The sequence below is a fragment of the Streptomyces sp. NPDC002773 genome (assembly GCF_040295605.1).
Classification (GTDB): domain Bacteria; phylum Actinomycetota; class Actinomycetes; order Streptomycetales; family Streptomycetaceae; genus Streptomyces.
Genome location: NZ_JBEOVO010000014.1, coordinates 111479 through 167302, shown reverse-complemented (window position 1 = coordinate 167302; position 55824 = coordinate 111479). Strand labels below are relative to the sequence as shown.

Below are 55824 nucleotides of genomic sequence, written 5' to 3'. Positions count from 1 at the left end.
CCGCACCCGGGGCCGGTGCAGGTCCTCGACGCCCATCAGGGCGCGGATCGCGGGGCGTACGAACAGCTCGAAGGAGACGTACGACGAGACCGGGTTGCCCGGCAGCGCCAGGAGCGGGATCTGCTCGGCGCCGATCGCGCCGAAGCCCTGCGGCTTGCCCGGCTGCATGGCCAGCTTGCGGAAGTCGACCTGCCCGTCGGCGGTCAGCGCCTCCTTCACCACGTCGTACGCGCCGACGCTCACCCCGCCCGTGGTCACGATCAGGTCGGCCCGGATGAGCTGGTCCTCGATGGTGGCGCGCAGCGACTCCGCGTCGTCGGCGACGGCGCCCACCCGGTAGGCGAGGGCGCCCGCGTCCCGCGCGGCGGCGGCGAGCGCGAAGCTGTTGGAGTCGTGGATCTGTCCCTCGCCGAGCGGCTCGCCGGGCTGGACCAGTTCGCTGCCGGTGGACATGACGACCACCCGGGGGCGGGGCCGGACCTTCACGGTGCCCCGGCCGATCGCGGCGAGCAGCCCGATCTGCGGCGGTCCGAGGACCGTGCCCGCCGCCAGGGCCAGCTCCCCGGCCCGTACGTCGCTGCCGCGCGCGCGGACATGGGCGCGGGCCTCGGCGCCGCGGTGCACCCGGACCTCGCCGGCCGCGCCCTCGGGTGCGGCGCTCGCGGCGGTCATGCCGGTGGCCGCGCCCCCGCCCGTACCGCCGTCGGTCCACTCGACGGGGACGACGGCCTCGGCGCCGGGCGGCAGCGGGGCGCCGGTCATGATGCGGGCGGCCTGGCCGGGGCCGACCTCGGGCAGGCCGCCGGCGCCGGCCGCGACGTCACCGATGACGGTGAGGACGGCGGGGAACTCCTCGGTGGCTCCGGCGACATCGGCGACCCGGACCGCGTACCCGTCCATGGAGCTGTTGTCGAAGGGGGGCAGCGCGACCGGCACCGTCACGTCCTCGACGAGGACGCAGCCCTGCGCGTCGAGGAGTTGCAGCTCGATGGGTTCGAGCGGGCCGACGGTCGCGAGGATGTCGGCCAGGTGCTCGTCCACCGACCACAGCCCGCGGGCCGGACCCGCACAGGGGTCGGCGGCGGCCGTCGTCCCGGTGTCGGCGGCGCCCGCCTCGGGATCGGCCGCGCCCGTCCCGTGGTCGTGGTCGTCGTGGGACGGCGACGGTGCCGTGCTGCTGCTCAAGGCGCTACATCTCCTCGCTGACGTATCTCCGGAGCCAGGACCGGAAGTCCGGTCCCAGATCTTCACGTTCGCACGCGAGTCTGACAATGGCACGCAGATAGTCCCCGCGGTCACCGGTGTCATAGCGGCGGCCCTTGAACACGACCCCGTGCACCGGGCCGCCGATCTTCTCGTCCGAGGCGAGTTTCTGCAGGGCGTCGGTCAGCTGGATCTCCCCGCCGCGGCCCGGCTCGGTCTCCCGCAGCATCCCGAAGACGGCCGGATCCAGCACATAGCGGCCGATGATCGCGTAGTTGCTGGGCGCCTCGCCCGCTTCCGGCTTCTCGACCAGGTCCGTGACCTTGACGACGTCCGAGTCGACGGTCGCCTCGACCGCGGCGCAGCCGTACAGGTGGATCTGCGAGGGCTCGACCTCCATGAGGGCGATCACGCTGCCGCCCTCCCGCTCCTGGACCTCCACCATCCGCGCGAGCAGCGGGTCGCGCGGGTCGATCAGGTCGTCGCCCAGGAGGACCGCGAAGGGCTGGTCCCCGACGTGCGGGGCGGCGCAGAGCACCGCGTGCCCGAGGCCGCGCGGGGCGCCCTGGCGGACGTAGTGCATGGTGGCGAGGTCGCTGGACTCCTGGACCTTGGAGAGGCGTTCGGCGTCGCCCTTCCGGCTCAGGGCCTCCTCCAGCTCGTAGTTCCGGTCGAAGTGGTCCTCCAGGGGCCGCTTGTTCCGGCCGGTGATCATCAGGACGTCGGAGAGACCCGCCGCGACGGCCTCCTCCACCACGTACTGGATGGCCGGCTTGTCGACGACCGGCAGCATCTCCTTCGGCGTCGCCTTGGTGGCCGGGAGGAAGCGGGTACCGAGGCCGGCGGCCGGGATGACAGCCTTGCTGATCCGGCCGAGCCTGGGGAGCGACTGATTCATGCGGTGCACCTTAGCCGTTCGGAATGAGAGGAAGATGTGGGTTCGGTTAACTTCCTCCCCATAAAGACAGTTACAAGAGTTCTGTGAATGCACACGAGGCCGTCATGACACCTGAGATGTCCGAAAAGACCCTGCTGCGCAGTCGACTTCTGGCCGCCCGCGCGGCGCTGGACGCCGAATCCCTGGCACACACGGCCGCATCCCTCGCCCGCCACGGACTGGAACTCCCCGAACTGGCCGAGGCGTCCACCGTCGCCGCTTATGTGTCCGTGGGCCGCGAGCCGGGCACGCGCGCGTTGCTCGACGCGCTCCACGCGCGCGGGGTGCGGGTCCTGCTGCCCGTCCTGCTCCCCGACAACGACCTGGACTGGGCCGTGTACGAGGGTCCCGAGGGGCTCGCGAAGGCCGGGCGCGGGCTTCTCGAACCCGTCGGGCCCCGGCTCGGCCCCGACGCCGTGTGCTCCGCCGAGGCCGTGCTGCTGCCGGGCCTGGCGGTCGACGGGCGCGGGATGCGGCTCGGGCGGGGCGGCGGCTCGTACGACCGGGTGCTCGCCCGGCTCGCACGCGCGCGCGTGGACCCCGCCCTGGTGGTGCTCCTCTACGCGGACGAGGTGGTCGCGCGGGTCCCGGAGGAACCGCACGACCACCCCGTGCACGCGGTGGTGACCCCGGACGGGGTCGTCCGCTTCTCGGCGGGTGCTACGGCTTGAGGACCAGCGTGTCCTTCGTCGCCGCGTCGACCGCCGCCTTGCCGTAGGGCCAGTCGTAGAGCTCGCCCTTCGCCCAGGCGTCCGTCTGGTCGGTGTAGTGCGAGTGGAAGGCGTGGCCGGAGGCTCCGGTCAGGTTGATCCACCGGGACTTGTCCCAGTCGCCGACGTTGACCACCATCCGCATCGACGGCACCCAGATCACCTCGTAGCCGCCGGCCGCGTTCCAGCCGGTGGCGTCGACGGCCGCCTCGCCGCCGCCCAGGTTCCACGGGCCGCGGTTGAGGAGCTGCTGCACGACGCCGGGCCCCGCGGTGCCGAGGGTCTGGTTCTTCAGGGTCAGCTGGTGGAGCCGGCCCCAGCTCCAGGTGGAGACGTCCTTGCCGAGCTTGGCCGTCAGCTCCCAGCGCGCGTCCTTCATGGCGCGGGCGAGCAGCTGGTCACGGGTCTCGGTGGGCGAGTCCAGGCGGTTGCCGGGGGTCGTCCACCACTCGCTCTTCTCCTGCTTGAGGAGCGGGCGGACCACCTCGTACCAGCGGTCGCCGCCGTCCGGCTGCGCCGATTCGGGGTCGCGCTCGCCGCACTCGCGGACGAGCTTGTTCTGCTCGTCGACCGGGCCGGTGGCGTCGACCGGGCGGACGTTGATGCAGTCGCCCTCGACGCGCAGCTCCTTGGGCAGCTTGTTGCCGAAGGACAGCTTGAGGACGTTGCGCCAGACCGCGTTGAAGTAGGCGGCGGCGGCCGAGTCGGGTTCCTGGGTGTAGTCCCAGCCCTCAAGCAGCTTCTGCGCCTCGCGGACGTGGGGGTCGGAGATGTCGATCTTGAGCAGGAGCGGGTTGAGGAGGGTCGCGATCTCGCTGCGGTTGTCCGTCTGCATGGTCCGCATGTCGTCCGGCGAGATCTTTCCGCCGTCCTTGATCTTCGACTCGATGAGGTCGTTGATCCGCTGGCTGCGCGAGCCGTAGCCCCAGTCCTTGGTGAGCAGGTCGGGGTAGCCCTTGGGATTGATCACGGCCTGGTTGGCGGTGACGACGTAGCCGCGCTTCGGGTTGAACTCGTAGGGCAGCTGCTCGAAGGGGATGTAGCCCTTCCACTTGTACGTGGAGTCCCAGCCGGGGGCGGGCAGGGTGCCGTCGCCCTTGGAGCGCTGCGGGATCTTGCCCGGGGACTGGTAGCCGATGTTGCCCTCGGTGTCGGCGTAGACCAGGTTCTGGGAGGGGACCTCGAAGTTCTTCGCTGCCGCCTGGAAGGTGGTGAAGTCCTTGGCGCGGTCGAGGGCGAAGACCGCGTCCATCGACTTGCCGGGCTGGAGGGCGGTCCACTGGAGGGAGACGCCGTAGCCGGTGCCGCGGTCGGGGGCGGCGTTGCCGACGGGGGCCTTCTGGCCGACCTTCTCGAGCTCGGAGGCGCGGTCGGAGACGAGCGGGCCGCGGTCGGTGAAGCGGACGGTGATCTTTCGGTCCTTGCCGCCGGCGACCTTGATGATCTCGTCGCGGACCGTGAAGGGCTTGACCTTGCCGTCGACGAGGTAGCCGTCGGGGCCGATCTTCTCCAGGTAGAGGTCGGTGACGTCGGCGCCGAGGTTGGTGAATCCCCAGGCGATCTTGTCGTTGTGTCCGATGATCACACCGGGCATGCCGGAGAAGGTGTAGCCGGAGACGTCGTAACGGCAGGTCGCCGAGACCGAGCGGCAGTGCAGGCCCATCTGGTACCAGAGGGACGGCAGCTGGGGCGCGAGGTGCGGGTCGTTGGCGAGGAGCGGCTTGCCGGAGGTCGTGTACCGCCCGGAGACGACCCAGGAGTTCGAGCCGATGCCGTTGCCGTTGGGGCCGAGGAGGGCGGGGACGCCGTCGAGGACCTCGGAGAGCGCGCCGAGCTGGGCCTGGGCACCGGAGTCGCCGGAGGAACCCGAGACGTCGGAGGAGCTGGAGCCGGGGACGCTGCCCGGGGTCTCGCCGGTCGTCAGGTCGTCGTCCTCGCCCTTCTTGCCCTTCGGGTCGAACTTGCCGCTGTCCTCGTCGACCGCGCCCTGCGAGACGATCGGCTGGTGGAGCGCGTACGGGTACTCCGGGTACAGCTGCTTGATCTGGCTCGCGCTCAGCCGGCTCGTCATCAGCGAGCGGTCGATCTCGTCCTGCATGTTGCCGCGCAGGTCCCAGGCCATCGCCTTGAGCCAGGCCACCGAGTCGACCGGCGTCCACGGCTCGATCGCGTAGTCGTTGGTGAGGGCCAGGGCCGCGTACTCGACGGAGACGTCGGCCGGGTCCCGGTCCTTCAGATAGGCGTTGACACCCTCCGAGTACGCCTGGAGGTACTTCTTCGTCTCCGGCGTCAGGACCTTGTCGTACTCCTGCTGCGCGACCCGGCGCCAGCCGAGCGTCCGCAGGAAGGAGTCGGTCTCGACCTGGCCCTCGCCGAACATCTCGGAGAGGCGGCCCGCGGTCACGTGCCGCCGGACGTCCATCTCGTAGAAGCGGTCCTGCGCCTGGACGTAGCCCTGGGCGCGGAAGAGGTCCGTCTCGGTGTCCGCGTAGATCTGCGGGACGCCGTTCGCGTCGCGCTTGACCTCGACCTCGCCGGACAGCCTGTCGAGCCGGATCTCGCCCGTGGTCTGCGGGAACGAGGCCCGGACGGTGCTCACACCCCAGTACCCGCCGGCCCCGACGCCCGCGACCAGGGCGAGGACCAGGACGAGGAGGATCAGGCGGGCGCGCCGCCCTTTCTTCTTGGCGGGGGGCGCGGTCGTGTTGGAGGGCATCGCTGTCCTTCGAGGGGCAGGGTGGTCCTGGAGTACGGGAGCAACCTTAGGCGCAGCGTCCGGACGGCCCGGACGCGGTGTCAGGAAGAGAACCGTACTGATGAACGAGGAGGCGCAAAGAGGGCGTCAAGAAAACGTTAAAGATTAGGTAAGGTAACGAAGTGTCGGCCGCTGGAGGAACGATCCAGCTGCTTGTGAGGGCCGCTGGAAGAACGATCCAGCTGCACGCGGGGAAGGAACGGCCACTGACTGTCCACGAGCTCAACGAACTCCTGCTCATCAGCTCCCTCGTGCTGCTGATCGCGGTCGCGGCCGTCCGGATCTCCTCCCGCAGCGGGCTCCCCAGCCTGCTGCTCTACCTCGGCATCGGCATCGCCATCGGCCAGGACGGCATCGGCAACGTCGCCTTCGACAACGCCGAACTGACGCAGGTCATCGGCTACGCCGCCCTCGTCGTGATCCTCGCCGAGGGTGGCCTCGGCACGAAGTGGAAGGAGATCAGGCCGGCGCTGCCCGCCGCGGTCGTCCTCTCCACCGTCGGCGTCGCGGTGAGCGTGGGTATCACGGCCGCCGCCGCCCACTACCTGGTCGGCCTCGAATGGCGGCAGGCCCTGATCATCGGTGCCGTCGTCTCCTCCACCGACGCCGCCGCCGTCTTCTCCGTACTCCGCAAGGTGCCCCTGCCCGCACGGGTCACCGGCGTCCTGGAGGCCGAGTCCGGCTTCAACGACGCCCCCGTCGTCATCCTCGTGATCGCCTTCTCCACCGCGGGACCGGTCGACGAGTGGTACGTCCTCGTCGGCACGATCGCCCTCGAACTCGCCATCGGCGCCGCCATCGGCCTCGCCGTCGGCTTCCTCGGCGCCTACGGGCTCCGGCACGTCGCCCTGCCCGCCTCCGGCCTCTACCCGATCGCCGTGATGGCCATCGCCGTCGTCGCGTACGCCGCCGGCGCCATGGCCCACGGCTCCGGCTTCCTCGCCGTCTACCTCGCCTCGATGGTCCTCGGCAACGCCAAGCTGCCCCACGCGCCCGCGAACCGCGGCTTCGCCGAGGGCCTCGGCTGGATCGCCCAGATCGGCATGTTCGTCCTGCTCGGCCTGCTCGTCACTCCGACCGAGCTCGTCCACGACTTCTGGCCCGCCGTCGTCATCGGCCTGGTCCTGACCGTGGTCGCACGGCCCATGGAGGTCCTGGTCAGCCTGATGCCGTTCCGCATCCCCTGGCAGGAACAGGCCCTCATGTCCTGGGCCGGCCTGCGCGGAGCCGTCCCCATCATCCTCGCCACCATCCCCATGGTGACGGAGGTCGAGGGCAGCGAGCGGATCTTCAACATCGTCTTCGTCCTCGTCGTCGTCTACACCCTCGTCCAGGGGCCGACCCTGCCCTGGCTCGCGAAGGCCCTGAAGCTCGGCGACTCCGCGGGCGCCTCCGACCTCGGCGTCGAGTCCGCCCCCCTGGAGCGGCTCCGCGGCCACCTGCTCTCCGTGGCCATCCCGGCAGAGTCCCGGATGCACGGCGTCGAGGTCGCCGAACTGCGGCTCCCGGCCGGAGCGGCCGTCACCCTCGTCGTACGGGAGGACAAGAGCTTCGTGCCGGGGCCCGCGACCGTCCTGCGGCGCGGCGACGAGCTCCTCGTCGTCGCCACCGACCCGGTGCGGGACGCCACCGAACGGCGTCTGCGCGCGGTCGGCCAGGGCGGCAAGCTCGCCGGCTGGCTGGGAACGGGGGGCGCTACGGCGGCCTCCGCACCCTCGGGCACCGAGCTGCGTTTCCATCGCCACGGCGAGCAACACAAGCGAACACCCGGTTAATCCGAGGCGCTATTTCGGGGGCGGGAGCGTTTTCCCAGGCAGGAAGACGCTCTTCCCTGTACCATGAAGGCACACCTGATCGAACCAACTCTGCCTGACGCAGAGCTGGCGCGACCGTATGGCGGCCGTGGCGCCCCTCCGCAGTGGGGCCGGCCCGGTATCTACCGCAGTGACGCGCATGAGGACAGCTCTCGGCGACACCCGCACCACCGTGCAGGGGCGCGCTACCAGGCGGCAGAAAGGCCAGGACCGTGGTGTCCACGGTCATCTCGGACAAGCGACCCGGCTACGGCCAGTTGCTGCGCACACCCGGTGCGCTGTCCTTCCTTCTCCCCGGCTTCGCCGCCCGGCAGCCCTTCGCGATGCTGACCATCGGCATCGTCCTGCTCGTCCAGCACACCACCGGCTCCTTCGGCAGCGCCGGCGCCGTCGCCGCCGTCACCGGCGTGTCCATGGCGCTGTTCGCGCCGCAGAGCGGCAAGCTCGCCGACCGCTTCGGCCAGCGCGCCGTCCTGCTCCCCGGTGTCCTCATCCACACCGCGGCCGTCTCCCTGCTCGTGGTGCTCGCGCTGACCGGCGCCCCGCTCTGGGCGCTGTTCCTGGCCGCCGTGCCCGCCGGCGCCTCCGTGCCGCAGGTCGGTCCGATGGTCAGGGCCCGCTGGGCCGCGAAGCTCGACGGCACCCCGCTGATGCCGACGGCCGCGGCCTTCGAGTCCGTCACGGACGAGTTCACCTTCGTCGTCGGACCCGTCCTCGCCACCGCCCTGTGCACCGGCGTCCACCCGGCCGCCGGCCTGATCGCCGAGGCCGCCCTCACCCTCGTCGGCGGACTCTTCTTCGCCGCCCAGCGCGCCACCCAGCCCGCCTTCGGCCTCGCCGCCGCCGCGTCGGCCGAGCCCCACCGCTCGGCCCTCTCGATCCCCGGCGTCCGCGTCCTGATCGTCGCCTTCCTCGGCATCGGCTCCGTCTTCGGCGGCATGCAGGTCTCCCTCACCGCCTTCACAGAGGAGATCGGCAACCCCGGCGCCAACGGCCTCCTGTACGGGATCTTCGCCGCCGGCAACATGGTCGCGGGCATCGCCATGGGCACCGTCGCCTGGAAGATCGGGCCCCGCCGCCGCCTGATCCTCGGATACGTCGGCCTCACCGCCGCCGCGTCCCTGCTGTGGACCGCGCACTCGGTGCTGCTCCTCGGCGCCCTGGGCCTGGTCGTGGGCCTGTGCATCGCCCCCGCCCTGATCACCGGCTACACCATCGTCGAGACCCTGATCCCGGCGTCCGCCCGTACCGAGGCCTTCACCTGGCTCACCGGCGCCGTCGCGCTCGGGCAGGCCGCGGCCGTCACGGTCGCCGGCCGCCTCGCCGACGGCCACGGCGCCAGCACCGGATTCCTGGTGCCGATGGCGGGCACCGCGCTCGCCCTGGCCACGCTCCTCGCCCTGCGCTCGCGGCTCAAGCCGCGCGAGACGAGCCGGGTCGCGGCACGTGGTATCGGTCACCGCGTGCCGGTGGCGGTGGACTGATCCCGCGGAATACGTCACTATGGATCGTCGTTAGCACTCGATGAGTGTGAGTGCCAGGAGGAAGACAAGTGCCGACCTACCAGTACCAGTGCACCGAGTGCGGCGAGGGCCTCGAGGCGGTGCAGAAGTTCACCGATGACGCGTTGACCGAGTGCCCCCAGTGCAAGGGCCGCCTGAAGAAGGTGTTCTCGGCCGTCGGCATCGTCTTCAAGGGTTCCGGCTTCTACCGGAACGACAGCCGCGGCTCCTCGTCCAGCAGCTCGCCGGCGTCGAAGCCCACGACCCCGTCGTCCACGACGTCCTCGTCGTCGGACGCGAAGCCGGCCGCGTCGACCGCGTCGTCGTCCGCTTCCTCCTCCTCGGCGTCCTCGTCGAGCACCGGAAGCTCGGCCGCCTGACCCAGCTGTTTTCCCGTGTTTTCCCGAGGGCCCCGTCGCGTGCGACGGGGCCCTCGGCGTTCCCGGACACGGCTGTACGCCGCCGGGGGCTGTGCCGTGTTGCCGTAAACCCTCCTGAGGGGTGAGGGAGTTGTCCACAGGTGTGGGGGTGTCCCCAGGTCGGAGCGGGGATGCGGCGCGGCCGGGACAGTGGGAGCGCAAGCCACTCCCGACCAGGACGGCGGTACTCCGCGATGACTCCCTTCCTCACCTCCGTTCCGGCGCCGTGCGCGGTGCCGGCTTTCGAGCCCCTTCGGGTGCGGGGCGCCCGGTGCCGGCTGCGCAGGGCGCTGCGGCGGGGGCGATGGGCGTCGGCGGTGCTCCTGGCGCTCGCGGCGGTCGCGCTCGTCGTCGCGAGCGGCGCGCCGGAAGCTCCCCCGCCCGGGGTCGGGAGGGCGCCGGTCTCCACCGTCGCCGCTCGCGCGCGGCCGCCCGCCGCCGTGCCGCTGGTGTCCGCTCCGGTACGCATCGCCGACGCCGCGACCGTACGGCTGCTGCGCCCGGGTGACCGGGTCGACGTGATCGCCGCGCCCAACTCGCCGCTGGGCGCGGCGGGTGAGGCGCGGGTGGTGGCGAGGGGTGCCCGAGTGGCCGAAGTCCCCCAGCCGGGCGAGACTCGTTCGGACGGAGGGGGGCTCGTCGTCCTGTCCGTGCCGCGGTCGACGGCGGCGGAACTCGCGGGCGCCGGGGTCACCTCCCGGCTGGCGGTGACGGTGTGCTGATTCGCACTGACACCCTGTCACTTCACCGTCCCGTGTGTACGGATTGGACTGCCCTGGGCCCTTCGCGGCCTAATGGCACGGCACACAGCGACATGAGCGACGAAAGGCACCTTGGTGACCGAGAACAAGGACAGTTTGCTGGGCGGCTTCAAGGCCTTCCTGATGCGTGGCAACGTGATCGACCTGGCTGTGGCCGTCGTCATCGGTGCCGCGTTCACCAACATCGTGAACTCGGTGGTCAAGGGCATCATCAACCCGTTCGTCGGCGCCTTCGGCACGAAGAACCTGGAGAGCTACGCCTCCTGCCTGCAGGACCCGTGCCGGGTGGTCGACGGGGAGATGCAGGGCATCCAGATCCAGTGGGGTCTGGTCCTCAGCGCGGTCCTGAGCTTCCTCATCACCGCGGCCGTCGTCTACTTCCTGATGGTCCTGCCGATGGCGAAGATCCTCGCGAAGCGCGCCGCGCACGACCAGGCGAAGGAGGGCGTCGCGGAGACCATGGAGATCAGCGAGCTGGAGGTCCTCAAGGAGATCCGCGACCACCTGGTCGCCCAGCGCGGCCCGTCCTCGGGTACGGGGACGGGAGCGGGTACGGGGTCCGGCTCGGGCGCCGGTGGTGGTTCGGGGGCGCACCCCACCTCCTGACCGGCGGCGAAGGCCGGAATCAGAGGTGGTGCGGCGGCTTCTCGTCGAGGAAGCGCGCGAGGTCGGCGGTACTGTCGCCGCCGACGGGAGGCCGCTCGCCCCACCCACGGTCCGTGTCGTCCGCGGACTGCTGGTCCAACGGATCGTCGAAGACGAGTACCGGCTTCGTCTCGTTCGTGGGATGCGGGCCGGACCGCTTCGCGTCTCGCGGTCCGTGGGCGGGGGCGGTGCTCATACCTTCAGGGTACGCCCGCCTGCCCGCCCCGTACCGTCCAGCTCACCGGTCCTTCGGGTCCACCAGCCAGAGGCCGAGCACCACGAGGAACGACAGGACGAGGAAGCCCGCACCCCACCAGGCGGTGCCGGTGTCGCCGGACATCCACTCGTCCACCACGACCGTCAGTCCCCAGAGCTGGCCGATGACGACGGTGAGCGCGAGCGTCAGACGGGCCGACAGCTTCGAGGAGCGCTCAGGTTCCTGTTCCGTGCCGGCCCCGGGTCCCGGCCCGGTGTGTCGGATGCGGGGGTCGCCGTATCCGCTGGTGGGACGGATCTGCGGATACCGCTCGTGCACGGGCCGGTTCAGGCGGGGCTTGCCGCTGCCGGGGGTGTACGCGGGGGGCCGCGGGGCCTCCGGGTCCTGGGGGAACGGCGTCTCCGTCATGTGCGCTCACTCCTCTCCGGCGGCTTCCCCGCCGGGGCGCCGCCGCCGAAGCCGGGGCAGCCCGGACGGTCCTCACCGTTCTGGCGGCAGAAGCCTTCGACGGCGCTCTCGCCCGAGCGGGCGGTGCCGACGGCCCAGACGCTGCCGTCGACCTGCTCGACCAGCAGCACCTTCGGCAGGCCTCTGGGCGGCGGGCCGGCGGTGACCTCTCCCGTACGGGCGTCGAAGACGCCCTCGTGGCAGGGGCAGTACAGCTCGCCCTCGCTGCCCCGTTCCCTGCGCCACAGCACGGCGCAGGCGAGGTGGGTGCAGACGGCGGAGTAGCCGGCGAGGGTGCCGTCCTCCATGCGGACGGCGATGGCCCGGTCCTCGTCGCCCGGGTAGCGGAAGGCGAGTGACTCCCCCGGTTCGATCCGGTCGGCGACCTTCCTGACCTCGGGCGCGCCTTCGGCGTCCCCGTGCCGGTGGAGGATGCCGGAGGCGACGGCGACACCGCCGACGGCCAGGCCGCCGGAGACGGTCGCGACGATCCGCAGGTAGTCGCGGCGGGTGGTGAGCGAGTCGGCGGCGATCCGGTCGTGGAGCGCCTCCTTGGCCGCGTCCGCGCCGGGGTCCGAGGTGGGTGGCTGGGGGTCGGTGACGCTCACCGGACATCCCTTCCGTTGATCTCGACGACGGGAAGCCCGCCGGGGACCGGCCACTGGACCTTGTCGGCGGGGACCACCATCGCCACGCCGGTGGAGACGGTGGTGCTGCCGAAGGTGAAGGAGTCGGCCACCTGGACGCCGGGGCGTTCGGCCCGGAGCTCGTCGAGGGTTCCGTAGAAGAGGGCGCCGGTGGGGCAGACGGTGGCGCACATGGGGGCGAGGCCGTAGGCGGTGCGGTCGTAGCAGAGGTTGCACTTCATCTGGAGCTTGGCCTGGAGGTCGATCTTGGGGACGCCGAAGGGGCAGGCGTTGACGCAGTTGGCGCAGCCGATGCAGCGGGTGGTGTCGGCCTGCTGCACGACGCCGTCGGCGGTCACGAGGATCGCGTCGGCGGGGCAGACCTCGGCGCAGGGGGCGACGGGGTCCTCGCAGTGCATGCAGACGGTGGGGAGGGAGGCGACGGAATGCCCCTCGTCGGGGTAGTCGAGGTGGATCATCGACTTGCCGCGGTGCGAGTCGCATTCGCGGCAGGCGGAGACACAGGCCTGGCAGCCGATGCAGCGGCCCGGGTCGATGAAGATCGTGCGGCCCATCATGTGCGGTTCAGCTCCTCTCCGCGGTGCCGCGGCCCTGGGGGGAGGTGGGGGGCAGCGGGTCGGTGCGGGAGACCTGGGTCTCCGGGTAGGCCTGGCGGCCGGGGGCGGTCGGTGGGGCGGGGACCTCGTCGATGTGCGGGGCGGCCTCGATGCGGGCGGCGCAGACCTTGTACTCCGGGATCTTGGAGCGGGGGTCGAGGGCGTCGATGGTGAGGGCGTTGGCCGCGGTGGGGACGGGCCAGTGGTAGGGGACGAAGACGGTGTCGGGGCGGATGGCCTCGGTGACGAGGGCGGGGAAGACCTCGCTGCCGCGGCGGGTGACGACGCGGACGGGGTCGCCGTTGCGGAAGCCGTGGGAGGGGTGGACCTCGACCCAGGGGCGCGGGGTCTGTTCGACGAGGGCGCCGAGGCGGCGGGTCTGGTTGCCGGAGAGGAAGTGGGCGACGGTACGGCCGGTGGTCAGCGACAGGGGGTACTCCTCGCTGTACGGGTCCATCGGCGGGTGCCATGCGACGGCCTGGAGGTGGATCTTGCCGTCCGGGTGGTAGGTGCGGCCGTTCTCGAAGAGGCGGGGGGTGCCGGGGTGCTCGGTGGTGGGGCAGGGCCAGGCGATGCCGCCGGTCTCCTCCAGGCGTTCGTAGGTGATGCCGTAGTAGTCGTTGACGGTTCCGGCGGAGGCGACCCGGAGTTCCTCGAAGACCGAGCGGGAGTCGGGGAAGGCGAACTTGTCGCCCGCGCCGAGCCGGCGGGCGAGTTCGCAGATGACCCAGGTGTCGGTGCGGACGCCGGCGGGGGGTTCCTGGGCCTTGTTGTGCTTGACGACCCGGGCCTCGGCGTTGGCCATGACGCCTTCGTCCTCGGCCCACACGGTGACGGGGAAGACCACGTGCGCGTTGGCCGCGGTCTCGGAGAGGAAGAAGTCGAACTGGGCGTGGAATTCGAGGGTGTCGTAGCCGTCCTTGACGGTGGCGTAGTTCGGCAGGGAGACGAAGGGGTTGTTGCAGATGCCGACGAGACCGCGGATCTCCTTGCGCTGCATCTGCCAGACCATCTCCATCATGGAGGTCCCGGCGGGCGGCAGTTCGGCCTCGTCGATGCCCCAGATCTCGCAGATCTGGCGGCGGTGCTCGGGGTTGGTGATGGAGCGGCCGCCGGGCAGGAGGTCGGACTTCTGGCCGTGCTCGCGGCCGCCCTGGCCGTTGCCCTGGCCGGTGATGGTGCCGTAGCCGGCGCCGGGCTTGCCGATGTTCCCGGTGGCGACGCACAGGTTGATGATGCTGAGGCAGTTCTCGACGCCCTGCGAGTGGTGCTCGACACCGCGGGCGTGCCAGGCCATGGACCGGCCGGCGCCGGCGAACATGCGCGCGACCTGGACGATCTGTTCCTCGGGGACGCCGCAGATCTCGGCGGCGCGGGAGGGCGGGTAGTCGGCGACGGTCTTCCTCACCTCCTCCCAGCCGGTGGTGTGGGCGGCGAGGTACGCCTCGTCGGTGAGGCCTTCGGCGACGACGACGTTCAGGACGGCGTTGAAGAAGGCGGAGTCGGTGCCGGGCTTGAGGGCGACGTGGACGTCGGCGGTGCGGGCGACGGCGGTCTCGCGGGGGTCGACGACGATGAGGGTGGCGCCCCGGTCGCGGGCCCCCCACAGGTACTGGGTCATGACGGGGAAGCACTCGCCGACGTTGGAGCCGGCGATGAGGAGGCAGTCGGTGAGGAGGATGTCGGAGAAGGGGTTGCCGGCGCGGTCGATGCCGAAGGCGAGCTTGTTGGCTCCGGCGGCGGAGACCATGCAGAGGCGCCCGTTGTAGTCGACGTGCCGGGTCTTGAGGGCGACCCGGGCGAACTTGCCGACGAGGTAGGTCTTCTCGGAGTAGAGGCTGGCGCCGCCGAGGAGACCGAAGGCGTCATGGCCGTACTCGCCCTGGATACGGCGGATCTCGGCGACGGTGTGGTCGAGCGCCTCGTCCCAGCCGACCTCGCGGAACTCCTCGTCGCGGTTGCGGCGCATGAGGGGCGCGGTGAGCCGGTCGGGGTGGTTGACCTGCTGGTAGGCGTTGATGCCCTTGGGGCAGAGGCGCATCCGGTTGATGTCGTGGTTGCGGGGTTCGACGCCGAAGACCTTGCCGCCTCGGTCGACCCGCAGGTACATGCCGCACTGGACGCCGCAGAAGCAGCAGTGGGTGGGGACGAGGGTCTCGCCGTTCTGGTCGGCGTGCCAGCGGTCGGCGGGGATGCCGCCGGCGTCGCGGAAGGCGCGGGTGCCGGGCGGGGCGAGGGAGGGGTCGAGCGACAGCGGCTGCCCGGTGGTGGTGGCCGCGGGGCGGGGCGCCGGGTCGGTCGCGGAGCGGGGCGCCGGGTCGGTCGCGCTCACTTGAAGCCCTTCTTGACGTGGTCGAGGTAGGCGGTGCCGCGCAGGACGCGCTTGCAGCGGGGGCAGTACTCGGTCCACTCGTCGAAGCCGAGGTCGAGGTCGCGCATGGTGCCCTTGAGGTTCTCCACGTACGGGGCGGTGTCGATGGGCTCGTGGCAGCGGCGGCAGGTGAACGCCTCCCCGTCCTTGCGGCGGGAGGTGTACTTGAAGAGCTGCATGCCGACGGCGGCGGGCCGCTGCACGATGTGGAAGAACTTCCCGAAGGGGATGTAGATGAGGGTGAAGACGACCGACACCATGTGGAGGATCGCCAGGAACTCGTAGCCCCCGCCGTGCAGGAAGATCGACGAGAAGGTGAGCAGGAGCCCGGTCACGGAGATGACGACGAGGGCGATCAGCGGCACCAGGTCGTAGGCGAAGCGCTGGCCGGTGACGGCTCCGCGGTCCTTCATGCGGCGCCGGAGGAAGTAGGCGGCGCCCGCGATGACGAGGACGGCGGCGATGTCGAGGCCGTGGAACATCAGCCAGCCGAGGATGCTGAGGGCGTCGAAGCCGATGACCTTGAGGCCCCAGATCCGCATCTCGTAGCCGGGGCCCGAGCCGGTGGCGGAGGTGAAGGTGAACCAGCCCCAGGTGAGCGGGAAGGTGATCGCGGCGGCGAGCAGACAGCCCCAGAAGACGAGCTGGTGGGCGGCCCAGCGGGCGTGGGAGCGGGCGCCGAGGAACTTCTGGAAGCCGAGGTAGGTGGCGATCATCCTGGGCAGGGCGGTGGGCGCCTTGCGGAAGTTCGCGGCGGAGAAGAAGGAGCGCCAGCCCTGCTTGAAGAGGCGGCGGGCGCCGGGGGCGGAGATCCAGACGGTGTAGCGGTAGGCGATGCCGAAGGCGAGGAAGACGGTGGCGACGGCGTAGGGCAGGAGGGCCGAGTCGAAGTCGCGGAGCAGACGGCTGCCGAGGACGATCGCGAGGACGAGGAGGGCGGAGACGACGACGCCGGCGAGGGTGGCGCGGCGGCGTACGGCGGCGGGTGTCTGCGGCGCGGGGGTGTCTGCGGCCGTGCTGCCGGATGCGGGGCCTTGGGCGGGGCGCGGTGCGGGGGTCGGCTCGACTGTCTGCGGTGGCTCGGTCACGCGGACACGGTACGACCGTATGCCCCTTTTCTCCCTGTTTTACGGGGTGACGGGGTGAAGGCGCGTCGCTCGCCCCAGGCCCCGTCGCCGCGGGCGCGGGCACGGGCTCCTCCGCGTGGCAGAGGCACGGGAGGGTCTCCGGCTCTGCTGTGCTGGGGTCATGACACAACTGTTCCTGCCGCTCACCGCACGCTCCCGCGAGGAGTCCCACCGGGCCGCCACGCCCCTGGAGCTCTTCTTCGACCTGTGTTTCGTCGTCGCCGTCGCCCAGGCGGGCGCGCAGCTCGTGCACGCCGTGGCCGAGGGGCACGCGGGCGAGGGGATCATCAACTACGCGATGATCTTCTTTGCCATCTGGTGGGCTTGGATGAACTTCACCTGGTTCGCCTCCGCTTACGACAACGACGACGTTCTCTACCGGGTCGTCACCCTCGTCCAGATCGCCGGTGTCCTCGTCCTCGCCGCCGGTGTCTCGCGGGCCTTCGAGGAGCATGACTTCCTCGTCGTCTACCTCGGCTACCTCGTCATGCGGCTCGCGCTCGCCACCCAGTGGCTGCGCGCCGCCCACCACGCCGCCGACCGCGCCGAACGGACGATGTGCCGGCGGTACGCGGGCGGGGTCGTCGCCTGCCAGGTGGGCTGGCTCGGGCTGCTCCTCGCGCCGGAGCCGGCCCGGCCCTGGGTGTTCCTCGTGATGGCGCTGGCCGAGATGGCCGTACCCGTGTACGCCGAGAAGGACGCGCCGAGCACCTGGCACCCGCACCACATCGCCGAGCGGTACGGCCTGTTCACCATCATCGTGCTCGGTGAGACCGTCGCCGCCGCGACCGTCGCCGTGAAGTCGGGCATCGTCGAGAACGACGCCCTCGGCGAGCTGCTGCCGATCGCCGCCGGCGGTCTGCTGCTGGTCTTCGCCGCCTGGTGGATCTACTTCGTCGTCCCCGCCCACGACCGGCTCACGTCGAGCCGCCAGGGCTTCCTGTGGGGCTACGGCCACTACGTGATCTTCGCGTCGGCCGCCGCCGTCGGCGCGGGCCTCGAGATCGCCGTCGAGCAGGCCGTGGGCAAGGCGCACCTCTCCACGCTCGCCGCCTCCGCGTCGGTGACGATCCCGTCGGCGGTCTTCCTGCTGTCCGTATGGCTGCTGCACGCGCGCTACTTCAAGGTCGGCATCGCGCAGCAGCTCGTCCTGCCCGTGTCGGCGGGCGCGATCCTGCTGTGCTCCTTCGCGGGCCGCTGGGCGGTCCTGGCCGCCGGCCTGGTCGCGGCGGCCACGGTCGCGGTCGGGGTGACGCTGACGGCCCGCAACCCGGCGACGAAGGCCGACGCGGGGACGAGCACCGGCTGAACCACCGCGCCCGCGGCGGCTGAACCGGCGCGCCCACGAAGGCCCGGCCCCCGTGGTAGGCAGGGGACATGACACAGCCCGAGGGGAAGAACGGCCGCGACTCGATCACCGACGTCGGCGGAGTGCGCGTGGGGCACGCGCGCGTGGACGGGGCCGGGGCGCTCAGCGGCACCACGGTCGTCCTCGGACCCGAGGGCGGGGTGGTCGCCGCCGTGGACGTACGGGGCGGGGGGCCGGGCACGCGGGAGACGGACGCCCTGGACCCGCGGAACGTGGTCCAGCGGATCGACGCGGTCGTCCTGACCGGCGGCAGCGCGTACGGCCTGGACGCCGCCGCCGGGGTGATGGCCTGGCTGGAGGAGCGGCACCGGGGTGTGCGGGTGGGGCCCGACCCGTCCCACGTGGTGCCGGTGGTCCCCGCCGCGTGCGTCTTCGACCTGGGCAGGGGCGGTGACTTCACGGCCAGGCCGGACGCGGCGACGGGCCGGGCGGCGGTCGAGGCGGCCGACGCGAGCGGCGACCACGCGCGCGTGGAGACGGGCGCGGTCGGCGCGGGCACGGGCGCGGTGGTCGGCGGCCTCCGGGGCGGCGTCGGCACGGCGAGCACGGTCCTGGAGTCGGGCATCACGGTCGGCGCCCTCGTGGTGGTGAACGCGGTGGGCTCGGCCGTCGACCCGGCCACGGGCGCGCTGTACGGGAGTTACCACGCCGCCGGCGGCCCGCCCGCCTTTCCCGACCCCGCCGTGCACGAGGCCGCCGTGCTGCGCCTCGCGGAGGCGCACGCGGCGAGCGCCCCTCCCCCGCTGAACACCACGCTGGCCGTCGTCGCGACGGACGCGGTGCTGACCAAGGCCCAGGCGCAGAAGGTCGCGGGCACGGCCCACGACGGCATCGCGCGGGGCCTGCGCCCGGTGCACCTGATGAACGACGGGGACACCGTCTTCGCCCTCGCCACCGGCGTCCGGGACCTGCCGGAGGGCCCTGGACCGCTCGCCCTGAACGAGATCCTGGCGGCGGGGGCGGACCTGGTGACCCGGGCGATCGTACGGGCGGTGCTCGCCGCCCCCGGCGGCCTGCGCGGGCCCGGCGGGGGCTTCCCCTCGTACGGCGAACTGTACGGACAGGGGCGGCCCCGTACTCCCGGCGAGGGGCGGTGAGTTGGGGGAACTTCCCCCGCGCGCCCTTCGTTTTCCGGAACCCCGGACACGATGTCAGACCCAGGGACTACGTTAAGCAAGCACCGAGTGACATGCGGCGACGGCCTGGAGACCCTCTTGAACGATCCGCAGGATCCTCACGATCCGTACGAGACGACCGAGACGCACGTGGAGCGCCTCCTCGGCCGGGCGCTCAACTCCTTCGACCTGCCCGACTCGACCGTCGAGCGCCTCGGCACGGCGCTCGCCCACTCCAGCGCGCTGCACTCCTCGCACCACAGCGCGTCGCTGCACCGCTCCACCTACCGCCACACGTATCTGCTCGGCGACGGCAGCGCGCTCTCCCTCTGGGAGCTCACGCACAACGCCGGCCGGGACGGCGCCGAGCAGCACGAGTTGTACGCCGAGGAGTCGGAGGCCCGGCTCGCGGCCTCCCGGCTCCCGACCGGGCCGCTGCCGGGCTGGAGCGCGGAGCGCTCCGACGGCCGCGCCCTCGACGAGGGCGATGACGACGACATGGCGCTGCTCGGCGCCCTGCTCGCCCGCCCGATACCCGCCCAGCCCCGGATGTACGTACCGGACAACTCCGCCGACCACGCGCGCCGCGTCCTGCGGCGCGCGGAGAACGCGGACCGGCCGGGCGAGGGGACGGCCCGCCGGCTCCGGCTGGCCTTCGCCCACCACATCACGCAGGCCTTCGGGCGCCACTGCCCCGTGGAGGGGGGCCGGGAGGCCGGCTTCACGCTCTACGAGCACCAGTTCCTGCTGCTCGACGGCAGCGAGGTCAGCCTCTGGGAGGTGGAGCACACGTCGACGCCGGACGGCCGGCACATGTGCGAGGTGTACGAGTCGGAGCGCGCCGCCCGCGACGCGATGGAGTCCCGCTCCCGGGTCCGCTGACACCCACGCGCGTACGTGCTGACGCACGCGCCCCCGCGCCGGCCCGCCTCCCGGGGTCAGACAGGTGCGGGGGCCGTGGTCTCGGCAAGGCGGTCGGCGGCGAACGCCCGGTTGGCGCGGGTCTGTTCGCGGTACTTCTCCGGCAGGTCGGGCAGGGCGAGCAGCCGGTCGCAGGCGGCGAGGGAGGCGGCGTGGTCGCCCACCCAGTACGCGGTGATCGAGTACTCGAAGAGCAGCCCCCAGCGGTACACCCACGGCTGGGTGAAGAGCAGGTCGTCGGGGTGCTCCCGGTCCAGGACGGAGGAGACCACGGCGTGGGCGGCCCGGTAGCGGCCCATCCGCCGGAGCCGCGCCACCAGCTCGTAACAGGCCTCGAGCCGCCCCGGCCGTGACTCCCAGGCGCGGGTGAGGGCGTCCATCGCGGCGGGCCAGTCGCCGGCCTCGGCGCGCAGGACGCCCGACTGGAGCAGGGAGTAGTAGACCTCCTCGCCCCAGCCGCCCATGGCCGCGCGCCGCTCGTAGAGGGCGACGGCCTCAGCGGGGCGGCCCAGGTCGCGCAAGGTCTGCGCGAGGTAGAAGACCGTACGGGGGTTGGTCGGGTCCCGGTCGAGCTCGGCGCCCAGGAGCCGGGCGTCCCGCTCGAACTTGTCGTGCCGTGAGCCGCCGTCGGCGTAGTCCTCGACGACGAGGGCGTCCAGGTTCTCCTGGACGTGGTCCCGGTCGCACGTCAGGTACTCATGGGTGACGCCCTCGTACCGCCACGGCAGATCGCCCCTGACCAGGCGTTTGATGCGGTACTCCAGGGCGCCCTCGTGGCGGATCAGGTACGCGTCGGCGGTCAGCGCGGGCAGCGGTCCCTCCTGCCGGAGGACGAGGTCGGCGTCGAGGAGCAGCAGGTGGCCGGCCCGGCCGCGGGCATGCGCGATGTTCAGGCTGCGGTTGTGGCCGAAGTTCACCCACGGCTCCTCGTACAGCTCCCCGGGGATGCCGTCGAGGGCGGTCCGGATCAGCTCCTGGGTGCCGTCGGTGGATCCGGTGTCGGAGATGACCCAGGTGTCCACCAGGCCACGGACGGAGGCGAGGCAGCGTTCGATGACGGCGGCCTCGTTCTTGACGATCATGCACAGGCAGATGGACGGCTGCACGGCAACACCACTTCCGGCCGGATCGATCAGGTGACCGCGTGTCCGGGCGACCTTAGGAACGTGGGCCGGGCGCCCGGAAACGGCACGCCGGGGGCTGGATCCGTATTCGCTCCCGCGCATGCACCCATTCGATGCCCTGGGTAGGCCAGGGAGTTGATTACTTCTCGGCACCCTCAAGAGGTTGCAATCGCGATCCGATGATTCGAATGGAAGCCGAACAAACTTCCACTCCATCACTCGATCCGGTTATTGAAGGAGCAGATGTATGCGTCCTGATCTCAGGACCAAGTCCCCGCTGGGACCGCTCGCCCGTCGCCGCGGCTGGGTCTCCGGTGGGGCCGTCGCCTCGCTCGCCCTCGTACTGACGGGCATGGCGGGCCCCGCGGCCGCCGTGTCGCACGACCCTGCCCAGTCCGCGGGTGTGACCCTGGCCGGCCCGCCGACCGAGGAGTGCCCGGACGGTCCGCCGCCCGGCCACCACGACGGCCCGCCGCCCGGTCACCACGACGGCCCGCCCCCGGGCCACCACGACGGTCCGCCGCCCGGCCACCACGACGGCCCGCGCAACGCGGACAGCGTCCGGGCGTACGTCGACGGCGCGATGCGCCAGGCCATGGACAGCGCCGAGCGCGACCAGGCGCTGGGCAACGACTGCGAGGACCACGGCGGGAGGCCCGGCCCCACCGGCCCGACCGGACCGGCAGGACCCCAGGGCCCGACGGGACCGGCGGGAGCCGACGGCGAGCAGGGCCCGGCCGGACCGCAGGGTCCCGCCGGCCCGGCAGGACCCCAGGGCCCGACGGGTCCCGGCGGCGGCGCCACCGGCCCGGCCGGCCCGCAGGGCCCCGCGGGCCCGGCAGGACCCGCCGGCCCCGCTGGACCCGCAGGGCCTGCGGGCCCCCAGGGCGCCACCGGCCCGTGCTCCGACATCGACACGTACAGCCCGTCGAACTCCGAGGACTTCCAGGCGGTGCTCACCGGCGGGAGGGCCTTCGTCGGCAAGGCGAGCGTGCCGGGCGGCACGATCGTCTGGCAGGACCTCACCAACACCACGCCCACCATGACCGACCCCGCGAACGGGTCCGCGGCGACGATGAACGCCTTCCCCCCGAACGTCTGCGCCATCGCCATCGAGGCGCAGGGCAACGACGCGTACGTCAAGGTGGTGACGACGAGCGGTCTGGTGTACCAGACGCACGGCGACATCCAGGGTCAGACCTTCGTCTGGGACGAGGGCTGGACCCAGCAGACGACGCCGACCCCGGCGGTCCTGCGGTCGACGAAGTTCAAGGGTGACCTCGCCGTGGGCGCCCCTAACCGCATCCCGAAGGCTCTGAAGAGCCGCTGACGGGCCGTCACCGGTACGTGGTGCCGGTGACGAAGAGGAACACGCCCGAGGGGCGGTGCGCCCGCTGAGCGCACCGCCCCTTTCCTCGGCCCCTCCTGTCCAGGGGCCGGGCGCCCCTCCTGTCCAGGGGCCGGGCGCCCCTCCTGTCCAGGGGCCGGGGGTCAGGCCGCCACGGTCACCTTCGTGCCGGCCGTGGCCTGCCGCCCCTTCGGCCCGCCCTCCGGCGTGGTCCTCCGTGCCCCCTTGAGGAGGATCACCAGACCGGCGCTCACCACCGTGCCCGCCACGATCGCGAGCAGGTAGAGCAGCGGGTTGCCGATCAGCGGGGTCACGAAGAGGCCGCCGTGCGGGGCCCGCAGGGTGCATTCGAAGGCCATCGACAGGGCGCCGGTGACGGCGCCGCCCGCCATCGCCGCCGGGATGACCCGCAGCGGGTCGGCGGCGGCGAACGGGATCGCGCCCTCGGAGATGAACGAGGCCCCGAGGACCCAGGCCGCCTTGCCGTTCTCGCGTTCGGCCCGGGTGAAGAGCCGGCCCCGCACGGTCGTGGCCAGGGCCATCGCGAGCGGCGGCACCATGCCGGCGGCCATCACGGCGGCCATGACCTTCAGGGAGCCCTCGTTCGGGGTGGCGAGGCCGCCGACGGCGAAGGCGTACGCGACCTTGTTGACCGGGCCGCCGAGGTCGAAGCACATCATCAGGCCGAGGATGACGCCGAGGATGACGGCGTTGGCGCCGGAGAGCCCGGACAGCCAGTCGGTCAGCGCCTGCTGGAGCGAGGCGATGGGCTTGCCGACGACGAGGAACATCAGGAACCCGACGACGATCGAGGACACCAGCGGGATCACGACCACCGGCATGATGCCCCTGAGGACCGGGGGGATCCGCACCCTCTGGACGGCGAGGACGGTGGCGCCCGCGAGCAGACCGGCGACGAGGCCGCCGAGGAAGCCGGCGTTGACGGTGAGCGCGATGGCGCCGCCGACGAAACCGGGGACGAGACCGGGGCGGTCGGCCATCCCGTACGAGATGTACCCGGCGAGGACGGGTACGAGGAAGCTGAACGCGAGCCCGCCGATCTGGAACATCAGGGCGGCCCAACTGTCGGCCTGGCCCCAGGCGAAGTGCTCCGTGACGGACGGGGCCTTGTCGATGTCCCAGCCGCCGATGGCGAAGCCGAGCGCGATGAGGAGGCCGCCGGCGGCGACGAAGGGAACCATGTAGCTCACCCCGGACATGAGCCACGTACGGAGCTTGGTGCCGTAGCCCTCGTTCGGCTCGCCCACACTCTCGACGGGGGTGGGCCCGGCGGTGGAGACGTCGGAGGTCTCACCGCGCTCGGCCCTGTCCCGGACCTCGGCGATCAGTTCGGCGGGGCGGTTGATGCCGGCCTTGACGCCGACGTCGACGGTCGGCTTCCCGGCGAACCGTTCCTTCTCCCGTACGGGCACGTCATGGGCGAAGATCACGCCGTCGGCGGCGGCGACGACGGCCGGGTCGAGCCGGGTGAACCCGGCGGAGCCCTGCGTCTCGACGACCACCTCGACACCGGCGGCCAGGCCGGCCTTCTCCAGGGACTCGGCGGCCATGTAGGTGTGGGCGATGCCGGTGGGGCAGGAGGTGACGGCGACGATCCGGAACGGGACCGGCCCCTCGACCGGGTCGGGCGCGGCCTCCCGCTGCTCCTCCTCGGGTTCCTCCCCCTCGGGTTCCTCCCCCGCTGATTCCTCCCCCGCGATGAGCGCCGCTGCCGCTCGCGGTGACGTGGCGGATCGCAGGGACGAGGTGAACTGCTCGTCCATCAGGTGGCGGGCCAGGGCGGAGAGGATGGTCAGGTGGGCGTCGTCCGCGCCCGCCGGGGCGGCGATCAGGAAGATCAGGTCCGCCGGGCCGTCCGGGGCGCCGAAGTCGACGCCGGCGGTCGAGCGGCCGAAGGCGAGGGTCGGTTCGGTGACGTGGGCGCTGCGGCAGTGCGGGATGCCGATGCCGCCGTCGAGGCCGGTCGGCATCTGGGCCTCGCGGGCCGCGACGTCCGCGAGGAAGCCGTCCAGGTCGGTCACCCGCCCGAGGGCGGCCATGCGCTCGGCGAGGAGGCGGGCCGCAGCTTCCTTGGTGTCGGCGGACAGGTCGAGGTCGACCAGGTCCGCGGTGATCATCCTGCTCATCGCGGGCTCCCTTGCTCGCTGAGTACTCGGTCGAGGGGTACGTCGGGGGTCACCGTGACCGCCGTCGGGTCCAGGTCGTCCGGCGTGGGCATCTCGCTGCCCGGCAGCTGGACGGCGGCGGCGCCGTGGGCGACGGCCGCGGCCAGGGCGTCGGGGCCCTCGCCGCCCGCCGCGAGGAAGCCGGCGAGGGAGGCGTCGCCCGCGCCGACGTTGGAGCGGACGGCGTCGACGGGCGCCGAGCCGAACCAGACGCCGGCCGCCGAGACGAGGAGCTGGCCGTCGGCGCCGAGGCTGGCGAGGACGGCGCCCGCGCCGAGTCCGCGCAGTTCCTCCGCCGCCTCGGCCGCGTCACCGACGGTGAAGAGGGGGCGGCCCACGGCCTCCGCGAGCTCGTCGGCGTTGGGCTTGACGACGTCCGGCCGGGCGGTGAGCGCCGCGAGCAGGGACGGTCCCGAGGTGTCGAGCGCGATCCGGGCCCCGGCGCCATGGGCGCGGGTGACGAGGCGGGCGTACCACTCGGGGGTGAGGCCGCGCGGGAGGCTGCCGCAGCAGGCGATCCAGTCGGCGGCGGGCGAGTACGCGCCGACGGTGGCCAGCAGGGTCTCCGACTCCTCCGCCGTCAGCTCCGGGCCCGGCGCGTTGACCTTGGTGAGGGTCCCGTCGGGCTCGGCGAGCGCGATGTTGGAGCGGGTGTGTCCGGTGACGGGGACCGGGGCGACCTCGATGCCCTGTCCCGCGAGGAGTTGGGCGACGAGCGCGCCGGGGGCCCCGCCGAGCGGGACGACGGCGACGGTGCAGTGCCCGGCGGCGGCGACGGCGCGGGAGACGTTGACGCCCTTGCCGCCGGGGTCGACGCGTTCGGCGCCTGCGCGCAGCACCTCGCCGCGGTCCAGGGCCGGGATCTCGTACGTCCGGTCCAGGGAGGGGTTGGGGGTGACGGTGAGGATCATGCGCGGACGACTTCCGTTCCCGCCGCCTCGATGGCGGCGGCGTCCTCGGGGCTGAGGCCGCTGTCGGTGATGAGCAGGTCGACGTCGGTCAGGTCGCCGAAGCGTGCGAAGTGCTCCTGGCCGTGTTTGGCCGAGTCGGCGAGGAGCACGACCCGGCGGGCGGCGGCGACGACGGCCCGTTTGACGGCGGCCTCGGCGAGGTCGGGGGTGGTGAGTCCGTGCTCGGGCGAGAAGCCGTTGGCGCCGAGGAAGGCGACGTCGGCGCGGATCTCGCCGTACGCCCTGAGCGCCCAGGCGTCGACGGCGGCGCGGGTGCGGTGGCGTACGCGGCCGCCGACGAGGTGGAGGTCGATGCCGGGGTGGTCGGCGAGGCGGGCGGCGGCGGGGAGGGCGTGGGTGACGACGGTCAGCGCGCGGTCGAGGGGGAACTCGGCGGCGAGGCGGGCGACGGTCGAGCCGGCGTCCAGGACGACGCTGCCCTCCTCGGGCAGTTCGGCGAGGGCGGCGCGGGCGATCCGGTCCTTCTCGTCGGCGGCGGTGGACTCGCGTTCGGCGAGGTCGGGTTCGAAGTCGAGCGATCCGGCGGGGATGGCGCCGCCGTGCACGCGGCGGACGAGTCCGGCCCGGTCGAGGGCCTTGAGGTCGCGCCGTACGGTCTCGGCGGTGACCTGGAACTCCTCGGCGAGGGAGAGGACGTCGACGCGTCCGCCCTCGCGGGCGAGCCGCAGGATCTGCTGCTGACGCTCGGGTGCGTACATGGTTTACGTCCGTTTCGATGCCCGAACCTGTGGTTTCAGCGTCAGACTACGGCCGAGGTTCCGCAAAGTAAACGGACTCGGGCATCCATTCGGGCATGAACAGACATCGATCAGGTCCGGGCATGCCGAGGGGCCCTGGTCCCGGGACGATTCCCGGGACCCAGGGCCCCTCGGTGGCACGACCGGCGGCTCAGTGCGTGAGCGCCGGCTCCTTCTCGACCGTCACGCCGGTGTCACCCTCCTCGTCGCCGCCGCCCTCCAGGTGCTGCTTCGGCTTCGACGGAAGCGCGAACATCACCAGGAAGATCACGGCGAGGACGCCCGCGACCCAGCCCATCGCGTTCTGGAAGGCGTCCGTGAACGCCGCGCTCGCCTCGGCGGGGGACGTCGGAGCGGGCCGGTCGTCGATCACGCCGAAGAAGACCACCGACACCAGGCCGAGCCCGAGCGCGTTGCCCATCTGGCCCGTCGTGTTGATCAGGCCCGAGGCCGAACCCGCGTGCTCCTTCGGCACGTCCGAGAGGACCGCGTCCGTCAGCGGCGCCACGATCAGGCCCATGCCGAGACCCATGACCACGAGCGGCGGGATCATCTGCCAGGACGCGATCCCGGTCCCGTAACGCCCGGCCTCGAAAAGGTAGAGCAGGACGCCCGCGACCATCGTCAGGGCGCCCGCCTGGAGCACCTTCCGGCCGAAGCGCGGCACCAGCTTCTGCACCGAGATCCCGGCCGCCACCGACACGGCGATCGAGAACGGCACCCCCGTCAGACCGGCCTTCAGCGCGCTCCAACCGAGCCCGACCTGCATGTACAGCGTCCACACCAGGAAGAAGATGCCCATCACGACACCGAAGGTCAGCTGCACGGCGATACCGGCGGCGAAGCTCTTCACCTTGAACAGCGACAGCTCGACGAGCGGCGAACCGTCCTTCTTCGTCTTGTACTTCTCGTACGCGACGAGGGCGCCGAAGACGACCACGCTGCCGGCCATCATCAGGTGGCCCCACAGCGGCCAGTCCAGCTCACGGCCGCGCGTCAGCGGGTAGATCAGCATCAGGAGCGCGCCCGTCACCAGGAGCACACCGACCATGTCGAGCCGCAGCGCCTTCGGCGCCTTCGACTCGGTGATGAACTTCCGGCCGAGGAGCAGGCCCGCGATGCCGACCGGCAGGTTGATGAGGAAGATCGGCCGCCACTCGAGGCCCGCGATGTTCCACTGCGTGAGCAGCGCGCCGAGCAGCGGTCCCGAGACCGCGCCGAGGCCGATGATCGCGCCGAAGAGGCCGAAGACCTTGCCGCGCTCGTGCGCGGGGAACGTGACGTGGATGATCGACAGGACCTGCGGCACCATCATCGCCGCGGCCGCGCCCTGGAGGAGCCGGGAGGCGACCAGCATCTCCGGGTTCACCGCGAAGCCGCAGAGCGCGGAGGCGACGGTGAAGCCCGCCGTGCCGAGGAGGAAGAGGCGCTTGCGGCCGTAGATGTCACCGAGCCGGCCGCCGGTGATCAGGCCCGCCGCGAAGGCGAGGGCGTACCCGGCGGTGATCCACTGGATGGCCCCGAAGTCGGCGCCGAGGTCCCGCTCGATGCTGGGGATCGCGATGTTGACGATCGTGGCGTCGACCAGGTCCATGAAGGCGGCGGTCATGACGATGGCGAGGGCGATCCAGCGCCGCTTGCCGTTCGCTTCGGTGGGGGCCGCGTCCGTGACGGCGTCGTGTGAACTCATACGAAGAAAGATAGAAGTCATCTAGGTCAGCTCGTGTCCTAGATCGGCCTCATCCTGGAAGACATGACGGACACTCCGGCACGACTCCTGAATCTGCTCTCGCTCCTCCAGACCCCGCGCGAGTGGCCCGGAAGCGAACTCGCCGACCGGCTCTCGGTCTCCCCGCGCACCATCCGCCGGGACATCGACCGGCTCCGGGACCTCGGCTACCCCGTCGAGGCGACGCTCGGCGCGGTCGGCGGATACCGGCTCGTCGCCGGTACGGCCATGCCGCCGCTGCTCCTCGACGACGAGGAGGCCGTCGCCATCGCGGTCGGCCTGCGGGCCGGGGCCGGGCACGCCATCGAGGGCGTGGAAGAAGCGTCCGTACGGGCCCTGGCGAAGCTGGAGCAGGTGCTGCCGGCGCGTCTCAGGCACCGGGTCTCCACCCTCCAGAACGCCACGATCCCGCTGACGCGCGGCGACGGAGCCACGGTCGCCCCGGCCACGCTCACCGCTCTCGCGGGCACGGTCACCGGCCGGGAGAAGCTGCGCTTCGGCTACCGGGCGGGCGACGGCGCCGAGACGAAACGCCTGGTCGAGCCCTACCGGCTGGTCTCCACCGGGCACCGCTGGTACCTCGTGGCGTACGACCTCGGGCGCGAGGACTGGCGCACCTTCCGGGTCGACCGGGTGAGCGAGCCGCTCGCCACCGGGGCCCGCTTCACCCCGCGCGAGCTGCCTGCGGGCGACGCGGCGCAGCTCCTGCTCCGCTCCATGTCCCGCGCCCAGGCCGAACTCGACCTGGACGTCAGCTTCGAGGCCCCCGCCGACTTCGTCACCGCGCGCCTCCCCTCCCACCTGGTCCCCACGGCGACGGGCCCGACCACCTGCCGCCTCCACGCGCGCGTGACGGACTCGGTCGAGTGGCTGGCCCTCCGCCTCGCCCTGGTGGACGCCCCCTTCACGATCCACGGTCCCGCCCCCCTCCACGACTACGTGGAGGACCTGGCGAGCCGCCTTTCGGCGTCGACGCGGCGGTAGGGACGACGTCCGGGGTCCGGGTCCGCCGCCGAGCGGGCCCGTCAGGCCACCGCCCCTCAGGCCACCGCGTCGAAGCCGGTGTCGCGGGCCATCTTCTTGAGTTCGAGCAGCGCGTGCTTCTCGATCTGGCGGATCCGCTCCCTCGTCAGGCCGTGCTGCTTGCCGACCTCCGTCAGCGTCCGCTCGCGGCCGTCCTCGATGCCGTACCGCATGCGGATGATCGACGCCGTCCGGTGGTCGAGCTTGTCGATGAGGTCGTCGAGCTCCTCGCTGCGCAGCAGCGTGAGCACCGACTGCTCCGGGGAGATCGCCGAGGTGTCCTCGAGGAGGTCGCCGAACTGCGTCTCGCCCTCGTCGTCCACCGACATGTTCAGCGAGACCGGGTCACGCGCCCAGTCCAGGACGTCGACGACCCTCGCGGGCGTCGAGCCGAGCTCCGTGGCGATCTCCGCGGGCTCGGGCTCCCGCCCGTTCTCCCGGTTGAACTCGCGCTGCACCCGCCGGATCCGGCCGAGCTCCTCCACGAGGTGGACGGGGAGCCGGATCGTGCGGGACTGGTCCGCGATGGACCGGGTGATGGCCTGGCGGATCCACCAGGTCGCGTACGTGGAGAACTTGAAGCCCTTCGCGTAGTCGAACTTCTCGACCGCGCGCACCAGGCCCGCGTTCCCCTCTTGGATCAGGTCGAGCAGCGGCAGTCCGCTGCGCGGGTAGCGCCGGGCGACGGCCACGACGAGCCGCAGGTTGGACTTGATGAAGAGGTCCTTGGCACGCTCGCCCTCGGCGACCAGCGCTTCGAGCTCCTCGGGGGACGCGCCGCCCGCCTCGCTCTCCACCTGTCCGTCGATGACCTGCTGGGCGTACACACCCGCCTCGATCGTCTGGGAGAGCTCGACCTCCTTGGCGGCGTCGAGCAGGGGCGTGCGCGCGATCTCGTCGAGGTACATGCCGACCAGGTCGCGGTCGGCGATCTCCCCGCCCACGGCGCGAACGCTGCTTGCCCGTGCGGCCCCGCTCGTGGCGGAGGTCTGACGACGGGCGACGGCACGGGTTGCCATGCGTGCTCCCTTGCTGAGTAGGTCGCGACACCTTTACGGGTGCCCTGCATCCGACGGAAACAACGACTGGAATCAGGACAGAATTCCCACCGGGCACATGGATTTTCGCGATCATGCAGTATCCTGCGCGGCCGCCGCCCCCGCGGGCATGGCTCCGACACCCACGGAGGCGCAGGTCAGACCGGGCACGGAGGGTGATCCGGCGCCGCTCGCGGGGTACCCGACCACACTGTCGGTGAGACCGCGATCACATGCGGCGCCGTCTTTCCAGACGCCCGGACGGAGCAGACGGTTGCCTGAAGTGCGCATACCCCGTAGGGCGCTCGCGAGGCTCGGTCGCCCGGCCCGGTCGTCCTCGGCCTCCCGGACTAGGTCCCGCGCCCGTTCCGCCCCACCCCTCCCCCGCCCTAGCGTCCTCGCCATGAGCGACACCACCGGCACCCCCGGCACCCTCGGCGACCCCACCGGCACCACCACCCCCCTCGGCGACACCACCGGCATCCTCGACGAAGCCCTCGAACGCCTCCACGCCACCGGCCCCGAGCGGCTCGGCCGGCTCACCAACCACGCCCCGATGGCCGTCGAGGCCCTGGTCCACCGCGGCCAGGCCCCGGCCGTGCACCGCTGGCTGGACCGCTACGCGCACAAGCTGGAGGAGCCGCCGCCCCCGTCGCGCCCCGTCACGGCCGCCGACTGGCGCGAGGCGCTCGGTGACCCGGCCCGGGCCACCGACTGGACCGCGTTCTTCACCCGAGAGCTCGACGGGCGCCCCTGGCGGGAGGTCCTCGCCGAGTGGTGGCCCCGGCTGCTGCCCGGGATCGCGGGGGGCGCGACGCATCCCGCGATCCGTACCGGTCATGCCGTACGGACCCTCCTGACGTCCCCGGAGACGGCTCCGCGCCGCGCCGAACTCGCGCACGCCCTCGGCTACTGGGCGGCCCGCCACCTGCCGCTTCCCGCGCTCACCCCGCTGGCCGCGGCGCCGACGGCGGCGGCCGCCCTGGAAGCCGTACCGCCGATCCCCGAGCAGGACGGCCCGATGCTGGGACGGCTCGGCCGGCTGACGGCGTTCCCCGTGTGGGGCACGGCACCGGACCCGGACACCGCGAGGGCGCGGCTCGTGGAGCTGGTGACGGCGGCGACGCACCGGTACGCGACGCACGGCCACGGCGAGCCGATCATGCTGGTGCACGCGGCGACCGCGCCGAACGCGGTCCTGCGCGCCCTGCCCGCGCTCCCCCGCGAGCTGTGGGCGCCGAGCCTGGCGGCGGCGTGGACGGCGGCGGCCGCGGTGACCGCCGCGTACACCCCGGCGGAGGCGGAGCCGTACACGAAGACCGACCTCACCCCGCAGGAGGTCTTCGAGCGGGCGGCGGCGCACGGCGACGACCACACGATCAAGTTCACCGACACGGCACTCGACGTGGGCGACCCCCTGGCGCTCGCCGCGGCGGTCCGCTCGGTGGAGCTGAACCCGCCGGTGTTCTGACGACGCTGTCGCCCTTACCCGAACTGCACCGACCGCTTCGCAAGCCCCATCCAGAACCCGTCGATCACCGACCGCTCCGCGTCGAGGTCGCCGGCCGCGTCCGCGGCGCCCATGGTGACGAAGAGGGGGGCGAAGTGCTCGGTACGCGGATGGGCGAGGCGTCCGGCGGGCGACTTGTGCGCGAAGCCGAGCAGGGCGTCGACGTCCCGCGCGGCGAGGGCCTCGTGGCCCCAGGCGTCGAACTCGGCGGACCAGCCCGGCACCCCGCCGCCGGTGTGGCGGAGGGCGGCGAGGTTGTGGGTGAAGAAGCCGCTGCCCACGATCAGGACGCCCTCGTCGCGCAGCGGGGCGAGCCTGCGCCCGATGTCCATGAGCCGGCGCGGGTCGAGGGTGGGCATGGAGATCTGGAGTACGGGGATGTCGGCGCCCGGGAACATCTCGACGAGCGGCACGTAGGCGCCGTGGTCGAGGCCCCGGTCGGGGATGTCCTGCACGGGCGTGCCAGGCGTCCGGAGCAGCTTGCGGACCGCCTCGGCGAGGGCGGGCGCGCCGGGAGCCTCGTACCGGACCTGGTAGTAGTGCTCGGGGAAGCCCCAGAAGTCGTACACGAGGGGGATGGTCTCGGTGGAGCCGAGCGCGAGCGGGGCCTCCTCCCAGTGGGCGGAGACCATGAGGATGGCCGCGGGGCGCGGGAGGTCTGCGGCCCACGCGGCGAGTTGGCCGGGCCAGACCGGGTCGTCGGCGAGCGGCGGGGCGCCGTGGGAGAGGTAGAGGGCGGGCATCCGTACCAGCGTGGTGTCCATGGCGACGGCCTCCGGCTTCCGACGTGGTTATTGAAACTTCAAGCTCACTCACTCCGCAGCATAAGCCGACATAGTTCAACTTTCAAGAATGAGTCGTACGATGGGAACCATGGGAGACATGACCGAACCCCGCTGGCTCAGCGACGAGGAGCAGCACGTCTGGCGCGCATACCTGCACGCCACCACGCTCCTCGAGGACCACCTCGACCGCCAGTTGCAGCGCGACGCGGGAATGCCGCACATCTACTACGGACTGCTCGTCCAGCTCTCCCAGGCACCCCGCCGCCGCCTCCGGATGACGGAGCTGGCGAAGAGCGCCAAGATCACCCGCTCCCGGCTCTCCCACGCGATCGCCCGCCTGGAGAAGAACGGCTGGGTACGGCGAGAGGACTGCCCCTCCGACAAACGCGGCCAGTTCGCCGCGCTGACCGAGGAGGGGATGGACGTCCTGCGCCGGACCGCGCCGGGCCATGTGGCGGCCGTACGCCAGGCCCTCTTCGACCGGCTCTCCGCCGAGCAGGTGGAGCAACTGGGCGCGATCATGCGGGTCATGGCGGAAGGCCTCGAACCCCAGGGCCCGGACGCGGGCCCGGACGCGGACCTGCCCTGGCTCCGCTGAGCACGCGGCTCGCGGAACCAGGGCAGGGGGAGACCCGCGGTGTTACGGGGTCAGTGGACGACGACCGACACGACGGGCACCTTCAGCACCCGTCCCGTCAGTGCATGACGACCGGCACCTTCAGCACCCGTCAGTGCATGACGACCGGCACCTTCAGCACCCGTCAGTGCATGACGACCGGCACCTTCAGCTCGTCCTCCGCGCCCTCGCCGCCCTCGCCGGAGCCCGAACCGGCGAGGGCCCCGGTGTCCGGCTTCCCGGTGTTGATCAGGACGAAGGCGATCGCGGCCGAGACGACCAGGATGCCGACGGCCCACCAGATGGCCGCGGTGTAGCCCTCGACCATGCCCTGGAGCTGGAGCAGCTTCTGCCCGGCCGGGGTGGTCGCGCCCGCCGCGTTGTCGGTCAGGTAGGCGGTGGTCGCCGAGGCGGCGATCGTGTTCAGGAGGGCCGTACCGATGGCGCCGCCGACCTGCTGCGAGGTGTTGACCATCGCGGAGGCCACGCCGGCGTCCCGCGGGTCCACGCCGAGCGTCGCGAGCGACATGGCCGGCATGAACGCCGTACCCATGCCAAGGCCGAGCAGCAGCTGCGCGGGCAGGATCAGACCGGCGTACGAGGTGCCGACCTCCAGCTGCGTGAGGAGCAGCATGCCGACGGCGGCAGTCAGGAAGCCGGGGGCCATGAGCAGCCGCGGCGGCACCCGGGTCATCAGGCGCGTACCGATCTGGGTCGAGCCGACGATCATGCCCACGATCATGGGCAGGAACGCGAAGCCCGTCATGACGGGCGAGTAGTCCTTCACGATCTGGAGGTAGTACGTCAGGAAGAGGAAGAGACCGAACATCGAGATGACGGCGAGACCCAGCGACAGGTAGACACCGCCGCGGTTGCGGTCGGTCAGGACGCGCAGCGGCAGCAGCGGGGCCTTGACCCGCGACTCGACGAGGACGAAGACGCCGAGCAGCACCACGGAGCTCACGAACATGCCGATCGTGCCGGCGTCGCTCCAGCCCTCGGACTCGGCGCGGGTGAAGCCGTAGACGAGCGCGACCAGACCCAGGGTGGACAGGATCACGCCGGGGATGTCGAGCGTGGAGCGGTTGCGGCCGCCCGCCGGCTCGCGGATCACGAGGTACGCGCCGACGGCGGCGACGATCGCGAACGGGATGTTGACGAAGAAGGTCCAGCGCCAGTTCAGGTACTCGGTGAGGAAACCGCCGAGGATCAGGCCCACGGCGCCGCCACCACCGGCGATCGCGCCGTAGATGCCGAAGGCCTTGGCGCGCTCCTTGGCGTCGGTGAAGGTCACGGCGAGCAGCGAGAGCGCGGCGGGCGCGAGGAGCGCGCCGAACGCGCCCTGGAGCGCGCGGGCACCGAGCATCGTCGCCTCGCCGGTCGCGGCCCCGCCGAGGGCGGAGGCGGCGGCGAAGCCGATCAGACCGACGACGAAGGTGCGCTTACGGCCCCACAGGTCGGCTATGCGGCCACCGAAGAGGAGCAGACCGCCGAAGGCGAGGGCGTAGGCGGTGATGACCCACTGCCGGTTGCCGTCCGAGATGCCGAGGTCCTGCTGCGCGGAGGGCAGGGCGATGTTCACGATCGTCGCGTCGAGGACGACCATCAGCTGGGCGAGGGCGATGAAGACGAGCGCTTTCCAGCGGCCCGGGTCGGCGTGGGTCACGGTGTGGTCGGGGACTTTCGGCATGGGGGTAGCCACCTCTTGGCGCGTACTGGTGAAAAAGGGCGTAAAGGGAGTGCGGGAGGAAGTGCGGGGAGTGCGGGTCAGGTAAGCAGGCGCGGGTGAGCGCCCACGCACGTCGTCACGACGTCACGGCGTCACGGCGTCATGACGTCCGCGAAGGGCAGGAGTCGCGTCTCAGGTCCTCCAGGGTGGCGGCCGTGCCGGGCAGCTCGGAGCGCGCGGGCGCTTCCAGGCCGTCGAGGAACAGCTGCAGATGACGGTGGACGAACTGCTCGAAGTTGGTTCCGCAGGCCGTACCCGGCAGCGGGCGGGTCAGCTGGGACACCGCCACCATCAGGTCCCCGACGCCGACGTCGGGGCGGAGCCGGCCCGCCCGCTGGGCGCGGTCGACGAGCGCCGTGACGGCTTCCTCCACGCGTTCCCGTTCGACGGTCAGATCGGGGTGGTCCTTGTCGAAGGCCCCGTCGAGCATCGGGCACAGGGCTCCGATGCGCTCGTCGGCGGCGGCGTGGGTGAAGCGCCGGAGGGCGGCGAAGGTGTCACCCTCCTCCTCGGCGGCCCGTACGGCGATCTCGGTGACGCGGCCCATGATCGAGAGGACGACCTCGTGGACGAGGTCGGGGCGCTCGGGGAAGTTCCGGTAGAGCGTGGCGTTCCCGACGCCGGCCCGGCGCGCGATCTCGTCGTACGGCACCTGGGGGCCGAACTCGACGAACATCTCGCGCGCCGCCGTGACGATCCGCTCGCGGTTGCGCAGGGCGTCGGCGCGCGGGCGGGGTACGCGGCGGGCGGGCGGGGTGTCGGTGATAGCGGTACCGGTACCGGTCACGCCACAGCCTCCTCACAGTCGTCACTGGGGTCATCCGGGGAACGAGTCCCCACTTCTTTCGACACAGGCGTAAACGGGGACGCGCTCCCCGGTTATTTCCCCGCACGCATGTGACCCGCGTCACAGGCGCACTGTCCGGGCGGGATACCCACGATCGGGCCACCCGGCGCGCGCGTCCGCACCGCTCGTCACAGGCTGATCGCACAGCGCGGCCCCCGCGAGACCGGAGAGGGACCGTGCCGCCGACCTGCCCCCACCGGAGAGGCGTCCGTATGCAGCACCCCCGCCGACGGATACGCAGACCCGTCGCCCTGGCCGCGACCACGGCGCTCTCCCTCGCGCTGCTCGCCTCCGCGAGCACCACCCTCCCCGGACCCGCCCCCGCCTCGGCAGGACCCGTGGCCACCGCGCCCGACGCCGCCCAGCTGGGGCCGTGCCGCATCGCCACCACGATGGGCGTGCAGATGTCGGAGGGGCTACCCACGGCCCCCGGGTACGTACGCTCCACGGGCCAGGTCAGGGCCCTCAACCTGATGATCGACTTCCCCGACGTCACCGGGGACGGCACGGCGATGGGCCGCTTCCGCGAGTTCTTCCCGCAGACCACCGACTGGTTCCGCACCAGCTCGTACGGGCGCCTCACGTACGAGGCGGAGGCCCCGATACCCGACTGGCTGCGGATGCCCAGGGCGTTCTCCGCGTACGGGATCGAGCGCGGCTCACCGTACGAACCGGGCTACCGCTCCCTCGTCGAGGACATCGTGAAGGCCGCCGACCCGAAGGTGGACTTCAGCGCGTACGACCTGGTCAACATCCTGATCACACCGAACGCCGGGCCCTCCGCCCTCGACACCGTCCTGTCCGTGACGTTCTCCGGCAACGACGACGCCCCCTACGCCGACGGCGTACCACTCGCCAACACGTCCTTCGTCTACAGCCGCCAGGACGACGGCTCCGGCAGCTTCGCCGAGACCGGCTACCGCGTCCTGCCGCACGAGAACGGCCACGTCTTCGGCCTGCCCGACCTCTACACCGCGGACGGCGGCGGGACCGTCGGGCACTGGGACATCATGTCCGAGGACTGGGGGGCCAACAACGACCTCCTCGGCTGGCACAAGTGGAAGCTGGGCTGGCTCGACAACGAGCAGGTCGGCTGCGCCTCCCGCATCGGCACCGTCGACGTCGCCCTCACCCCGCTCGCCGTCAAGGGCGGTCCCAAGCTCGCGGTCGTCCCGCTCTCCGACACCTCCGGGTACGCGGTCGAGGTCCGCAGCCAGGACGGCAACGACCAGGCGGTGTGCGAACCGGGCGTCCTCGTCTACCGGGTCGAGTCCGACGTGGACACCGGCCACGGCCCGGTGACCGTCTCGGACAGCGAACGCTCCAGCGGCGGCTGCACCCGGCGCGCCAACGTCCACGCGGAGCTGTCGGACGCCCCGTACCAGCCGGGCGAGACGTTCACGGACCGCGCCAACGGAATCCGGATCCAGGTGCTCGACGAGGACGCGAAGGGCGTCTACCGGGTCCGCATCACCCGGAGTTGAACAGACCGTTCCGCAGTTCCCGCTTGAGGATCTTGCCGGTGGCGTTCCGGGGCAGCTCCGACTGCCGTACGACGATCCGGGCGGGCACCTTGAAGGCGGCGAGGCGGGCGGCCACGTGAGCGCGGAGCCACTGGAGGTCGGGGTCGGGATCGGCCCCCGGCCCCGCACCGGCCCCCGCCCCCGCCCGCAACCGCACGACGGCCACGACCTCCTCCCCCAACAGGGCATGGGGGACGCCGAGTACGGCGGCGTCGACGACGTCCGGGTGCTCCTGCAGAACGGCCTCGACCTCGACGCAGTACACGTTCTCGCCGCCGCGGATCACCATGTCGGTGAGCCGGTCGACGATGCTGACCCGCCCGTCCGCGTCGACCCGGGCGAGGTCTCCCGTCCTGAACCAGCCGTCGTCGCCGAAGGCGGCCCGCGTGGCGGCCTCGTCCCGCCAGTACCCCCGGATCAACGACTGCCCGCGCAGCCACAACTCGCCCACGCCGTCGACATCAGGCCGATCGATCCGCACCTCGGTGGCGGGCGAGGGCCGTCCGACGCTCCCCGGGTGGGCGCGGTACTCGGCGCCGACGTTGGACAGGACCCCGCCGCTGGTCTCCGTGAGCCCGTAGCCGTTACGGGGCTCGACGCGCTCCCCGTACCCGGCGCTGATCCCGGCGACGATGCCGGGCGGGGCGGCGGCGCCTCCGGTACTGAGCAGGGTGAGGCTCTCCAGCGGGTCGCCGGTGGCGCGGGCGAGGTCGAGCAGCTGGAGCGCGGTGGTGGGCACGCCCGCGTAGTGGGTGACGCGGTGTTCCCGGATCAGTTCGAGGGCCTGGCCGGCGTCCCACTTCCGCATCATCACCAGCGTGCCGCCGGCGGCCATCACGGCGTAGAAGGAGGTGAAGGCGGCGACGTGGAAGAAGGGGAACGTGGTCAGGGAGACGGGCGCGGGCCCGGCCCCGGGGACGTCCCCGCGCGCGAGGGCGGCCGCGGCGGCGAAGTACCGGGGGTTCATGGCGGCGCCGGCCTGCGCGAGGTGGGTGGCGACGGCGCCCTTGGGGCGGCCGGTGGTGCCGGAGGTGTAGAGGATGGTGGCGTCGTGCTCGGGCAGGACGTCGACGGGCGGCGGCCCGAGGACCGGATCCGTATCAGGGACGTAAGGGACGAACCCCTCCTCGCCCTCGCCCTCGCCACGGAAGACGACCCCGGGCACCCGGTTCCTTCTCGCCCACGCCCGGACGCGCCCGACCCGCTCGCCGTCGACGAGCAGCACACCGGGTGCGCAGTCGTCGAGCGCGTACGCGAACTCGTCCTCGGTCCACCAGGCGTTGAGGGGAACGGCGACGAGCCCGGCGAGCTGCGCGGCCCAGAAGGCGACCTGCCATTCGGGAAGGTTGCGCATGGCGACGACGGCCCGGTCACCGGGCCGCAGGCCGTACTCCCCGACGAGCCGGCGCGCGAGCCCGCAAGCGGCGTCGAAGAACTCCCGATACGTCGTCCGCCCGTCCTCGGACACGAGGAACACCCGGTCCCCGTAGGCCCAGGTCACCTCGACGAACTCCCGCAGGGTGCGGGGCCCGCCGACGTACACCCCGCCCTCGACGGCGAAGGGCGCACCGGTCGCGGTCAGCCGCGCTCGCGCGTCGGACACGACCACGAGGACCTCCCGGGCGCTCGCTCGGCGCTCTCGACTACTCCAGCGCGGCGACGCTATGCGCCGCGATGTCCCCGGTCAACCCCGGCCGCCCACCGGCGGACGCGACCGCTGCCGACGCTGGTGGAGAACCCCGGAGGCGACGGCGGCAACGAAGGCCATCCACAACAGGAAGGCGAGGGCCGGATTGATGTAGCCGGGGACGACGACCTCGTAGTCGGAGCCGTACGACGTCTCGCAGACGAGCCGCAACGGCAGGAAGTCCCCCCGAAGCCCGACGAGCGCGCCTTCCCCTCCGGGCCGCCGCAGCTCGCACGCCTGCCCCTGCTCCTGTCTCTCCGTGACGAAGAGATGAAGGAGCCCCCAGGTATAGAGGGCAACCCCGGAGGCGACCGCGGCCAGGGACAGATCCCGACAGGCCCGGTGCGGGGTGTAGCGCCGAAAATTGTCCGGCGCGAGCCGCGAAACCAGGTACACGATGAGCCCCATCAGGATCGCCGGCCCGACGAACAACAGGATGAGAAGAACACCGGGCTCGTGGCCCTGCCAGGGGTCGGATGCCATGAGGATGAAGCCTGCCACAGGACGGTGGGGCGGCGGGGCTGTACGGCGATACGGCCCCCAGGGGAGCGCGGGCTCAACCCCAGCTCCGGGCGATGGCCTCCTCGACAGCACCGAGGCGACGGTCGACGAGCGCAACCCCTCACCCGCCCACCCCCACCCGCTACACTGACGGCGGCGCACCACTCCACTGGTCCGCCACGCCTTCGTAGCTCAGGGGATAGAGCACCGCTCTCCTAAAGCGGGTGTCGCAGGTTCGAATCCTGCCGGGGGCACAAGGGAAAAGGGCACCTAGCAACGTTGCTAGGTGCCCTTTGACATCTACAGCTGACATCAACGGCAGCGTTCAGGACGACCGGGCCGCCTCTTGAGCAGCCGGTCCATGTGGCTGATCGCCTCACGCTGCGTGTCCTGGACGACGTGCGTGTAAGAGTTTCCCTACTTCATCAAGGCACCCGCCGCGCACGGCGCGGCGCGCGCGGCCCGTCGCCCGGGCCTGCGCTCCTGTCTCCGCCCCGCTCCAGCCCGACCGCCAGCCGCACGCCTGACGGCTCGGGTTGATGGGTGTCGACCCCGGGGTGTAAGAGGTCATCGCGCGAGGTTCAGGCCAAGACGACGCCTCCGGCGGGGGCGCTCAGGCTCCGGGATGGCGGGGGCTCCGTACACGGGTGCCGGCACGTTGAGGGCTGAGGCGGGGAACTCCCATCCCGTCTGCCATCGACCCAGGCGAGCCGAGCAGACACGGCACCGGGCGTCCAGGTCGTTCGTACAGTGGCGCGCTCCACCTGGACGCCCGGCACCGCGCCCGCTCCACGTACGTGTGGGTCGACGGCAGACGGGATGGGAGTGGGGGTAGAAGGGTCCGGAATACCCTCAGCCCAAGTCGTCAAAACTTGCAATCGATCGATCAGGCCCAAATGTGCTGACCAGCATTGTGGCCGGACGCCCTGCTGGGGCATCCAAGGTGCCTGTCACAATCACTCGTCGGCGCTCACCATGATATTGAGCTGCACGCCTATAGGTCGCTAGGTCGAGATCGAAAGCGACCGACCTCTTCTTTCCCTCGACGACCGTATCGAGCGTCACGCGCCCACTATCCTCATTTTGCTTTAGAGACATCCTTCTGATCACTCCGTAAAGGACAATCTCTGACGGTTCATCCGATTCCTTTAGCTCGTCACGAACCTGCGTTAGAACCGAAGCGTTCTCACTGGAGAATACAACGCGTCGTTGCAGGTCGGCGGGAACGGGAGAAGCGGGGGCCCAATTGAAGGCGACATCGAAAATCTCAACTTTGCCCTTCTCGATCACCTCAAGAACCGCGTTGCAAAGTTCAGTGGAAACACCCTCGTCTACGGCATCCAGAATGTCAGACCTGCTGGGTGCGCGACCGCGACGCATAGTGATTTCTGCGAGAGTTTCCAGTGACCGCGAAAGTGTCGCAAGGACGCGCCGATCAAAGTAGGCATCCTCTGACGCCACATCGAGATGCGGAATGCCGTCACTATCGCGAACAGTGGCACCGAAGCGGGCGCTGCTGATGACGGGAAGGATGTACGATCCGGGCCGCGTCTGCCCCAGTCGAAGCCGGCGGGCGTGAGCATGAGCGGCTCTTGGGATCGATCGGCCGTAATAGCCCTGCCTGTGGATAGTCGCAGCCGCGGCAGACACCATCAAATGGTTCGCCGCGTTAAACAGGCCGAGCCCCGATTGAAGCGAGATCGTTCCCTCGTCAATGTCATCATCCTGAGCCCTCAGGTCGGTGACATCGAGGAATTGGCGGGAGATATCCCTCAGAACATCTTCGGGAGGCCTTCGCTCTAGGCGCGCGACTTCGTTCGTCAGAATCTCTACCGTTCGCCGGAAATCATCGGCTTCGATAAAGCGTGGAACCAGCACCGCGCTGCCGATATCGGCGTTTGACTGCCACAGTTCAGCAAGGGAACCCGATCGAGCCCGAACCCAGCCCGAGCGGCTGAGGTAGCTCGCCAGCTCCTCGGGTCCAACGTCGGAGGTAATCACGCGATAGCCTCCCCGCTTGCAGTATCCGTTCCGAAAAGTCTTTCGTGGGCATATTCGAACATCACGTCGAGGCCGGCAGCATTGAGCCCTTGGGCCTGCGGCAGATGTATCCTCTTGGTCACGTCCCCGCTGGCGGGCTCCCCGTCCTGGATTTGGGCATAGAAGCCCGAGCACTTCAGGAGCAGAGAGTCGAGGCCATGCTTCAGCCAAACACTCGCATCACGGGGAACGATTACGACTCCCAGGTAGCCGGGAGCAGTGCGAAAACGGCCACGAAGTTTGTCGTATGTGGGCACGTCGAGGTTGTACGTGAGAGTGGTCTTGTCGGCAAGGTACTGCGGGTCAAAGGTGCACTTCATCTGCACCTCGACAAGCCGGTGATCTCGCTTCAGCGTGACATCCACGCCATCCTTGTCCACGTTCCACGACGCAACAGTGGCGTTCGCGTCGGTGGCAACGGCTAGAACGTAGGCAAGGCTGATCTGCTCCTGTTGCCAGGCGGCAGGGTCCCCCACGAGGCCTCCTCCGTACCGATTGGCCCCAACGCCCTTCAGCCTACCCGTCGTTGCTAGGAGCTTGGCAGGGAGTGCGATAGGTCCGGGTACGACCCGAATGAGGCCTACGCTCATGATGCACACCGCCCCCAAACGTCATACTGCTAAGCCCTCAGATCACGCGGGCTAGGACCCTTGCCTCCGCTATCGCAGTATTACCACCATCGAGTTCAAATATGCGACAAAAGAGACGCTCTGGGCTCAACGCGCCAATGTGACGGGTAATCGTCACGCTCTGTGTCACGAGTTCTCCCCCACTCGCCAGCAGTGGTCGTCAAGCTACGGCACGCCACTGACAACCGCCCGCCCGTGGGTGGGGCGAACGCGAGGATCAGCCTCTCCGAAGGAGGTGCCTCCGGGCTGGGGAAAGCCCCGCATCACACGCGGTCTTGGGAGTCGTGCGCAGAGAAGCCCCGGACTGAGTCCGGGACTTCTCCTTGTTGTTGGGTGCGGGTTGTTCGCTAGCCGATGGCCGCCGCCGGCAGCAGGGGGCCTTCAGTGTCGTTGGCACGGGCATCCGGACCCGGAGCCAGCAGGCGGTGGCCGCGGCTTTCCGCTACGCGCAGCGTGGCCCACAAGGCTCCCGCGAGGTCCGCCGCCAGGGCACTCAGATCTTCCGGGCTGGCCTCCCCGATGCCGAGTACGTCGGGCACGTGGTCCAAGAGTTCTGCCGCCAGACCGAGCTGGATCGCTTCGGTGGAGTCGGCCAGGCGGGACAGGTGGCTGTTGTTGTCGTCGGTGCTCAGGTAGCAGGGCTTCCCATCGGGGCCCGACCACGGCAGGAGGCGCAGCTCGCTGTGGGCTGTCATCCTTCCGTTCCCCTCTCTTCGGTCGTGTGGTGGGTGATGAAGAGTGCGTTGGCGCGGTCGCCAGGGAGGACCAGGAGGGCCGCCTCGACCACGCGGCCGGTGGTGTCGGACGAGACGCGAGTAATCGCGAGGACGGCCAGCGTCGAGCTGATCCGGAGGGTGGAGGCCTCTTCTGAGGCGGGCAGTCGGGCGGTGACCGTTTCTCGGGTTTCGGCCCACCCGGGTTGACGCCACGGCAGTTCGGCCGGCGCCAGGTCTTGCGGAACGTAGATGCGAGCCAGGCTGTGCGGCGACTCCCCCTGGTGAGTGAGGTAGAGGAACTCCGTCAGCGGCGTGCGCGAGGGGACCTTGAGTAGGGGGATCAGGTCTCCGCGTGCTCGGACCTTGGTGGTGCGGATCGTGACGTGGAGATCTGTGTCCGGGGTGAGGCGGCCTCCCGTGTACGTGAGTCTGCGGAGAGGGTGACGGATGAAGTTGCCCTTGCCGTGGATCTTCTCGATCAGGCCCTCGGCTTGGAGGAGGGCGAGGGCGTTGCGGAGGGTTGGGGTGCTGACCTTGTAGTGCGTGGCGAGCTTGGGCTCCGAGAGAAGGCGTTCGCCGGCCTTGAGGTGGCCGGTGGTGATCTGGGTCCGGAGGTCGGCGGCGATGGTGTGGCGGAGGGACGGCACGGGGTCGGTCACGACCTTCTGAGCACTCGTACGGCGATCAGGCGCGTACGGGTGTGCATGGTCAGGAGCTCGCCCGACTCGAAGAGGAGGCGCTTCGCGCCGCCGGGGAGTTGGCGGAGGTCAGCTACTCGGCACGGTTGGCCGCCGATCTGGATGACGTCGCCGCGCTGCACGGTGGCCGTGGTGATCTCGACCGGCGAGGCGAGCGCGCCGCCGGAGGGGAAGCCGTTCACGAGGCCGCCTTCGGTGACGTGGTCGGGGAGTGACAGGGGCAGACGCACGCCTCGTAGATGACGGGGATGTCGATCGGTGCCGTCGCCGGGGAGGAGTGCGCGCACTCGTGGTGGGTGCCGATCCGGCATGCGCTGGACCGGTAGGGCGTGGCCGCCGCGGGGATGCGTGTCATCCGTGGGCCTCCGCCGACGTGAAGCAGGTGTGGGCGAGGTGGTGGTGCGGGATGGGCGTCGAGCGCTGCCGTGTGCGCTGCTCGCTGGCCAGGACGTACGGGCGGACAAGGGCCGTTTCCTCGCCCGGAAGGAAGTCCGTGCGGTCTTGGAGCTGTCGAAGGAGCAGCGTCAGTGCCTCGGACGGGTTGGGGTGGATAAGTGTCGGGCGGGCAGGCTTTAACGCGTCGCGGTGCCGGGGCCGTTGGGAGTACCGCTCCCTGGTGCGCGCGATGGCGCGGCGGATACGGTTGAACATGCTGATCAGCTCCTATCGCTGGAGGCCAGGTCCCCGGACATCGCCCGTCGCGGGGACCGCTTTGTTCACGGCGGCCCAGAGGGTTCGGCCGCCCAGGCTGGTGGCGAGGAGACCGAACCGGTCTGCCTTCGACACGACTTCCAGGACCTCCCGCCACGTCTCGGCGGGGAGGGATTCCGGTACCTCCGCTTCGATCGATGCGTGTCTGGCGTGCTCCTCCACGCGTGTGGTGAGCCCAAGGGCAGATAGCTGGGCAGCGAGGGCCTCCGCGCTTACTTCTGGAGCAGGCACAGGGCAGCCTCCGTCACCGGCGATCACTTTCAGTGAAGCTAGTTAACTAGATTAGAGCTAGTGGACTAGATTTTCCATATGCCTGAGCAGCCGCCCTATCCCCGCATCGCCGACGTACTCCGGCAGCGGATCGCGGAGCACGAGTGGACTCCTGGCGACCGGCTGCCCTCTCGGGCCCAGATCGGCCAGGAGTGCGGGGTGGGCGAGAACGTCGTTCGCCGCGCCCAGGAGCTGTTGATCTCCCAAGGCGTGCTGGAGGGGCGGGCAGGATCCGGGACCTACGTCGCCGCGCCCCGGCAGCGGGTGCGGATGGTTCGGTCCGCGGCGCGCGAGCAGCCCGACAGCTCGCCGTTCCGGGCCGACATGAAGGCCGTGGGGCGGAACGGCGGCTGGGAGAGCCGGACCGATGCGAAGGTGGCCGCGCCGGCGGGAATCGCTGCGCGGCTCGGGATCGGTGAGGGCGAGCTGTGCGTCCGGACCGTGTACGAGTTCCTCGCCGACGGACGGCCCGTGCAGTTGTCCACGAGCTGGGAGCCGTACGACCTCACCGGCGGGACCCTCGTCGTCCTTCCCGAGGGCGGACCGCATGCCGGGGCCGGCGTCGTGAACCGTATGGCCGAGATCGGCGTCACGGTCAGCCATGCCGTCGAGCAGCCCGAACCGCGGCAGGCGACCGCCGAGGAGGCCTCCCTTCTTGGGATCCAGAAAGCCGCGCTCGTAACCCACATCCGGCGGACCTACTACAGCGACGAGGGCCGTCCCGTCGAGACTGCCGACATCATCGTGCCCGCCGCCCACTGCGAGATCGTCTACGAGATCCCGATCAAGCGGTAGCTCGACTCAGTCCCGCAGGTCTGGCCAACCGTCCCGGTTGGAGTAGCTTTCGGAGCAATACCGGGTGGAGCGGTCCCACTCCTCGCCGGTGGCCAGCTCGTACGCCGTGTCCGGCACGTACAGCAGCCATTCGCCGTCGCGCTCGCTTGAGGTGTACGGGACGAACTTCTCGACGTCGAAGAAGACGCTCTCCCAGACGGCCTGACCCGCGGCCACCACAGCGCAGCGCGCGTACAGGAACACGTCGGATGATTGCGGGAACGGGCTGCCGAACCGGGCCGTCAGGTCGACCACCGGCAGAGTGCCGAACTTCTCCTGATCCAGGCGGTAGAGCGCCTCGGCATGCCGTTCCGCGAAGCCGATGATGTCGGAGACGGGACGGCGGCTCAGCTCCTCGGCGAGGCGCTGGCAGCTCTCTTCAGTCGCTTCGCCGTTCAGGGTGGCTATCAGTGCCCAGAAGTCGGCCCATGTCATTCTCACGGGCGCAGGATGTCAGGCCGGTCTGACATCCACGGCTGACATCAACGACGGCGAACGGGGGCGGTCGCACCCGGCTAGCCGCAGCAACCGTCAGCAGCGCCCCTCCCCCGCCCAGGACCCCACAACCGAACTCCTAAAGTGGTTGTCCAACGTGATCACCGCGTCCACACCCGCTGGAACTCCTCAGCCGGGATAGCCTCCAACGGATCCTCTTCAGGGTCGATTGCTTGGTCTGTCAGGCCGCCGTGTTCGTCCTCCAGGTGCTCCCAGCTGTACCGGTGGAGTCGGCCGGCCGAAGTCAGCTCGGCTTGCTTGATGACAATCAACTCGCCGCGGTCGGGTACGGCTTCGATGTACCACAAACCGCCCTCCTCGTCGGTATGGCGGAAGTGGTGCCGCAGGGTGGCGTTCTCATCGAGTGCTTGGAAGTACGCCACGGTCTCTGCTCTGATGCGCTCCAGGTCAACCACGCGACCATCGTGCCAGCGAGCGAGCGCGGGTGGCTCCGTTCTGACATCCACGAGTGACATCAACGGCGCCGGACGCCAGTACTCCTCGTCGGTCCGGCACAACTAGGCCCTGTCCGGCCGATCATGTGGCTATTCCCCGCTCAGGTCGTTGATGTGGTCATGGAGCGGGGTAATCTGAGCGATGCTGAGTGGGAACGGCTACGGCCGTTTCTGCCGGTCAGCAACAGGCGTTGTGGCAGGTGGCGGGATCACCGACAGGTGATCGACGGGATTCTGCACCGGGTGCGCACCGGCGTTCACTGGCGTGACCTGCCCGAGCGCTTCGGGCCGTGGAAGACCGTCTACGAACGTCACCGGAAGTGGTCGGCGGACGGAACGTGGGAGCGTCTGCTCCAGCAGGTCCAGGCCGCGGCCGACGCGGCAGATGAGATCGACTGGGACGTCTCGGTTGACTCCACCATCGTGCGGGCGCATCAGCACGCGGCGGGTGCCCGCAACGACCCGCCGCCCGCCCCCGCATCAAAGGGGGACGCGTCAGAAGAACACCAGCACGAGACACCGTGGCAGAGCCTCGTCGCCCGCCTGGTGGAGGTGGTGCTGAAGGCGAGGGCTTGGGCCGCTCGCGCGGCGGGTTCACCACCAAGCTTCACCTGAGCGCGGACGGCCGCTGCCGCCCGCTGTCCCTGATCGTCACACCAGGACAGCGGGCGGACTGCACCCAGTTCAAGCCGGTCCTGGAGAAGATCCGCGTCCCCAAACCCGGACCCGGCAGGCCCCGGAACAAGCCCGACAGCGTCGCCGCGGACAGGGCCTATAGCAACGGGCCGTGCCGTGACTACCTGCGGCGCCGCGGCATCCGGCACACGATCCCGGAGAAGACCGACAGCCAGGCCGCCCGCCTGCGCAAAGGCTTACGCGGCGGACGGCCACCAGGCTTCGATGAAGAGCGGTACAAGAAACGGAACACTGTGGAACGGGCCATCAACCGGCTGAAGCAGCACAGGGCCGTGGCTACCCGCTATGACAAGCGCGGCTACGTCTACCTCGGCACCACAACCGTCGCAGCTCTCACTATCTGGCTCCGCGCATGATCGGCCGGAGTCAAACGGCGACCCGCTCAGTGGCTGTTCAGAGTGAGGGGAGGCCGTGCTCGTAGCCCTCGACCTCGTAGTGCTTGAGCATGTGCGACACCCGCTCCCTGACTGGCCCTCGCAGGTAGGGGATGGCATTCTCCAAATACGGCCTTGCCTCAAGGAGGCACTCCAGTATCTGAAAATAGATGGCGCCGCGCCGACTCTCTCCGGCGCCAGCGTAGATGTCCTCCACGAAACCGAAACATCGTCGCAGTAGATCGCTGTCGGGTTCCGCATGCTCCAGGGCCGGCAGGAGAACCGGCCTCGTCAGGAGGCCGATCAGGTTCGCCCACAGATCCAGCTCTGTATCGACTGTCGGCGGTGCCTCATCCTGCCCGAGCTCGTACTTCTCCTCGACCAGATACCTGGTCTCGGGAATGCGCTCGACCAGGAGAGTCAGGACATCGTCGTCAGTGATCACAGCATCGCCTATCCCCGTCACGCGACAACAGTAGGGCATCCGTGCAGCCGCCCTGGATCTACCTCCGCACGTGATCGGCCGGACAGCTCCTAGTGCGGCCGGGCGGTATCCCAGCAGAACCAGGGAGCGATCGAACTCCTAAAGCGGGTGTCGCAGGTTCGAATCCTGCCGGGGGCACAGGAGTGTTGTTGAGTGAGGGTCCTTTCGCTGTGGCGGGAGGGCCCTTGTTCTGTGTTCGGGGTTGCTTGTCGGGGGTGGGGGGTGGCGGTAGTTTCGGGGGGTGATCGCTTCATGAGTTCGCTGCCGTTCGTCGACGAGCACGTCGTCGTCGTGGAGGTCGGGGTCGAGGAGTTGTGGCAGCGGCTTCTCGTGCGGGTGGAGCGGGCGCTCTCGCGGGGTGGTGGGGCGTGGTACGCGCGGCTTGTGGGGGCTGAGCCTCTTCGGGTGGGTGGGCCTCGGCCGCTTGCCGTCGGGTCCGCGTTTCCCGGGTTCCGGGTCGCCCGGGTCGTGCCGGGGAAGGAGCTCGCCCTGGAGGGCGGGCATCGGTTCTCCGCCGCTTACAGCCTCGTCTTCCGGATCGACGAGCTGGCGGACGGGCGCTGCCGGTTGCGGGCCGAGACCCGGGCCGCCTTTCCCGGGGCGGCGGGGCGGGTCTATCGGCTCCTCGTCATCAGCAGTGGCGGGCACGCCCTCGGCATGCGGCGGATGCTCGCCGGTTATCGGCGGCCGTAGCCGCCCCCCTCCGTGGTCAGCGGAGTTCCTCCGGGCACGGCGTGCCCCGCGACAGTTTGTACGGGGCCGCCAGGCGGTAGACGCCCGCCTTCGGGGCGAGCAGTTCCGTCCACTCGTCGCCCTCCGCGTCCGCCTCCGCCTTGAACAGGCAGCCCTTCTCGTTGGCGAAGATCTTCACGAGTTCCGTCTCGGACTCCTCGCGGGCCAGTTTCGAGGCCTCCGTCTCCTGCGGCGCCTCGATCTTGCCGCCGTTCTCGTCCACGAGCGCCAGCCACGGCGAGTACGGGACGCGGATCAGGACCCGGCCGGGGCGGTCGACGCTGATCACGACCTCGTTCTCCTCCGCGCTCCGCACCTCGGCCGGCGGGTCCGCGAGCGGCGTCGGGTTCTCGACCTCGTACAGCCGCCAGTTCTCGTCCGACCACACCTGCTCCAGGTACGGCAGGCCCTCGGCGACCAGTTCCGCCTCCTGCTCCGCGCCCGAGTCGGGGGCGCCGGTCGGCAGCACCACGTAGTGGACCGCCCAGCGGTCCAGCCACTCCTCGTAGTTCACGGCGTTCAGGGTGTCGTCGTAGAAGAGCGGGTTGCGCTCCATGTCCGCCTGGCGGTTCCAGCCCCGCGCCAGGTTGATGTACGGGCTCAGCGCCGAGGACTCGCGGTGGCTGGACGCCGGTACGACCTCCACCCGCGCCTTGCCCGCGCCCCGCACCTGGAGCTGGTTGATGAGCGGCGCCAGCTCCCGCGCCCAGGAGGCGTCCGGCGCGGTGCGGATCACGTCGTCGACGCCCTTGAAGCCGATCCAGAAGTTCAGCCCGGCGAAGGCGAGCAGCAGCGCGTACCAGCGGCGTGAGCGCGGCGCCGTGTACGGCAGGGCGGCGAGCAGCACCACACCGGCGAAGAGCATCGGGAGCCGCGAGATGTTCGAGCCGATCTGCGAGTCGATCAGCCACGTCAGGAGCGTCCCGATCGTGTAGACCGCCGCCGCCGTACGGACCGTCCGCCAGTCCTTCGGTACGAGCAGGAAGATCAGCGCGCCGAAGGCCAGCGGCAGCGCCGTCGAGCCGAAGGCCATCGGCTGCGTACCGGAGAAGGGGAAGAGCCAGGACGAGAGCGCGACCACGGCCACCGGCGCCAGACCGAGGGCGTACGCGCCGGGGCGCCGTTTGTTCAGGAACAGCGCCGCCGCCCCCACCCCGAGGAACAGTCCCGCGACCGGGCTGCACGCCGTCGCGATGCCGGCGAGCGGCGCCGCCACCGCGGCCTTCGCCCAGCGCTTGCGGCGCCAGCGGTGCGGCCAGCAGAACACGGCGGCGACCGCGCCGAGCGCGAACATCATGCCCAGGCCGAAGGTCACCCGCCCCGACAGCGCGTTGCAGAGGAACGCGAAGACGGCCGCCACCGAGCACGCCAGCGGATTGCGGACCGCCGGCACCCGCACCAGGATCAGCGCGGTCAGCGCGGCCGACAGGGTCCCGGCGACCATCATCGTGCTGCGCACGCCGAGCAGCGACATCAGATACGGCGACACGACGCTGTACGAGACCGGGTGCATCCCGCCGTACCAGGCCAGGTTGTACGCGGAAGCCGGATGTCGGCCCACGAACTCCGCCCACGCGTCCTGCGCGGCCAGGTCCCCGCCGCTGTTCGCGAAGAAGAAGAACCAGAGGACGTGGGTCACGGCCGCCAGGCCGGTGGCCGCCATCACCGTGTAGCGGCGCTTCCGCCGGGGCCGGGGGGCCGAGGGCGTCGGCGTGGGCGACGGCGTCGGCTTCTCGGTGGGGGTGGGGGCCTTGGAGGGCGGGGTGTTCCGCTGCGCCGGGAGCATTATTCGCGGGTGCGAAGACGGACCCACGTCGGGGGCCGTGTCCGGGTCGGAGACGTGGCCGGAGACGTGGCCGGGGACATGGTCGGGGGCATGGACGGGGACATGGACGGGGGCATGGACGGGGACGGGGGCATGGTCGGGGCCGGCTTCTGCGCGGTCGACGGGGGTAGGGGGGTGCGGGTGGGAGGGGGAATCGCAGTCACGGGCGGGTCCTGACTCTGCGCGGTCGGCGCGGTCGGCGCGTGTCGGCTCGGCGGTGGTCACTGCGGCCCTTTCCCGTGCTGCCCGTCTCACTTCTCACGTGTGTCACGCGTGCTTCTCGTCCCCCGAAGACGCTAACAGCCGGGCGCCCCGGAGAACCGGGGCGCCCAGCCAAGCGGGTGGCTTCTCAGCCAGGCGAGTGCTTCTCAGCCCACGCGGCTCAGCTTCTTGTCGAAGCCGGGCTCCACCAGATCCGTCCGGAGGGCGACCGGCGCGCTGACCTTCCCGGCGCCCGTGCCGATCGACACCTGACCGACCACGTCACCCGCCTTGCCGGCGTGCGGGACGGCCTTGCCGCCGTCGGTGAGCTCCAGCTTCACCTGGAGGCCCGGCCACCCGATCGCCTTGAGCTCCTTGGTGGCCACGACCGGCGTCCGGCCGCCGAGGCCGTCGTCGACGTACCCGAGGACCTGGCCCTTGCGGACCACGGCGGCCGAGGTGACGTCCTTCTGGGCCTGCTTGATCAGCTCATAGCTGTAGTCGATGGAGAGCTGGAGCTTCTCGCCGAGCTGATCGGCGTCCTTGGCCCCCATCACGATGCCGAGGACGCGCCGCACCTTGCCGTCGATGACGGTGTTGGCCGACCAGAGCAGGTTGCCGCCGGCCGGGGTGGAGGAGCCGGTCTTGATGCCGCTCACCCCCGGCTTCAGCAGGATGTTGTTGTTGTTCTCGATCTGGCCGGGGATGCCGTCGACGGTCACGTTCGGCATGTTCACGATCTCCCGGAACACGTCGTACTGCATGACCGCCTTCGCCAGCTTCAGCTGGTCCTGCGGGGTCGAGATGGTGCTGTCGAGGAGACCCGACGGGTCCGTGTACGTGGACTGGGTCATGCCCAGGTCCTTGGCGGCGGCGTTCATCTTCGCGACGAACGCGGCCTCCGTGCCCGCGTCCCAGCGGGCGAGGAGCCGGGCCACGTTGTTCGCGGACGGGATCATGAGGAGCTGGAGCAGCTCCTTCTCCGAGTACGTCTGACCCTCCTGGACCGCCGCCGTCGACTCGTGCTCCGCCTTGCCCTGATCGGCGGCCTTCTTGTCGATGGTGATCTCGGGGCCGTTCTGCTTCCCCTTCAGCGGGTGGTCGCGGAGGATCACGTACGCCGTCATCGTCTTCGTGACACTCGCGATCGGAGCCGGCTTCTGCGCCCCGTACGTGCCCATGGAGCCGACGCCCTCGACCTCGACGGCGCCCTGTCCCTCGGTGGGCCACGGCATCTTCAGCTCGCCGCCCTCGAAGGTGAACGTCGGCGCGGCGGAGAGGGTGAGCACGGGCGCGGGCAGCGGGCGGACCATCTGCACGATCGCAAAGACGATCAAGAGGAGGAGGACGAGCGGCGTCCAGATCCGGACCCTGCGCATGGTCGTCCGCAGCGGGGTCGGAGGCGGCGGCGGGGTGTTCGTCAGCTCGGCGAGCAGGTCGAGCGGCGGCAGCGGCGGCAACGGCTGCTGCCGCGTCCGCTCCGCCTCCGCGAGGGCGGGGTCGGGGGCCTGCGCCGGAGCCGGGGCGGGCGCCGGCGCCTGGACCCGGGACGGGGCCGGTGCCGGTACGGGGGTCGGCGTGGGGGCCTTGGGGGCCTCCTGCGCCTTCTCGGCCTTCTGCTCGGCCGGGATGTCCGCACGCAGCGGTACGAAGGTGCTGGTGCGCTCACTGTCGGAGTCCGCGCCCAGGGAGGACGGAAGCTTCAGCGCGGTCGTCGGCTGGTCCACCGCGGGCGCCACGGGCGGGCGGACGGCCCTGAACATGGTCGTCGGCTGGTCGGCCGGCTCCGGGTCGGGGTCAGGGTCGGGGTCAGGGTCGGGGTCCGGGTCAGGGTCCGATTCCGGGTCCGGCTCTCCGTCTTCGGCGGCCTCGGCGGGCTCGGTCGACGTCGGGCCCGAGGGCTTCTCGTCCGCCCCCGGCTTCCGCGCCGCGAACCAGGACTCGGCGCCCGGCTCATCACCCTCGGGCTCGTCGCCCGCCGTCGCCGCATCCGCCGGCTCGTCGTCCGCCGGCTCGTCATCCGCCGGCTCTGCCTCGGCCTCGGCCTCAACCGACTCCGACGACTCCGACGGCTCCGACGGCTCCGACTCCGAAGCCGACTCCGAAGCGTCCGCGTCCCCCGGCTCCTCCGCCGTCGCGACCCACGCCGCCACCGCCGCCTTCAAGCGCTCGCTCTCCGGCTCCACGGCCGCCGGCGCGTCGTCCTCCGGGGTCCTCGGCGCCAGGTTCTTGAAGACGGCCGTCGGCTGGTCGACCTGAACCGACGAAGCCGAAGCCGAAGCCGAAGCCGAACCCGAACTCGAAACCGAAGCCGACGACGAGGCGTCTGACTCACGGAGCACGGAAAGCCGAGGATCCCGGCCGCCGCCGCTCGAGGCCGCCGTCTCCTGCGACGGCCCCTGCTGCTCCGCCCTGTCGGGGGACTCGCCCGCCACCGTGCCTCCTCCATGCGTCATGCGTACGTACGGGCCGTGTACCGGTCCGCGTACCAGTGTCCTGTGTGAACCCCTTGGCCCCCGTGCTAGACGAGAACGACATACCTACTGGTTCCCGGATGAACCGCCCAGGCACTCTCGACAGATGAATGTGAGAGGGGTCACCCTGTCATTCATCCACGCGGGGAGGCATGGATGGGCAGGAGCCGCAGAAGTATTCCGGAAGAGCTTCTGTTGCTCGCTCTGGACCCGACCACGGGTACCACGGCGCAGCCGCAGTCGCTCGACCTCGGCCTGGCCGGTGCACAGCTAGTGGAGCTGGCATTGGCAGGCCGGATAGCCCCTGACGGGGATCGTATCGCCGTGGTGATGCCACGGCCGACCGGAGATCCGACCTTGGACTCCGCACTGGAACTGCTGCGCAGGCGTGGCAGTCCGGTTCGGGCCGTCCACTGGATCGGCGGGCCCCGACTGGGGCTCCGCCAGACGTATCTCTCGCATCTGGAGCGATGCGGCATGGTGCATGCCGTGGAGGGCCAGATGTGCGGGGTGTTGCCGACGACTCGCTACCAGGCGACGGACACGGCGATCAGTCGGGAGATCCGTTCCCGGCTGGACAGTGCGATCCGCACCGGCGTACCGCCGGACCCGCGGACCGCGGCGCTTGCCGCGCTGGCCCACGCGGTCGGTCTCGGGAAGCACCTCTACCCCGGCAACGAAGGACGGTCGTCGCGGTCCCGGCTGCGCGATCTGATCCGGCACGACCCCATGGGCGGACTCGTGGCGCACGCCGTGATGGACGTCCAGAACGGCGCGGCGGCACAGCCGCGCCGGAACGCCGCGGGTGTCCCGGCGCAGCCTGGCGGCCACATGGCCCGCGCGGCCGCGCACTAGGACGACCTCGCGGACTCCGAGGTACCAGCCCGGGAGCCGCACAGGTGGGCGGGGCGGTCAGGACGACCGCCCCGCACACGTGCGGCCTCCGCGCGTCTTCACGCGCACCACGGGCCGCCCCAGGCCCACACGTACCGCCCAAAAGCCCACGCGTACGCCCCCGGCGCATACGTTGTGGTCATTTTCCAGCGCACACCTGGCCTTTGGTGGCAGTCTGCCAAGCGGTAGATACCCACAGCTACGCAGCAGAGAGCCGGAGGTGCAGTTTCCGTGGCGTCCAACGTCAACCCCACCGTCAGGCGACGCCGATTGGGGCAGGAGCTGCGAAAGCTCCGGGAAGCGAAGAACATGACGGCCGAGCAGGTCGCCGAGCGTCTTCTCGTCTCCCAGTCCAAGATCAGCCGACTCGAGAACGGCCGCCGCTCCATCAGCCAGCGCGATGTCCGCGACCTGTGCGGGGTGTACGAGGTCGAGGACGAGCGCATGGTCGACTCGCTCATGCAGATGGCCAAGGACTCGCGCCAGCAGGGCTGGTGGCACGCCTTCGGCGACATCCCGTACAGCGTCTACATCGGTCTGGAGACGGACGCGGAGAGCCTGCGGATGTACGAGCCGCAGATCATCCCCGGGCTGCTCCAGACCCACTCCTACGCGGAGGCCGTGATCTCCGGCGCGCTGCCGGAGTCGACGCCCGCGGACATCGAGAAGCGGGTCACGGTCCGCACCCGCCGCCAGGAGCGCATCCGGGACGAGGAGCGTCCGCTGCGGCTGTGGGCGGTCATCGACGAGGGTGCGCTGCACCGGATCGTCGGCAGCCGGCAGCTGATGGTGGAGCAGCTGGAGCACCTGCTCGAGCAGTCGCACCTGCCGCATGTCACCGTGCAGGTCATCCCGTTCGAGATGGGCGCGCATCCGGGGATCAGCGGCCAGTACTCGATCCTGGAGTTCCCCGACACCTCGGACTCCAGCGTCGTCTACATCGAGGGTGTGACGAGCGATCTGTACCTGGAGAAGGCGCAGGACGTCGGCAAGTACAGCGTCATGTACGAGCACCTCAGGGCGCAGGCGCTGAACGTCGAGCAGACCCGCGACTTCATCTCCGAGATGGCCAAGAAGCACGCTCGGGGCTGACTCCGGACCGGCCGGGGCAGGCACCGTACACCTCGTGATCGCTCCCATGGAAGCCGAGTTGGAATATGCCACTCGGACGTGTGAACGCCGGTCCCGCCGGCAGGGGCCGACCAGTAGCGTCGATCACGCCGCCAAGAAGGGCGGTGCGACATACCCCACACGCAGAACCGGAGTTGAGCGTCATGGCGATCATCCAGGGTGCAACGGACATGTGGACCAAGTCTTCGTACTCGGGCGGGAACGGCGCCTGCGTCGAAGTGAAGTCCCCCCTCGTGGCCGCGATCGCGGTGCGCGACTCCAAGGCCCCGGAGGGCCCGTCCCTCTCCTTCGGTCCGGGATCGTGGAACGCGTTCGTCGGCGAGGTGAGCAACGGGGCCCTCTGAGCCCCGGTGCGCACCCGCCCCCACCAGCAGTACCCGAAGAGCCCTCTCGTCCGGTCCGCCGTCCTGGCCGAGAGGGCTCGGCCTTTGCCCGGAGAGCGCTGGTCCCCCTACGGATCAGCGAAGCTCGTCCAGGTACCGGTCCGTCCCCGGCACCGTCGGGACGAACGGAGCCACCAGCTCGACCCGGCCGCCGGAGTCCCCGCCCCCTCCCCCCAGCGACTCCAGGTCCGCGAAGTGCTCCGCCCAGCACTCCCGGGGGTCCCGCTCCAGGAACCAGAGCAGGGTCAGCCGGGTGTCGACGCCCTCCACCTGCTTCACGTACGTCATGCGGTCGCCGGGCAGTGGGGTCGGCCGGAAGACGGTGACCATCGCCGCGGGTGAGCCGGCGAGCCGGCGGGGCAGCTCGCGGGTCCGCAGCCGGTCGAGCAGCGCCGCCCGTTCCTCCGGGCCCTCGGCGTCGACGACCTGGAGGATCAGCCCGGCGTAGGGGTGGTCGAGGGCGTGGAAGTCGCGCGGGCCGGCCGCGCCGTCGCGGTACACGGTCGCCTCGTGGTCCTGGAACGAGGTGAAGACGTGCGTCCGCTCCTGGTGGACGCGGGCGTCGCGGTTGAGCCGTTTGTTGATGCCGACGGTCCACTTCATGTGCTCGTCGTAGCGGCCCTCGGTGATCCAGTACGTGGAGAGGTAGCAGCCCGCCGTGACCGGCTTGGCCACGGCGGACTTCTCCGGCCGCCGCAGCTCCTGGAGCTCCCGGGTGGCGACCCAGCGCCGGCCCGCGTACATCCAGGGCATGGCCATGGCGCCGGCGTAGTAGTGGTCGTCCTCGTACCAGCGGTTGTACGCGTGCTCGTGGCCCGGGTGCGGCTCGACCATGCTGATCAGCGCGTGGCCGGGCCGGACCCCGTACGGGCC

General features: G+C 70.9%; 53 protein-coding genes, 1 tRNA gene and 1 pseudogene (2 of these 55 only partly in view). 21 read left to right on the top strand and 34 right to left on the bottom strand.

Features of this window, described 5'->3' with window-relative positions:
* Both glp and galU read right to left on the bottom strand, forming a co-directional pair.
* Nucleotides 1–1185: the 5' portion of a molybdotransferase-like divisome protein Glp gene (gene glp, locus ABT034_RS19315; protein WP_502972983.1), read on the bottom strand. 219 nt of this gene lie to the left of the window's left edge; the window shows 1185 of its 1404 coding nt (coding positions 1–1185); its start codon is at nt 1183–1185; its stop codon lies beyond the left edge, outside the window.
* 4 nt (nt 1186–1189) lie between these two features.
* Nucleotides 1190–2101: a UTP--glucose-1-phosphate uridylyltransferase GalU gene (gene galU / locus ABT034_RS19310; protein ID WP_351216652.1), complete on the bottom strand. Its 912-nt coding sequence runs from the start codon at nt 2099–2101 to the stop codon at nt 1190–1192.
* Nucleotides 2102–2205: 104 nt separating this feature from the next.
* Between galU and ABT034_RS19305 the strand changes: the two genes are divergently transcribed.
* On the top strand, nt 2206–2811 hold the full coding sequence (locus ABT034_RS19305) for a 5-formyltetrahydrofolate cyclo-ligase (protein ID WP_351216650.1): 606 nt from the start codon (nt 2206–2208) through the stop codon (nt 2809–2811).
* Here ABT034_RS19305 and ABT034_RS19300 read toward each other — a convergent pair.
* Nucleotides 2801–5566 (bottom strand): penicillin acylase family protein, encoded by a 2766-nt coding sequence (locus ABT034_RS19300; RefSeq protein WP_351216648.1) that lies wholly within the window; start codon nt 5564–5566, stop codon nt 2801–2803. The genes ABT034_RS19305 and ABT034_RS19300 overlap by 11 nt on opposite strands.
* A 290-nt stretch (nt 5567–5856) precedes the next feature.
* Here ABT034_RS19300 and ABT034_RS19295 point away from each other — a divergent pair, with 290 nt between their 5' ends.
* The 5 genes from ABT034_RS19295 to mscL all read left to right on the top strand — a co-directional run bounded on the left by ABT034_RS19295 (nt 5857) and on the right by mscL (nt 10707).
* Nucleotides 5857–7380: a potassium/proton antiporter gene (locus ABT034_RS19295; RefSeq protein ID WP_502972985.1), complete on the top strand. Its 1524-nt coding sequence runs from the start codon at nt 5857–5859 to the stop codon at nt 7378–7380.
* Nucleotides 7381–7631: 251 nt separating this feature from the next.
* The gene (locus ABT034_RS19290; RefSeq protein WP_502972982.1) at nt 7632–8903 is read left to right on the top strand and encodes an MFS transporter; all 1272 of its coding nucleotides are present in this window, start codon (nt 7632–7634) and stop codon (nt 8901–8903) included.
* A gap of 68 nt (nt 8904–8971) precedes the next feature.
* Nucleotides 8972–9301, top strand: coding sequence for an FmdB family zinc ribbon protein (locus ABT034_RS19285; protein WP_351216646.1), 330 nt, complete (start codon nt 8972–8974; stop codon nt 9299–9301).
* Nucleotides 9302–9534: 233 nt separating this feature from the next.
* Entirely contained in the window at nt 9535–10062 is a 528-nt protein-coding gene (locus tag ABT034_RS19280; RefSeq protein WP_351216644.1) for a hypothetical protein, read from the top strand.
* Nucleotides 10063–10176: 114 nt separating this feature from the next.
* Nucleotides 10177–10707, top strand: coding sequence for a large conductance mechanosensitive channel protein MscL (mscL, locus tag ABT034_RS19275; RefSeq protein ID WP_351216642.1), 531 nt, complete (start codon nt 10177–10179; stop codon nt 10705–10707).
* A 19-nt stretch (nt 10708–10726) separates the two neighbouring features.
* Here the strand turns inward: mscL and ABT034_RS19270 are convergent, their stop codons facing one another.
* From ABT034_RS19270 to ABT034_RS19245, 6 genes are all read right to left on the bottom strand, one after another.
* The gene (locus ABT034_RS19270; RefSeq protein WP_351216640.1) at nt 10727–10942 is read right to left on the bottom strand and encodes a hypothetical protein; all 216 of its coding nucleotides are present in this window, start codon (nt 10940–10942) and stop codon (nt 10727–10729) included.
* Nucleotides 10943–10984: 42 nt separating this feature from the next.
* Nucleotides 10985–11371, bottom strand: a complete 387-nt coding sequence (locus ABT034_RS19265) for a hypothetical protein (protein WP_351216638.1) — start codon at nt 11369–11371, stop codon at nt 10985–10987.
* Nucleotides 11368–12018, bottom strand: a complete 651-nt coding sequence (locus ABT034_RS19260) for a QcrA and Rieske domain-containing protein (RefSeq protein ID WP_351216636.1) — start codon at nt 12016–12018, stop codon at nt 11368–11370. Before ABT034_RS19260 ends, ABT034_RS19265 begins: the two co-directional genes overlap by 4 nt.
* On the bottom strand, nt 12015–12614 hold the full coding sequence (locus ABT034_RS19255) for a 4Fe-4S dicluster domain-containing protein (RefSeq protein WP_351216634.1): 600 nt from the start codon (nt 12612–12614) through the stop codon (nt 12015–12017). Before ABT034_RS19255 ends, ABT034_RS19260 begins: the two co-directional genes overlap by 4 nt.
* A gap of 7 nt (nt 12615–12621) precedes the next feature.
* Nucleotides 12622–14907, bottom strand: coding sequence for a molybdopterin oxidoreductase family protein (locus tag ABT034_RS19250; protein ID WP_351216692.1), 2286 nt, complete (start codon nt 14905–14907; stop codon nt 12622–12624).
* 74 nt (nt 14908–14981) lie between these two features.
* Nucleotides 14982–16112 carry an MFS transporter gene (locus ABT034_RS19245; protein ID WP_351216632.1) on the bottom strand — a complete coding sequence of 377 codons (1131 nt, stop codon included), beginning with the start codon at nt 16110–16112 and terminating at the stop codon, nt 14982–14984.
* A 160-nt stretch (nt 16113–16272) separates the two neighbouring features.
* Here ABT034_RS19245 and ABT034_RS19240 point away from each other — a divergent pair, with 160 nt between their 5' ends.
* From ABT034_RS19240 to ABT034_RS19230, 3 genes are all read left to right on the top strand, one after another.
* Entirely contained in the window at nt 16273–17460 is a 1188-nt protein-coding gene (locus ABT034_RS19240; RefSeq protein ID WP_351216630.1) for a low temperature requirement protein A, read from the top strand.
* A 68-nt stretch (nt 17461–17528) separates the two neighbouring features.
* A complete protein-coding gene (locus tag ABT034_RS19235) occupies nt 17529–18617 on the top strand; it encodes a P1 family peptidase (protein WP_351216628.1) in 1089 nt (362 codons plus the stop codon).
* A gap of 51 nt (nt 18618–18668) precedes the next feature.
* Complete coding sequence (locus ABT034_RS19230) at nt 18669–19517, top strand: DUF6227 family protein (protein WP_351216626.1); 849 nt, start codon at nt 18669–18671, stop codon at nt 19515–19517.
* Nucleotides 19518–19573: 56 nt separating this feature from the next.
* On the opposite strand, the gene ABT034_RS19225 is transcribed toward ABT034_RS19230, so the two are convergent.
* Nucleotides 19574–20662, bottom strand: coding sequence for a glycosyltransferase (locus ABT034_RS19225; protein ID WP_351216624.1), 1089 nt, complete (start codon nt 20660–20662; stop codon nt 19574–19576).
* Between the two features lie 265 nt (nt 20663–20927).
* Between ABT034_RS19225 and ABT034_RS19220 the strand changes: the two genes are divergently transcribed.
* Nucleotides 20928–22010, top strand: a complete 1083-nt coding sequence (locus tag ABT034_RS19220; protein WP_351216622.1) for a hypothetical protein — start codon at nt 20928–20930, stop codon at nt 22008–22010.
* A gap of 161 nt (nt 22011–22171) precedes the next feature.
* Here the strand turns inward: ABT034_RS19220 and ABT034_RS19215 are convergent, their stop codons facing one another.
* The 4 genes from ABT034_RS19215 to ABT034_RS19200 form a co-directional block, all read right to left on the bottom strand.
* Nucleotides 22172–24175 carry a PTS fructose transporter subunit IIABC gene (locus tag ABT034_RS19215; RefSeq protein ID WP_351216620.1) on the bottom strand — a complete coding sequence of 668 codons (2004 nt, stop codon included), beginning with the start codon at nt 24173–24175 and terminating at the stop codon, nt 22172–22174.
* Entirely contained in the window at nt 24172–25125 is a 954-nt protein-coding gene (pfkB, locus tag ABT034_RS19210; protein ID WP_351216618.1) for a 1-phosphofructokinase, read from the bottom strand. Before pfkB ends, ABT034_RS19215 begins: the two co-directional genes overlap by 4 nt.
* Nucleotides 25122–25883: a DeoR/GlpR family DNA-binding transcription regulator gene (locus tag ABT034_RS19205; protein WP_351216616.1), complete on the bottom strand. Its 762-nt coding sequence runs from the start codon at nt 25881–25883 to the stop codon at nt 25122–25124. The genes pfkB and ABT034_RS19205 overlap by 4 nt, the downstream gene beginning before the upstream one ends.
* Before the next feature lie 190 nt (nt 25884–26073).
* Nucleotides 26074–27612, bottom strand: a complete 1539-nt coding sequence (locus tag ABT034_RS19200; protein WP_351216614.1) for an MFS transporter — start codon at nt 27610–27612, stop codon at nt 26074–26076.
* 63 nt (nt 27613–27675) lie between these two features.
* On the opposite strand from ABT034_RS19200, the gene ABT034_RS19195 reads away from it, so the two are divergent.
* The gene (locus tag ABT034_RS19195; protein ID WP_351216613.1) at nt 27676–28635 is read left to right on the top strand and encodes a helix-turn-helix transcriptional regulator; all 960 of its coding nucleotides are present in this window, start codon (nt 27676–27678) and stop codon (nt 28633–28635) included.
* 56 nt (nt 28636–28691) lie between these two features.
* On the opposite strand, the gene ABT034_RS19190 is transcribed toward ABT034_RS19195, so the two are convergent.
* Complete coding sequence (locus tag ABT034_RS19190) at nt 28692–29693, bottom strand: sigma-70 family RNA polymerase sigma factor (RefSeq protein WP_351216611.1); 1002 nt, start codon at nt 29691–29693, stop codon at nt 28692–28694.
* Between the two features lie 421 nt (nt 29694–30114).
* Here ABT034_RS19190 and ABT034_RS19185 point away from each other — a divergent pair, with 421 nt between their 5' ends.
* A complete protein-coding gene (locus ABT034_RS19185) occupies nt 30115–31182 on the top strand; it encodes a questin oxidase family protein (RefSeq protein ID WP_351216609.1) in 1068 nt (355 codons plus the stop codon).
* A gap of 14 nt (nt 31183–31196) precedes the next feature.
* Here the strand turns inward: ABT034_RS19185 and ABT034_RS19180 are convergent, their stop codons facing one another.
* Nucleotides 31197–31985, bottom strand: a complete 789-nt coding sequence (locus tag ABT034_RS19180) for a dioxygenase family protein (protein ID WP_351216607.1) — start codon at nt 31983–31985, stop codon at nt 31197–31199.
* Between the two features lie 100 nt (nt 31986–32085).
* Here ABT034_RS19180 and ABT034_RS19175 point away from each other — a divergent pair, with 100 nt between their 5' ends.
* Nucleotides 32086–32604: a MarR family winged helix-turn-helix transcriptional regulator gene (locus tag ABT034_RS19175; protein ID WP_351216605.1), complete on the top strand. Its 519-nt coding sequence runs from the start codon at nt 32086–32088 to the stop codon at nt 32602–32604.
* Nucleotides 32605–32767: 163 nt separating this feature from the next.
* On the opposite strand, the gene ABT034_RS19170 is transcribed toward ABT034_RS19175, so the two are convergent.
* Entirely contained in the window at nt 32768–34312 is a 1545-nt protein-coding gene (locus tag ABT034_RS19170; RefSeq protein WP_351216603.1) for an MFS transporter, read from the bottom strand.
* Nucleotides 34313–34451: 139 nt separating this feature from the next.
* On the bottom strand, nt 34452–35138 hold the full coding sequence (locus tag ABT034_RS19165; RefSeq protein WP_351216601.1) for a TetR/AcrR family transcriptional regulator: 687 nt from the start codon (nt 35136–35138) through the stop codon (nt 34452–34454).
* 272 nt (nt 35139–35410) lie between these two features.
* Here ABT034_RS19165 and ABT034_RS19160 point away from each other — a divergent pair, with 272 nt between their 5' ends.
* Nucleotides 35411–36682 carry a M6 family metalloprotease domain-containing protein gene (locus ABT034_RS19160; protein ID WP_351216599.1) on the top strand — a complete coding sequence of 424 codons (1272 nt, stop codon included), beginning with the start codon at nt 35411–35413 and terminating at the stop codon, nt 36680–36682.
* Here the strand turns inward: ABT034_RS19160 and ABT034_RS19155 are convergent.
* Together ABT034_RS19155 and ABT034_RS19150 are read right to left on the bottom strand one after the other, a co-directional pair.
* Nucleotides 36669–38324, bottom strand: a complete 1656-nt coding sequence (locus ABT034_RS19155; RefSeq protein ID WP_351216597.1) for a class I adenylate-forming enzyme family protein — start codon at nt 38322–38324, stop codon at nt 36669–36671. The genes ABT034_RS19160 and ABT034_RS19155 overlap by 14 nt on opposite strands.
* An 81-nt stretch (nt 38325–38405) precedes the next feature.
* Complete coding sequence (locus tag ABT034_RS19150) at nt 38406–38909, bottom strand: hypothetical protein (RefSeq protein WP_351216595.1); 504 nt, start codon at nt 38907–38909, stop codon at nt 38406–38408.
* Between the two features lie 181 nt (nt 38910–39090).
* Here ABT034_RS19150 and ABT034_RS19145 point away from each other — a divergent pair.
* Nucleotides 39091–39163 (top strand) — tRNA-Arg (locus tag ABT034_RS19145).
* A gap of 58 nt (nt 39164–39221) precedes the next feature.
* On the opposite strand, the pseudogene ABT034_RS19140 reads toward ABT034_RS19145, so the two are convergent.
* From ABT034_RS19140 to ABT034_RS19105, 8 genes and pseudogenes are all read right to left on the bottom strand, one after another.
* Nucleotides 39222–39317: pseudogene (locus ABT034_RS19140) on the bottom strand (tyrosine-type recombinase/integrase); the annotation flags it as partial.
* Between the two features lie 444 nt (nt 39318–39761).
* The gene (locus tag ABT034_RS19135; RefSeq protein ID WP_351216593.1) at nt 39762–40910 is read right to left on the bottom strand and encodes a hypothetical protein; all 1149 of its coding nucleotides are present in this window, start codon (nt 40908–40910) and stop codon (nt 39762–39764) included.
* Complete coding sequence (locus tag ABT034_RS19130) at nt 40907–41539, bottom strand: DUF4365 domain-containing protein (RefSeq protein WP_351216591.1); 633 nt, start codon at nt 41537–41539, stop codon at nt 40907–40909. The genes ABT034_RS19135 and ABT034_RS19130 overlap by 4 nt, the downstream gene beginning before the upstream one ends.
* 386 nt (nt 41540–41925) lie before the next feature.
* The gene (locus ABT034_RS19125) at nt 41926–42273 is read right to left on the bottom strand and encodes a hypothetical protein (protein ID WP_351216589.1); all 348 of its coding nucleotides are present in this window, start codon (nt 42271–42273) and stop codon (nt 41926–41928) included.
* Nucleotides 42270–42953, bottom strand: a complete 684-nt coding sequence (locus ABT034_RS19120) for a GntR family transcriptional regulator (RefSeq protein WP_351216587.1) — start codon at nt 42951–42953, stop codon at nt 42270–42272. The genes ABT034_RS19125 and ABT034_RS19120 overlap by 4 nt, the downstream gene beginning before the upstream one ends.
* Nucleotides 42950–43174: a hypothetical protein gene (locus tag ABT034_RS19115; protein ID WP_351216690.1), complete on the bottom strand. Its 225-nt coding sequence runs from the start codon at nt 43172–43174 to the stop codon at nt 42950–42952. The genes ABT034_RS19120 and ABT034_RS19115 overlap by 4 nt, the downstream gene beginning before the upstream one ends.
* Before the next feature lie 169 nt (nt 43175–43343).
* Nucleotides 43344–43643 carry a hypothetical protein gene (locus tag ABT034_RS19110; RefSeq protein WP_351216585.1) on the bottom strand — a complete coding sequence of 100 codons (300 nt, stop codon included), beginning with the start codon at nt 43641–43643 and terminating at the stop codon, nt 43344–43346.
* Between the two features lie 12 nt (nt 43644–43655).
* On the bottom strand, nt 43656–43934 hold the full coding sequence (locus ABT034_RS19105; RefSeq protein WP_351216688.1) for a hypothetical protein: 279 nt from the start codon (nt 43932–43934) through the stop codon (nt 43656–43658).
* Between the two features lie 78 nt (nt 43935–44012).
* Between ABT034_RS19105 and ABT034_RS19100 the strand changes: the two genes are divergently transcribed.
* A complete protein-coding gene (locus ABT034_RS19100) occupies nt 44013–44768 on the top strand; it encodes a GntR family transcriptional regulator (RefSeq protein ID WP_351216583.1) in 756 nt (251 codons plus the stop codon).
* A gap of 6 nt (nt 44769–44774) precedes the next feature.
* Here the strand turns inward: ABT034_RS19100 and ABT034_RS19095 are convergent, their stop codons facing one another.
* Together ABT034_RS19095 and ABT034_RS19090 are read right to left on the bottom strand one after the other, a co-directional pair.
* Complete coding sequence (locus tag ABT034_RS19095; RefSeq protein WP_351216686.1) at nt 44775–45242, bottom strand: DUF4240 domain-containing protein; 468 nt, start codon at nt 45240–45242, stop codon at nt 44775–44777.
* 161 nt (nt 45243–45403) lie between these two features.
* The gene (locus tag ABT034_RS19090; protein ID WP_351216581.1) at nt 45404–45718 is read right to left on the bottom strand and encodes a hypothetical protein; all 315 of its coding nucleotides are present in this window, start codon (nt 45716–45718) and stop codon (nt 45404–45406) included.
* A gap of 159 nt (nt 45719–45877) precedes the next feature.
* Between ABT034_RS19090 and ABT034_RS19085 the strand changes: the two genes are divergently transcribed.
* Nucleotides 45878–46809 (top strand): IS5 family transposase gene (locus ABT034_RS19085; RefSeq protein WP_351216684.1). Its coding sequence is split into 2 segments (ribosomal slippage): nt 45878–46210 and nt 46213–46809, totalling 930 coding nucleotides; the frame shifts between segments, so codons are not numbered across the junction.
* 37 nt (nt 46810–46846) lie between these two features.
* Here the strand turns inward: ABT034_RS19085 and ABT034_RS19080 are convergent.
* Nucleotides 46847–47293: a hypothetical protein gene (locus tag ABT034_RS19080; RefSeq protein ID WP_351216579.1), complete on the bottom strand. Its 447-nt coding sequence runs from the start codon at nt 47291–47293 to the stop codon at nt 46847–46849.
* Nucleotides 47294–47563: 270 nt separating this feature from the next.
* Here ABT034_RS19080 and ABT034_RS19075 point away from each other — a divergent pair, with 270 nt between their 5' ends.
* Entirely contained in the window at nt 47564–48004 is a 441-nt protein-coding gene (locus ABT034_RS19075; protein ID WP_351216577.1) for a hypothetical protein, read from the top strand.
* Between the two features lie 16 nt (nt 48005–48020).
* Here the strand turns inward: ABT034_RS19075 and ABT034_RS19070 are convergent, their stop codons facing one another.
* Together ABT034_RS19070 and ABT034_RS19065 are read right to left on the bottom strand one after the other, a co-directional pair.
* On the bottom strand, nt 48021–50093 hold the full coding sequence (locus ABT034_RS19070; RefSeq protein WP_502972979.1) for a DUF8823 domain-containing protein: 2073 nt from the start codon (nt 50091–50093) through the stop codon (nt 48021–48023).
* 143 nt (nt 50094–50236) lie between these two features.
* Nucleotides 50237–52525, bottom strand: a complete 2289-nt coding sequence (locus ABT034_RS19065) for a D-alanyl-D-alanine carboxypeptidase family protein (RefSeq protein WP_502972978.1) — start codon at nt 52523–52525, stop codon at nt 50237–50239.
* 174 nt (nt 52526–52699) lie between these two features.
* On the opposite strand from ABT034_RS19065, the gene ABT034_RS19060 reads away from it, so the two are divergent.
* The 3 genes from ABT034_RS19060 to ABT034_RS19050 all read left to right on the top strand — a co-directional run bounded on the left by ABT034_RS19060 (nt 52700) and on the right by ABT034_RS19050 (nt 54912).
* Nucleotides 52700–53398 (top strand): GOLPH3/VPS74 family protein, encoded by a 699-nt coding sequence (locus ABT034_RS19060; RefSeq protein ID WP_351216573.1) that lies wholly within the window; start codon nt 52700–52702, stop codon nt 53396–53398.
* 270 nt (nt 53399–53668) lie between these two features.
* Nucleotides 53669–54529, top strand: coding sequence for a helix-turn-helix domain-containing protein (locus tag ABT034_RS19055; protein WP_351216571.1), 861 nt, complete (start codon nt 53669–53671; stop codon nt 54527–54529).
* A 182-nt stretch (nt 54530–54711) separates the two neighbouring features.
* On the top strand, nt 54712–54912 hold the full coding sequence (locus tag ABT034_RS19050) for a DUF397 domain-containing protein (RefSeq protein ID WP_351216570.1): 201 nt from the start codon (nt 54712–54714) through the stop codon (nt 54910–54912).
* Between the two features lie 114 nt (nt 54913–55026).
* Here ABT034_RS19050 and ABT034_RS19045 read toward each other — a convergent pair whose 3' ends face one another.
* Nucleotides 55027–55824, bottom strand: the 3' portion of a protein-coding gene (locus ABT034_RS19045) for a hypothetical protein (protein ID WP_351216568.1). Its footprint extends 54 nt past the window's final position; only the last 798 of its 852 coding nucleotides appear in the window; its start codon lies off the right edge, out of view; its stop codon occupies nt 55027–55029.

Excerpts from the sequence above, each read along its gene's own strand:
- ABT034_RS19185 (WP_351216609.1), top strand. The coding sequence starts at position 30,115 with ATGAGCGACACCACCGGCACCCCCGGCACCCTCGGCGACCCCACCGGC.
- galU (WP_351216652.1), bottom strand. The coding sequence starts at position 2,101 with ATGAATCAGTCGCTCCCCAGGCTCGGCCGGATCAGCAAGGCTGTCATC.
- ABT034_RS19170 (WP_351216603.1), bottom strand. The coding sequence starts at position 34,312 with ATGCCGAAAGTCCCCGACCACACCGTGACCCACGCCGACCCGGGCCGC.
- ABT034_RS19130 (WP_351216591.1), bottom strand. The coding sequence starts at position 41,539 with ATGAGCGTAGGCCTCATTCGGGTCGTACCCGGACCTATCGCACTCCCT.
- ABT034_RS19095 (WP_351216686.1), bottom strand. The coding sequence starts at position 45,242 with ATGACATGGGCCGACTTCTGGGCACTGATAGCCACCCTGAACGGCGAA.
- ABT034_RS19160 (WP_351216599.1), top strand. The coding sequence starts at position 35,411 with ATGCAGCACCCCCGCCGACGGATACGCAGACCCGTCGCCCTGGCCGCG.
- ABT034_RS19230 (WP_351216626.1), top strand. The coding sequence starts at position 18,669 with ATGTCAGACCCAGGGACTACGTTAAGCAAGCACCGAGTGACATGCGGC.
- ABT034_RS19280 (WP_351216644.1), top strand. The coding sequence starts at position 9,535 with ATGACTCCCTTCCTCACCTCCGTTCCGGCGCCGTGCGCGGTGCCGGCT.
- ABT034_RS19255 (WP_351216634.1), bottom strand. The coding sequence starts at position 12,614 with ATGATGGGCCGCACGATCTTCATCGACCCGGGCCGCTGCATCGGCTGC.
- ABT034_RS19195 (WP_351216613.1), top strand. The coding sequence starts at position 27,676 with ATGACGGACACTCCGGCACGACTCCTGAATCTGCTCTCGCTCCTCCAG.
- ABT034_RS19065 (WP_502972978.1), bottom strand. The coding sequence starts at position 52,525 with ATGACGCATGGAGGAGGCACGGTGGCGGGCGAGTCCCCCGACAGGGCG.
- ABT034_RS19100 (WP_351216583.1), top strand. The coding sequence starts at position 44,013 with ATGCCTGAGCAGCCGCCCTATCCCCGCATCGCCGACGTACTCCGGCAG.
- ABT034_RS19180 (WP_351216607.1), bottom strand. The coding sequence starts at position 31,985 with ATGGACACCACGCTGGTACGGATGCCCGCCCTCTACCTCTCCCACGGC.
- ABT034_RS19300 (WP_351216648.1), bottom strand. The coding sequence starts at position 5,566 with ATGCCCTCCAACACGACCGCGCCCCCCGCCAAGAAGAAAGGGCGGCGC.
- ABT034_RS19305 (WP_351216650.1), top strand. The coding sequence starts at position 2,206 with ATGACACCTGAGATGTCCGAAAAGACCCTGCTGCGCAGTCGACTTCTG.
- ABT034_RS19220 (WP_351216622.1), top strand. The coding sequence starts at position 20,928 with ATGCGTCCTGATCTCAGGACCAAGTCCCCGCTGGGACCGCTCGCCCGT.
- ABT034_RS19205 (WP_351216616.1), bottom strand. The coding sequence starts at position 25,883 with ATGTACGCACCCGAGCGTCAGCAGCAGATCCTGCGGCTCGCCCGCGAG.
- ABT034_RS19200 (WP_351216614.1), bottom strand. The coding sequence starts at position 27,612 with ATGAGTTCACACGACGCCGTCACGGACGCGGCCCCCACCGAAGCGAAC.
- ABT034_RS19270 (WP_351216640.1), bottom strand. The coding sequence starts at position 10,942 with ATGAGCACCGCCCCCGCCCACGGACCGCGAGACGCGAAGCGGTCCGGC.
- ABT034_RS19215 (WP_351216620.1), bottom strand. The coding sequence starts at position 24,175 with ATGAGCAGGATGATCACCGCGGACCTGGTCGACCTCGACCTGTCCGCC.
- ABT034_RS19125 (WP_351216589.1), bottom strand. The coding sequence starts at position 42,273 with ATGACAGCCCACAGCGAGCTGCGCCTCCTGCCGTGGTCGGGCCCCGAT.
- ABT034_RS19060 (WP_351216573.1), top strand. The coding sequence starts at position 52,700 with ATGGGCAGGAGCCGCAGAAGTATTCCGGAAGAGCTTCTGTTGCTCGCT.
- ABT034_RS19050 (WP_351216570.1), top strand. The coding sequence starts at position 54,712 with ATGGCGATCATCCAGGGTGCAACGGACATGTGGACCAAGTCTTCGTAC.
- ABT034_RS19240 (WP_351216630.1), top strand. The coding sequence starts at position 16,273 with ATGACACAACTGTTCCTGCCGCTCACCGCACGCTCCCGCGAGGAGTCC.
- ABT034_RS19110 (WP_351216585.1), bottom strand. The coding sequence starts at position 43,643 with ATGTTCAACCGTATCCGCCGCGCCATCGCGCGCACCAGGGAGCGGTAC.
- ABT034_RS19235 (WP_351216628.1), top strand. The coding sequence starts at position 17,529 with ATGACACAGCCCGAGGGGAAGAACGGCCGCGACTCGATCACCGACGTC.
- ABT034_RS19075 (WP_351216577.1), top strand. The coding sequence starts at position 47,564 with ATGAGTTCGCTGCCGTTCGTCGACGAGCACGTCGTCGTCGTGGAGGTC.
- ABT034_RS19265 (WP_351216638.1), bottom strand. The coding sequence starts at position 11,371 with ATGACGGAGACGCCGTTCCCCCAGGACCCGGAGGCCCCGCGGCCCCCC.
- pfkB (WP_351216618.1), bottom strand. The coding sequence starts at position 25,125 with ATGATCCTCACCGTCACCCCCAACCCCTCCCTGGACCGGACGTACGAG.
- ABT034_RS19175 (WP_351216605.1), top strand. The coding sequence starts at position 32,086 with ATGGGAACCATGGGAGACATGACCGAACCCCGCTGGCTCAGCGACGAG.
- ABT034_RS19190 (WP_351216611.1), bottom strand. The coding sequence starts at position 29,693 with ATGGCAACCCGTGCCGTCGCCCGTCGTCAGACCTCCGCCACGAGCGGG.